Annotated in this window: 51 protein-coding genes and 2 pseudogenes (2 of these 53 only partly in view); 32 read left to right on the forward strand and 21 right to left on the reverse strand. The window is 59.3% G+C overall.

The window, feature by feature from the left end:
• On the forward strand, positions 1–1,159 hold the 3' portion of the coding sequence (locus ACTG2S_RS10880) for an efflux transporter outer membrane subunit (RefSeq protein ID WP_088821979.1). 302 nt of this gene lie to the left of the window's left edge; the window shows 1,159 of its 1,461 coding nt (coding positions 303–1,461); its start codon lies beyond the left edge, outside the window; it ends in the stop codon at positions 1,157–1,159.
• Between the two features lie 180 nt (positions 1,160–1,339).
• Positions 1,340–2,386 (forward strand): AraC family transcriptional regulator ligand-binding domain-containing protein, encoded by a 1,047-nt coding sequence (locus ACTG2S_RS10885; protein ID WP_439982499.1) that lies wholly within the window; start codon positions 1,340–1,342, stop codon positions 2,384–2,386.
• Between the two features lie 274 nt (positions 2,387–2,660).
• Here the strand turns inward: ACTG2S_RS10885 and ACTG2S_RS10890 are convergent, their stop codons facing one another.
• Positions 2,661–3,338: a nitroreductase gene (locus ACTG2S_RS10890; RefSeq protein WP_088822002.1), complete on the reverse strand. Its 678-nt coding sequence runs from the start codon at positions 3,336–3,338 to the stop codon at positions 2,661–2,663.
• Between the two features lie 243 nt (positions 3,339–3,581).
• On the opposite strand from ACTG2S_RS10890, the gene ACTG2S_RS10895 reads away from it, so the two are divergent.
• Entirely contained in the window at positions 3,582–4,463 is an 882-nt protein-coding gene (locus tag ACTG2S_RS10895) for a LysR family transcriptional regulator (protein ID WP_439982500.1), read from the forward strand.
• A 198-nt stretch (positions 4,464–4,661) separates the two neighbouring features.
• On the opposite strand, the gene ACTG2S_RS10900 is transcribed toward ACTG2S_RS10895, so the two are convergent.
• The 4 genes and pseudogenes from ACTG2S_RS10900 to ACTG2S_RS10915 all read right to left on the reverse strand — a co-directional run bounded on the left by ACTG2S_RS10900 (position 4,662) and on the right by ACTG2S_RS10915 (position 8,659).
• Entirely contained in the window at positions 4,662–5,162 is a 501-nt protein-coding gene (locus ACTG2S_RS10900; protein WP_088821982.1) for a DUF1993 domain-containing protein, read from the reverse strand.
• A gap of 484 nt (positions 5,163–5,646) precedes the next feature.
• Positions 5,647–5,760: pseudogene (locus ACTG2S_RS10905) on the reverse strand (IS5/IS1182 family transposase); the annotation flags it as partial.
• Between the two features lie 572 nt (positions 5,761–6,332).
• The gene (locus tag ACTG2S_RS10910; protein ID WP_139731413.1) at positions 6,333–8,159 is read right to left on the reverse strand and encodes an ATP-binding protein; all 1,827 of its coding nucleotides are present in this window, start codon (positions 8,157–8,159) and stop codon (positions 6,333–6,335) included.
• An 8-nt stretch (positions 8,160–8,167) separates the two neighbouring features.
• Positions 8,168–8,659, reverse strand: coding sequence for a molybdopterin-dependent oxidoreductase (locus tag ACTG2S_RS10915; protein WP_005351410.1), 492 nt, complete (start codon positions 8,657–8,659; stop codon positions 8,168–8,170).
• A 338-nt stretch (positions 8,660–8,997) separates the two neighbouring features.
• Here ACTG2S_RS10915 and ACTG2S_RS10920 point away from each other — a divergent pair, with 338 nt between their 5' ends.
• The 7 genes from ACTG2S_RS10920 to ACTG2S_RS10950 all read left to right on the forward strand — a co-directional run bounded on the left by ACTG2S_RS10920 (position 8,998) and on the right by ACTG2S_RS10950 (position 15,150).
• Entirely contained in the window at positions 8,998–9,348 is a 351-nt protein-coding gene (locus tag ACTG2S_RS10920) for an STAS domain-containing protein (protein WP_005333409.1), read from the forward strand.
• The gene (locus ACTG2S_RS10925) at positions 9,345–9,761 is read left to right on the forward strand and encodes a hypothetical protein (protein WP_139407773.1); all 417 of its coding nucleotides are present in this window, start codon (positions 9,345–9,347) and stop codon (positions 9,759–9,761) included. Before ACTG2S_RS10920 ends, ACTG2S_RS10925 begins: the two co-directional genes overlap by 4 nt.
• A gap of 18 nt (positions 9,762–9,779) precedes the next feature.
• Positions 9,780–11,189, forward strand: coding sequence for an SLBB domain-containing protein (locus tag ACTG2S_RS10930; RefSeq protein WP_439982501.1), 1,410 nt, complete (start codon positions 9,780–9,782; stop codon positions 11,187–11,189).
• Positions 11,186–11,884, forward strand: a complete 699-nt coding sequence (locus ACTG2S_RS10935; RefSeq protein WP_368225869.1) for an SLBB domain-containing protein — start codon at positions 11,186–11,188, stop codon at positions 11,882–11,884. Before ACTG2S_RS10930 ends, ACTG2S_RS10935 begins: the two co-directional genes overlap by 4 nt.
• A gap of 1 nt (position 11,885) precedes the next feature.
• Positions 11,886–12,554: a tyrosine-protein kinase family protein gene (locus ACTG2S_RS10940; RefSeq protein ID WP_005360129.1), complete on the forward strand. Its 669-nt coding sequence runs from the start codon at positions 11,886–11,888 to the stop codon at positions 12,552–12,554.
• Positions 12,555–12,577: 23 nt separating this feature from the next.
• Complete coding sequence (locus ACTG2S_RS10945; protein WP_274160970.1) at positions 12,578–14,068, forward strand: SpoIIE family protein phosphatase; 1,491 nt, start codon at positions 12,578–12,580, stop codon at positions 14,066–14,068.
• 80 nt (positions 14,069–14,148) lie between these two features.
• On the forward strand, positions 14,149–15,150 hold the full coding sequence (locus ACTG2S_RS10950; RefSeq protein WP_274160971.1) for a glycosyltransferase family 4 protein: 1,002 nt from the start codon (positions 14,149–14,151) through the stop codon (positions 15,148–15,150).
• 291 nt (positions 15,151–15,441) lie between these two features.
• Here the strand turns inward: ACTG2S_RS10950 and ACTG2S_RS10955 are convergent, their stop codons facing one another.
• Genes ACTG2S_RS10955 through ACTG2S_RS10965 form a run of 3 tightly spaced genes read right to left on the reverse strand, consistent with a single transcriptional unit; the run spans position 15,442 to position 18,363 of the window.
• Positions 15,442–16,077 (reverse strand): sugar transferase, encoded by a 636-nt coding sequence (locus ACTG2S_RS10955; RefSeq protein WP_005333398.1) that lies wholly within the window; start codon positions 16,075–16,077, stop codon positions 15,442–15,444.
• Entirely contained in the window at positions 16,074–17,267 is a 1,194-nt protein-coding gene (locus ACTG2S_RS10960; protein WP_069527365.1) for a glycosyltransferase family 2 protein, read from the reverse strand. The genes ACTG2S_RS10955 and ACTG2S_RS10960 overlap by 4 nt, the downstream gene beginning before the upstream one ends.
• Before the next feature lie 31 nt (positions 17,268–17,298).
• Positions 17,299–18,363 (reverse strand): glycosyltransferase, encoded by a 1,065-nt coding sequence (locus tag ACTG2S_RS10965; protein ID WP_279498180.1) that lies wholly within the window; start codon positions 18,361–18,363, stop codon positions 17,299–17,301.
• 244 nt (positions 18,364–18,607) lie between these two features.
• On the opposite strand from ACTG2S_RS10965, the gene ACTG2S_RS10970 reads away from it, so the two are divergent.
• From ACTG2S_RS10970 to ACTG2S_RS10985, 4 genes are all read left to right on the forward strand, one after another.
• The gene (locus tag ACTG2S_RS10970) at positions 18,608–20,023 is read left to right on the forward strand and encodes a GumC family protein (protein ID WP_439982503.1); all 1,416 of its coding nucleotides are present in this window, start codon (positions 18,608–18,610) and stop codon (positions 20,021–20,023) included.
• Between the two features lie 351 nt (positions 20,024–20,374).
• Complete coding sequence (locus ACTG2S_RS10975) at positions 20,375–20,833, forward strand: hypothetical protein (RefSeq protein ID WP_439982504.1); 459 nt, start codon at positions 20,375–20,377, stop codon at positions 20,831–20,833.
• Positions 20,834–20,923: 90 nt separating this feature from the next.
• Positions 20,924–21,670 (forward strand): hypothetical protein, encoded by a 747-nt coding sequence (locus ACTG2S_RS10980; protein WP_439982505.1) that lies wholly within the window; start codon positions 20,924–20,926, stop codon positions 21,668–21,670.
• A gap of 241 nt (positions 21,671–21,911) precedes the next feature.
• Positions 21,912–22,538 carry a hypothetical protein gene (locus ACTG2S_RS10985; RefSeq protein ID WP_279498183.1) on the forward strand — a complete coding sequence of 209 codons (627 nt, stop codon included), beginning with the start codon at positions 21,912–21,914 and terminating at the stop codon, positions 22,536–22,538.
• Positions 22,539–22,641: 103 nt separating this feature from the next.
• Here ACTG2S_RS10985 and ACTG2S_RS10990 read toward each other — a convergent pair whose 3' ends face one another.
• The gene (locus tag ACTG2S_RS10990; RefSeq protein WP_279498184.1) at positions 22,642–23,487 is read right to left on the reverse strand and encodes a DUF1194 domain-containing protein; all 846 of its coding nucleotides are present in this window, start codon (positions 23,485–23,487) and stop codon (positions 22,642–22,644) included.
• 166 nt (positions 23,488–23,653) lie between these two features.
• On the opposite strand from ACTG2S_RS10990, the gene ACTG2S_RS10995 reads away from it, so the two are divergent.
• Both ACTG2S_RS10995 and ACTG2S_RS11000 read left to right on the forward strand, forming a co-directional pair.
• Positions 23,654–24,421 carry a hypothetical protein gene (locus ACTG2S_RS10995; protein WP_439982506.1) on the forward strand — a complete coding sequence of 256 codons (768 nt, stop codon included), beginning with the start codon at positions 23,654–23,656 and terminating at the stop codon, positions 24,419–24,421.
• A gap of 90 nt (positions 24,422–24,511) precedes the next feature.
• Positions 24,512–24,958, forward strand: a complete 447-nt coding sequence (locus ACTG2S_RS11000; RefSeq protein WP_257699064.1) for a hypothetical protein — start codon at positions 24,512–24,514, stop codon at positions 24,956–24,958.
• On the opposite strand, the gene ACTG2S_RS11005 is transcribed toward ACTG2S_RS11000, so the two are convergent.
• From ACTG2S_RS11005 to ACTG2S_RS11020, 4 genes are read right to left on the reverse strand one after another with little or no spacing between them, the layout of a single operon-like run.
• Complete coding sequence (locus ACTG2S_RS11005) at positions 24,936–25,412, reverse strand: hypothetical protein (RefSeq protein WP_167569845.1); 477 nt, start codon at positions 25,410–25,412, stop codon at positions 24,936–24,938. The genes ACTG2S_RS11000 and ACTG2S_RS11005 overlap by 23 nt on opposite strands.
• Before the next feature lie 11 nt (positions 25,413–25,423).
• Positions 25,424–27,970, reverse strand: a complete 2,547-nt coding sequence (locus ACTG2S_RS11010; RefSeq protein WP_439982509.1) for a hypothetical protein — start codon at positions 27,968–27,970, stop codon at positions 25,424–25,426.
• A complete protein-coding gene (locus tag ACTG2S_RS11015) occupies positions 27,967–29,166 on the reverse strand; it encodes a glycosyltransferase (RefSeq protein ID WP_439982511.1) in 1,200 nt (399 codons plus the stop codon). The genes ACTG2S_RS11010 and ACTG2S_RS11015 overlap by 4 nt, the downstream gene beginning before the upstream one ends.
• On the reverse strand, positions 29,163–29,918 hold the full coding sequence (locus tag ACTG2S_RS11020) for an acyltransferase (protein WP_439982512.1): 756 nt from the start codon (positions 29,916–29,918) through the stop codon (positions 29,163–29,165). The genes ACTG2S_RS11015 and ACTG2S_RS11020 overlap by 4 nt, the downstream gene beginning before the upstream one ends.
• A gap of 299 nt (positions 29,919–30,217) precedes the next feature.
• On the opposite strand from ACTG2S_RS11020, the gene ACTG2S_RS11025 reads away from it, so the two are divergent.
• Genes ACTG2S_RS11025 through ACTG2S_RS11040 form a run of 4 tightly spaced genes read left to right on the forward strand, consistent with a single transcriptional unit; the run spans position 30,218 to position 35,348 of the window.
• Entirely contained in the window at positions 30,218–31,537 is a 1,320-nt protein-coding gene (locus ACTG2S_RS11025) for a lipopolysaccharide biosynthesis protein (protein ID WP_101530760.1), read from the forward strand.
• Positions 31,525–32,931 carry an O-antigen ligase family protein gene (locus tag ACTG2S_RS11030; RefSeq protein WP_421289430.1) on the forward strand — a complete coding sequence of 469 codons (1,407 nt, stop codon included), beginning with the start codon at positions 31,525–31,527 and terminating at the stop codon, positions 32,929–32,931. Before ACTG2S_RS11025 ends, ACTG2S_RS11030 begins: the two co-directional genes overlap by 13 nt.
• Complete coding sequence (locus ACTG2S_RS11035) at positions 32,928–34,199, forward strand: glycosyltransferase family 4 protein (protein ID WP_439982513.1); 1,272 nt, start codon at positions 32,928–32,930, stop codon at positions 34,197–34,199. The genes ACTG2S_RS11030 and ACTG2S_RS11035 overlap by 4 nt, the downstream gene beginning before the upstream one ends.
• 12 nt (positions 34,200–34,211) lie before the next feature.
• On the forward strand, positions 34,212–35,348 hold the full coding sequence (locus ACTG2S_RS11040) for a glycosyltransferase family 4 protein (protein ID WP_279498194.1): 1,137 nt from the start codon (positions 34,212–34,214) through the stop codon (positions 35,346–35,348).
• A gap of 44 nt (positions 35,349–35,392) precedes the next feature.
• Here ACTG2S_RS11040 and ACTG2S_RS11045 read toward each other — a convergent pair whose 3' ends face one another.
• Entirely contained in the window at positions 35,393–36,466 is a 1,074-nt protein-coding gene (locus tag ACTG2S_RS11045) for a GGDEF domain-containing protein (protein ID WP_274161573.1), read from the reverse strand.
• A gap of 1,232 nt (positions 36,467–37,698) precedes the next feature.
• Between ACTG2S_RS11045 and hybO the strand changes: the two genes are divergently transcribed.
• The 11 genes and pseudogenes from hybO (at position 37,699) to ACTG2S_RS11100 (ending at position 48,779) form a co-directional block, all read left to right on the forward strand.
• Positions 37,699–38,832 carry a hydrogenase 2 small subunit gene (gene hybO / locus ACTG2S_RS11050; protein WP_139462738.1) on the forward strand — a complete coding sequence of 378 codons (1,134 nt, stop codon included), beginning with the start codon at positions 37,699–37,701 and terminating at the stop codon, positions 38,830–38,832.
• Between the two features lie 2 nt (positions 38,833–38,834).
• On the forward strand, positions 38,835–39,884 hold the full coding sequence (gene hybA / locus ACTG2S_RS11055; RefSeq protein ID WP_439982515.1) for a hydrogenase 2 operon protein HybA: 1,050 nt from the start codon (positions 38,835–38,837) through the stop codon (positions 39,882–39,884).
• Complete coding sequence (gene hybB / locus ACTG2S_RS11060) at positions 39,877–41,064, forward strand: Ni/Fe-hydrogenase cytochrome b subunit (RefSeq protein WP_042648477.1); 1,188 nt, start codon at positions 39,877–39,879, stop codon at positions 41,062–41,064. The genes hybA and hybB overlap by 8 nt, the downstream gene beginning before the upstream one ends.
• A complete protein-coding gene (gene hybC / locus ACTG2S_RS11065; RefSeq protein ID WP_439982516.1) occupies positions 41,061–42,764 on the forward strand; it encodes a hydrogenase 2 large subunit in 1,704 nt (567 codons plus the stop codon). The genes hybB and hybC overlap by 4 nt, the downstream gene beginning before the upstream one ends.
• Entirely contained in the window at positions 42,764–43,294 is a 531-nt protein-coding gene (locus ACTG2S_RS11070; protein ID WP_274161564.1) for a HyaD/HybD family hydrogenase maturation endopeptidase, read from the forward strand. The genes hybC and ACTG2S_RS11070 overlap by 1 nt, the downstream gene beginning before the upstream one ends.
• Positions 43,276–43,815, forward strand: coding sequence for a hydrogenase-2 assembly chaperone (gene hybE, locus ACTG2S_RS11075; RefSeq protein ID WP_274161563.1), 540 nt, complete (start codon positions 43,276–43,278; stop codon positions 43,813–43,815). Before ACTG2S_RS11070 ends, hybE begins: the two co-directional genes overlap by 19 nt.
• A gap of 131 nt (positions 43,816–43,946) precedes the next feature.
• Positions 43,947–45,557: an ABC transporter substrate-binding protein gene (locus ACTG2S_RS11080; protein ID WP_274161562.1), complete on the forward strand. Its 1,611-nt coding sequence runs from the start codon at positions 43,947–43,949 to the stop codon at positions 45,555–45,557.
• Positions 45,542–46,552, forward strand: coding sequence for an ABC transporter permease (locus tag ACTG2S_RS11085; protein WP_274161561.1), 1,011 nt, complete (start codon positions 45,542–45,544; stop codon positions 46,550–46,552). The genes ACTG2S_RS11080 and ACTG2S_RS11085 overlap by 16 nt, the downstream gene beginning before the upstream one ends.
• Positions 46,542–47,356, forward strand: a pseudogene (locus ACTG2S_RS11090) (ABC transporter permease). Before ACTG2S_RS11085 ends, ACTG2S_RS11090 begins: the two are co-directional and overlap by 11 nt.
• The gene (locus tag ACTG2S_RS11095; RefSeq protein WP_274161559.1) at positions 47,350–48,138 is read left to right on the forward strand and encodes an ATP-binding cassette domain-containing protein; all 789 of its coding nucleotides are present in this window, start codon (positions 47,350–47,352) and stop codon (positions 48,136–48,138) included. Before ACTG2S_RS11090 ends, ACTG2S_RS11095 begins: the two are co-directional and overlap by 7 nt.
• Complete coding sequence (locus ACTG2S_RS11100; protein WP_274161558.1) at positions 48,138–48,779, forward strand: ATP-binding cassette domain-containing protein; 642 nt, start codon at positions 48,138–48,140, stop codon at positions 48,777–48,779. The genes ACTG2S_RS11095 and ACTG2S_RS11100 overlap by 1 nt, the downstream gene beginning before the upstream one ends.
• A 366-nt stretch (positions 48,780–49,145) precedes the next feature.
• Here ACTG2S_RS11100 and hypB read toward each other — a convergent pair whose 3' ends face one another.
• The gene (hypB, locus tag ACTG2S_RS11105) at positions 49,146–49,982 is read right to left on the reverse strand and encodes a hydrogenase nickel incorporation protein HypB (RefSeq protein ID WP_279499168.1); all 837 of its coding nucleotides are present in this window, start codon (positions 49,980–49,982) and stop codon (positions 49,146–49,148) included.
• Here hypB and ACTG2S_RS11110 point away from each other — a divergent pair.
• Positions 49,863–50,225: a hypothetical protein gene (locus tag ACTG2S_RS11110; protein ID WP_274161571.1), complete on the forward strand. Its 363-nt coding sequence runs from the start codon at positions 49,863–49,865 to the stop codon at positions 50,223–50,225. The two genes, hypB and ACTG2S_RS11110, sit on opposite strands and share 120 nt — an antisense overlap.
• Here the strand turns inward: ACTG2S_RS11110 and hypA are convergent.
• The 6 genes from hypA to selB all read right to left on the reverse strand — a co-directional run.
• Positions 50,203–50,544, reverse strand: a complete 342-nt coding sequence (gene hypA / locus ACTG2S_RS11115) for a hydrogenase maturation nickel metallochaperone HypA (protein WP_005301911.1) — start codon at positions 50,542–50,544, stop codon at positions 50,203–50,205. The genes ACTG2S_RS11110 and hypA overlap by 23 nt on opposite strands.
• Before the next feature lie 69 nt (positions 50,545–50,613).
• Complete coding sequence (hypE, locus tag ACTG2S_RS11120) at positions 50,614–51,618, reverse strand: hydrogenase expression/formation protein HypE (RefSeq protein WP_274161557.1); 1,005 nt, start codon at positions 51,616–51,618, stop codon at positions 50,614–50,616.
• Complete coding sequence (gene hypD / locus ACTG2S_RS11125; protein WP_274161556.1) at positions 51,615–52,727, reverse strand: hydrogenase formation protein HypD; 1,113 nt, start codon at positions 52,725–52,727, stop codon at positions 51,615–51,617. Before hypD ends, hypE begins: the two co-directional genes overlap by 4 nt.
• A complete protein-coding gene (locus ACTG2S_RS11130) occupies positions 52,721–52,972 on the reverse strand; it encodes a HypC/HybG/HupF family hydrogenase formation chaperone (RefSeq protein ID WP_040065728.1) in 252 nt (83 codons plus the stop codon). Before ACTG2S_RS11130 ends, hypD begins: the two co-directional genes overlap by 7 nt.
• Before the next feature lie 5 nt (positions 52,973–52,977).
• Positions 52,978–55,404: a carbamoyltransferase HypF gene (gene hypF, locus ACTG2S_RS11135; RefSeq protein WP_274161555.1), complete on the reverse strand. Its 2,427-nt coding sequence runs from the start codon at positions 55,402–55,404 to the stop codon at positions 52,978–52,980.
• Positions 55,401–56,073 carry the final stretch of a selenocysteine-specific translation elongation factor gene (selB, locus tag ACTG2S_RS11140; RefSeq protein ID WP_274161554.1) on the reverse strand. The gene runs 1,211 nt beyond the window's last position, so 673 of the gene's 1,884 nt are visible here — the last part of the coding sequence; its start codon lies off the right edge, out of view — the gene reads right to left on this strand; the stop codon is at positions 55,401–55,403. Before selB ends, hypF begins: the two co-directional genes overlap by 4 nt.

Below are 56,073 nucleotides of genomic sequence, written 5' to 3' on the forward strand. Positions count from 1 at the left end.
AAAGTACGACTTGCTGCCTACGCTCAACGCCAGCTCGCAGGCAAGCAATGAGCGCAGCAGTGCCAGTCAGCAGCCCGGCGTCGCGGCTGCCGATCGCGATTATCACCAATATCAGGGTAGTGTCGGCTTTAGCTGGGAGCTGGATCTGTTTGGCCGCGTGCGGCGTTCCGTGGAAGCGCAGCGCGCCGACACCCGTGCCAGTGCCGATGATATGGCTGCCATGCAGGTGGCGGTGGTGGGGGAACTGGCCCAGACCTACTTCCAGCTGCGCGGCTGGCAGGAGCAGCTGGGCATCGCCCGTGACAACGCCGCCAACCAGGCGCAAACCCTGTCGCTACTGCAACTGCGGCAAGGGGCGGGCATGGCCAGTACGTTTGATGTAGATAGAAGCCGTGCCCAGCTCGAAACGACCCGCGCCAGCATCCCGCCACTGGAGGCGCAAATTGCACTGGCTACCCACCGACTTGGCGTGCTGACCGGTAATGTGCCGGAGTCATTGATTAGCGAGCTGGCGGCGCCGGCAGCGCTGGCGCAGTTGCCTGCCAATGTGCCCATGCAGGCGCCCGGCGAGCTGCTTCGCCGCCGTCCGGATGTGGCTGCTGCCGAGCATCGCCTGGCCGCGTCGACAGCGCGCATCGGTGTGGCCACTGCCGATCTCTTCCCCCGATTTACCCTGGGGGGCTTGATCGGTACTCAGGCATTGGATGCCGGCTCTCTGTTTGCACGGGACAGCGAGACCCGGTCGCTGACACTCGGTGTTGATGGCTCATTCTTGAATGTTGGCCGCGTTCGCGCGCGTATCGCTGCCAGCAATGCGCAGGCAGCCGGTGAGCTGGCCAGCTATCAGAAGGCTGTCCTCACCGCGCTGGAAGAGACCGAGAATGCACTGGTTCAGGTGTCACGCAGTGAGCAGCAGCGCCAGCATCTGGAGCAGGCTGCTGCAGCCAGCATGCGTGCCGCCGAGACGGCCAAGGCGCGCTTCGACCAGGGCGCCATCGATCTGCTGGCGTTGCTGGATGCCGAAAACGTGCGTCTGCAAAGCCAGGATGCGTTGGCACAGAGTCGGGTCGGATATACCCTGGCCGTGGTGTCGCTCTACCGAGCCATGGCCGGCGGTTGGCCGGAATATGTGGCCGATGAGGCATCCAACAAAACCTGAGCAATGGGCCCTTGGGTGAGCCGATGACATGGCACCTTCACATATCAAGAACGTGAATGACAGCATGGTGTGATGTCAGATATTTTTTGCTAAAAAGCGGCATTGGCCCACCAATGCCGCCAAGCGGTATCAGCGACCTGACAAGGTCACGTTATCTACTTTGATTGAGTACACCACACGATGATCGATCGTTTTCGAATTTCCAAACAGTGGATGCTGCGCATTGCAGAGCGGGGTCTCTCGTTAGAGATGTTGCAGCGCAAAGCCGGACTGCCTGAGCTGTTTTTCCAGCAAGAGAAAATCTATGCCTCCACGGCAGAGTTGTTTTCCCTGTGGAGCACGATCTCAGACCATTGTGGCGATGTGGCATTTGGTCTCACGTTGGGTGCAGATATGCGACTCGAGCGCAATCATCCGATGGCGATTGCGGCGGTGTGCAGCAGTTGTTTACGAGATGCACTGCAGCGTCTGGCCCGTTACAAACGGGTCGTCTGCCCGGAAGAGATCCGTGTCGAGGTAAACGGCGATGAGGTGATCATCGACTCCCATTATCTGGCAACCAGTGAGCAACCGCCCCATATCATGACTGATATGGGCTTCTCTTGGATGACGGCCATGGCACGACACAGCTCTGACGGACATATTCGCCCGCGGCGCATCGAATTGACGCGTGGCCCCGAGCATCGCGCATTGCTGGAGGAACACTTTGGTTGCCCGATCACCTTCAATGCGTCGCGTAATGCACTGGTGTTTCGCTCCAGCGATCTGGATTTTCCCTTTTATACCCACAACGAAGAGCTGCTCGCCGTGATTGCCCCGCAGCTCGATGCCGAGTTGCAGGAGCATGACCAAAACACCAGAATCACCTACGCGGTGAAACAGGTGCTGAAACGCACTCTCGCGGGTCGACGTCCGACGCTGCAATCGCTGGCCAAAGAGCTGGCGATGAGTACGCGAACTCTGCAACGGCGGTTGACCGATGAGGGCATCACTTTTCAGCAACTGGTGGAGGAGACCCGCCGCGAACTGGCGCGATCCTATTTGCAGACTGGCGCGATAAAGCCCAACGAGACGGCGTACCTGCTCGGCTACGAAGATTCCAACTCGTTTTATCGAGCATTCAACGGCTGGGAGGGGGTATCTCCCGGTGAGTGGCTCGAGTCGCAGCGCAAAGTCGCCAGAGGTGCGGTAGTGTATGGTTCTGGAAGAGGGGCGTTTGAGGCTTAAAACGAACCGGCGTTTTTAGTCCAGGCAATGGTGAGACACTCGTATCGCGGCTTAGTGACCGAATAAGTCGCTTTGGCCGCGCAGCTATTCAGAAATTTATAACAAGATCATCCTGGCCTTCTCGGTTTTTTGAAACGCACCTCCCTCCTTAATGACTGACAATATTCTCAACGGCCATTGGCTTCTACGTCTCTGACGAGCTTTCTCTATATTGAAAAATTCAGCCCACGATTCCTGACGGAAAAGTGGGCTGAGCAATATAAAAACACTTAAATTACTGATGAAAAATGACACTCTCACTAAGGGGGGCTTTATTAATCCTGTATTGATTTGCGGGGTGAGTCATGTCGGGGTAACCCAGAGAGATGCCAAATAGCAATTTCGATGACGTTTCAATACCGAGTTCTTTGCGAATGGTTTCGCCGTAAAAACCCAGCATTGTCTGAGGAACACCGCCTAAGCCGTGAGCAGTCAGAGATAGCAGAAGCGTCTGAGCGTACATACCTATGTCTCCCGCTACACGAACGTTATCGCCCACTTCTGGCATAAAAAGCAGCGCAACATGTGGCGCACCAAAGAATTCCAGGTTACGACGTGAGGCATGGCGACGCTGATCATAAGCATCGCGTTTAATGCCGATAGCCTGATAATAAGCCGCGCCTTGCTCTTTGTAACGTTCACGATAGACGCCAGGGAAATCATTGATGCCAAAACTGAAATCCGGCGTCAACTGTCCTGCGTCATCTGCCGCTAACATGGCCTTGCTCAGTGCATCTTTTTTTGAACCTGAGACAATATGCGTTTGCCATGGCTGAGTATTACAGTTTGAAGGTGAGAGCTGTGCATCCTCCAATACCGAACGGAGAATGCCTTCCGGTACAGGTTGAGGAAGAAAATGACGCACTGAGTGACGTTTACGCACGACATCCCGAAAAAGCATTGATTCAGACATAATGTACCTCTTATAAAAGTCAGGCATAAAAAATTTTTCTGTCTGACTAATGAATTTGACAACGAAAAATCCCGTGCCGGTGGACACCATATTCTCGACATGATTGCCGGGCCTCACAGTCTGCTACTGCGGATGGATGCCATTAATCACTTTAAAGTGTTCTGTTCGTCTAGCGTATGTCCGAGATTTTACCCTTTGCAAAATGGAATGGAATGGCTAAAAATAAGAACTTAATGACCAAGTATGGAAAGAACAATGGATTTCAACGCAACCAAATTGTTCATCGCGGTAGTGAATGCAGGTAGTTTTTCCGCCGCAAGTGAAAGAACATCAGTTCCGATAGCAACTTTAAGTCGTAAAATTAATGAGTTAGAACAGGAGTTGAACGTCCAACTCCTGGAGCGCTCGCGGCAAGGCGTTAAACCCACCTACAAAGGGCACCAATTCTTTGAGCAGGCCCGTCTGGGTGTGGAGTTACTGGAGGATGCACATAAGTCCGTCACTGCTGCCCACTCACTGCAGGGGAAATTGCGCCTGTCTATCCCACCAAATTTTTCATTGTGGTGGGATTTATTGATTGAATTTCAGCAACGTTACCCTGATATCACCGTATTCTGTCATTCCAGCGAAAGGGTCGTTGATTTGTTCGGAGACAGTATTGATGTTGCGCTCAGGCTTGGCGACCTGAATAGCGATGATGTCATAGCCAAATTACTTATGAATCTGGAAACGGTGTTTGTAGCAAGTCCTAAATTATTAGCTGAACGCGGTACTCCTGAGACTCTCACAGAAATGGCCCAGCTTCCAGTTGCTGCCTGGGAGAGTCTGAATTATGGTTTTTTTGAATGGTCTTCTGGAGCCGAGAAAGTTAAATACGCCCCCTTCTTTTCCACTAATCATTTGCAGGCCATAATTCATTATGCTCTGAACGGTAAGGCGGTTGCTCAGTTACTGGATTTTTCAGCCAGGCCCTGGTTAGAAAGCGGTGAACTGATACAACTTTTGCCAAGCATAGCTACTCAAAAAATTCCGCTACACCTTGTATACTCTCGTCAAAAACATCCTTCAGTACTGGTGCGAGCATATATTGATTTTTGTACGGAATGGATTGGTAAGCTGGCCTGAAGTTATTGCTAACCCTGATTAACTATCAGAGCAACCCGTCATAATTACTTGTAAGTAGGTTTGGCGTAGAATGTTTGCTATCTTATAAAAGACCTCGAAAATACCTGAACGCAGAACATAGGTAGAATGTCATGATAAAGCTCCGGAGCATAGCTTTTCCGGAGCTGGGTTAATAATGAAACAGCGAGTGTTATTCCATTATCTTAGAAAAGGCAGCTTTCCGATATAATCCATCTTCCCGATCTTGACACCTTTATGTCGAAGGATCGCATATGCTGTCACCATGTGAAAGTAAAAGTTGGGAACTGCGTGTTGGTAGAAATAATCTATACCAAGGAAAGCTCCGGCCCATCCCGGAGGGGCAACTATTCTTTCTTCCCAGCCTGAGAAGTCGCTTTCTTTCATCGATGTGACATATTCGATGGTCTTTTCAATGCTAGCTTTGAGATCCTGGATCGTTTCGTCAGCGTCTTCAAAAACCGGAGCCTGTTTACCGGTTAAGACTGAGGTGGCTAGTCTCGCAGTATCACACGCCATGTGTACCTGACTCGTGAAGGGTAACATATCTGGTGAAAGACGGGCGTTCAAAAGAACGTCTGGTTCAAATTTATTTTCCTCAGCATGCTTTTGTGCCTTATTGATAAGAAGTGATAGATTGCGGAGCGTTTTTGTGAACTGCGTTATTTGTGCATACATCATGAATGTCCTTTTGTATGTAGTGATGTGATGGCGCCCCAGCTTTTCGTAGATAGTTTGGAGCCCGATGGAATTAGTAGGTATGGGATCTAACCTTATATATCCACTCTCGGTTTTTTACCAAGGAATGTTGAAGCTTATCGCTGGTAGCGCATAGCTAGATATATAGTGTTGCATCAACGAGGTTCATTTTTAAATTCTGCTCCAATTCGAATGGATAAATTTAACCACTCTAAAAATTGAATGGAACCACTAAAAATAAAAACCTAATTCTCAATAATGGAAATTAGAGTGGGTTTTACTGCAACATAATTGCTCATCATGGCAGTGAATGTCGGAGGGCTGTTGATCAAATTCTTCGTGGGGTATCTGCTCCCCAAGCCTTCGCGAACACTTGTTCCAATAACTGGTGGGCAGGTAGACCAAGCCCTTTCATCTCGTTCATTTTCTCACACCTGTTAGGTGTCTCGCTCACCTGAGTATTGTTGTCGACGGTCTTGGCGCGCGTGCTGATACAGCTATAGTCCAGCGATTGCAAAGGCCCCGCCATCAATCGGAACAACGTGTTGATGAAGTCTTCCATGGTTCGCAGCGACAACTTGAGCTGACTGCAATATGAAGATGCGATAACCATGTGTGAGCAATGGTAGGAGCGATTCAGTACGGTTGATGCAGTTAAGTGCCTGCTGTGTATCTCGAACAGATTGCTGAAGTGGTAAAATAACAACACCGCAGGGGCAGGGCGTAGGGGTTGATGTCACTCTATGTCAGCTTATGGGTAATTTTTATGTCAACTTATGGGTTATAAAACACTCGTAAGTCACTGATTTATGGTTGTGCGTTATGTCAACTTATGGTTTAGACGACAATTCAATAAGTTAGCTTCCTAACGCCCTTGGTCATCCACTTTGTGTGGACAACGAGGAGCTCATCGATGAATCTCTGGCTCACTCCCCACGGCATCTGGTATTACCGGAAAGTCACCATGCTCCCCTGTGGTCGCCGCAAATAGATCCAAAAATCCCTGCATACCCGAGACAAACTTTGTGCACGCAAAAAGGTGGCCAAGCTGTTTGCTTGCCTGTATGCGTTTCAGACCCAAGCCCATGCAGTTGCCTGCAGACGACAATACGGCCCCAGATGAGCAATCAGTAGCCCGGAATCAGGGGGGGGTTATTGCTTGGTGACACGCAGGGTGGCGTTGTATTTGAGCCGACCATGGGAAATATGTCTGTTTATCTCGCTTAGCAGCGTCTCTTTATTGATGGGCTTGGTGATATACCCGTTCATGCCATGGGAAAGATAGTATTGCTTGGATTCCGGCATCGCATCCGCCGTCAGGGCGATGATGGGGATATCTGCCCAAGGCATCTGTGAGGTGCGGATCCGGGTGGTGGCCACTAGGCCATCCATCACTGGCATCTGGACATCCATCAACACCAGATCAAATTCGGTGTGACCCAGTTTCTCCAGCGCCTCTTCTCCCTGAACGGCCAGTGTGACCTGATGGCCCACGGAGTCGAGCATGGCGCCGATCACCTTGCGGTTGGTGGCATTGTCATCAACCAGCAAGATGCGATAGCTCTCCTGATCCAGCGGCTTGGACGGCAGGCAAACAATCGAGGGGGTCGTGGCTCTGGCGGGCCAGATGTAGGTAAAAGTACTGCCATGTCCCTCGCTGCTCTCTACCGAGATATCGCCGCCCATCAGGCGTGCGAGGTTACGGGATATTTCAAGTCCCAGGCCCGATCCGCCATATTGGCGGGTGATCGAGACATCCGCCTGGGCGAAACGTTGAAACAGGTTCTTTAGCTGACTTTTGCTCATGCCGATCCCTGTGTCCTGGATCGAGATGCGTATCGAGTGGCGATCCTGCTCCAACAGGGTGCTATCGACATGGATCTTTACTTCCCCCTGATGGGTGAACTTGATGGCATTGCTCACCAGGTTGAAGAGGATCTGGCGGACCCTCAGCGGGTCGATCATCAACCACTCCGGCGTATCGGGGGCAACAGTCAGGGTCAGCTTGATCCCTTTTGCATCGCAGTTGCTCTGCATCAGGGCCCGGATATCCTCCAGCAGCTGGGGCAAGTGATGGGGGGCCAGTTGCAGCTCGATCTTGCCCTCTTCCAGCTTGGATACATCCAGAATGTCGTTAAGCAGACCGAGCAGATGGTTTGCCGATTCGCGCGCCGTCTCCAGATAGTCTCGCTCCCTCGGATCCATATCCCGATCGGCCAGCAGTGAGAGCATGCCGAGAATGCCATTCATGGGGGTGCGAATTTCATGGCTCATGTTGGCCAAAAAGCTGCTTTTGGCTCTTGTGCCTGCCTCTGCCGCCTGATTTGCCCGCAGCAGTTTGTCATTGAGCTGCTGCATCAGTTTGTGCTGCAGAAACGAGATATTCATTTGCCGCCAGATCAGCAGGGCGAGCACAAAGAGCAGCGCAAATTGCAGGGTCGCGATGAGTGTCGTCGTGATGATCTGCTCCCTCACGCTGTCGCGACGCGCCACATCAAACAGGGTCGCCTGCTGGTTCACCTCCAGAGTCAGCTGATGGAGCAGGGGGAGCAGGGAGGCAAGCTGTTGGCGCAGCTCCTGATGGGCAAGATTGTCGAGCGGCTTGGTGGCTTCCGGGCCGAGCCAGATATCCGCCAGAGAGATGTAGGATCGAATGGCTTTGCTTGCCTGCTGGTAGATCTCTGTTTGCTGAAGCAGGCTGCGATCCTTGCTCTCCAGCACCAGATCCATGCGGCTGACCAGAATATCGTATCTGAGCTGGAAGGTCGGTTGCGACTCATGGAGCAGCGAGCTTTGAAAACGCAGCGCTTCGTTATAGAGCTGGAAATAGTTCCACATCACGTTGTCTTCGCCCTGGCTGGTACTGCGCTGCAGATCCTGAAATTGCCGGTACTGGATGGTACCAATACCGGCAAAGGCAAGGAGCAGCACACAAAGCACCACAAACAAGAAACGTTGACTGGCCGCCATGGAACGCATGATGGGATCTACTCCACTTTTATCGCACTGATCTGCCAGATAGCCCGACCGTAATAGAGCTTGTTTTGCAGTTCGGGATATTGATCAAACGGATAGACAAGGAACAGCGGCCCTTTGTCGCGCACCGACAGTGGCTTGCCATTGATCGTGCGGGCGAGGATGACCCGATACTGCTCGGCATCGCTTGTTGGCACCTGTACCGAGTAGTCATTGAGCGCGGTAATGGTGAGCTGTTTGCCGGTTGCCCCGACCTTGGCCAATACATCTTGCAGCAGCGGGCCGCGAAAGGTCTTGGCTTCGTCATACCAGGGGGTATGGGTTTTGATTTCGTGTACCGGCAGTTGATCCAGCATGGCGCTGTCCCACAGGGCCAGAGCCTGATGAGTGGGGCTGCTGATGGCGCCTTCAACCTTCAACACGGCGCTGTCAGGGGAGGGGGCTGCGTATGCGGTGCCGCAAAGGGCTGCCAACAGTGGTGCGATATAAAGGCCTGCTTTCATGATCTCTCCTTCCTGGAAAATGGCGGCATGGGGGCCGAGCCAACGGTGGCTTGTGAAGTGTGTCCAAAGGCAAGCAATAATCGGGCCCGGTCTAATGGGTTTGAATTATCAGTCATTTAGCCTGTTATCGGGCGATCTCGGCCCAGGTGAATTGCAGTTTGCAACGTTCGGGGGAGGTTAATTGCAATTTGGCAATCAAAACGAGGAGTGGGTGTCGGTGAATAAGGCGCAAAGAGTATCATTTGGAGAACAAGTGCCGTGGCACTGCCCGGCATAACATTTGCAGCGTGCTGAATGCCGTGACAGCAAATAGTCTGAGAATCGACAAGGAGCTAGCGATGGAAAGCATGACTTACACCCTTAATGATATCCAGGTAGTGGTACTGGAAAACGAGTTTGACGCGATGGCCGTCAGTGAGCTCCGCCCGTTGTTTGAAACCCTCTCGACCCACCCGGGAGATATCCTGGCCGATATCAGCGATGTTCATTTTATCGACTCGTCGGGGATCGGAGCCTTGGTATTTCTCTATAAAAGATTGATTATGAACGGGCATCAGATGGCCCTTGTCTGTGGACCCGGTCAACCTCATGACCTGCTGGAGATGTTGCATATCGACCGGGTGATCCCCTGCCATGAGAGCATCAAGGCCTATATGCGTTCCCGTGGCATGATGGCCGCTGCATCATGAAATGCTTTGGTATCCTGCTCTCGTCCATTCTGCTGTCGGGTTGTGCGCAGTGGCCGCCACAGGGGTATGGCGGCATGGCCGAGGCAAGACCCACCCGTATTCCGGTCAATGAGGATGAACGGCGGGTCTGGTCTCGTTATGATGAGCGTCAGAAGGAACTCGACTTGCAGCTGACGGAATTAAAGCAAGCGAGTCTGCAGGGGTGTATGCCTGCCGAGTTGAAACGACTACAATCTCAACGTATTGATATCGAACGGGATATGCACGGACGGCTCTGGTCGGATGTAGCCTGGCGTCAGACCGTGTTGGCACAATCACTACAACAAGTACGTTTGCGGCTGCAACAGACAACAGCGGATGGCTGTCGTGCTGATTGGTCAGGGCTCCCCTTACGCCAATGGGGGCAGACGTAACAGACGAAAAGGATGTCTATGAAACGGGGCGCTTTCGAAGGATTGATCTGTGTTCTCTTGCTGTTGTTCACCTGCCCGTTACTGGCCTCCACCTTGTTGGCTCCCGGTGATCGGTTGGCCATAGTGCAACCCGGTGAGCCTGCTTTTGATCAGCCTTTCCAGATCAACAAGCAGGGGGAGATTGCACTGCCTGAAGTCGGCAACCTAGTGGTGGGGGGGAAGACCCTGCAACAGGCGGATGAACTGATCCGCACCGCCCTCAAACCTGTTTACAACAACCTCTCTCAATTGACCGTCACCTTGCTGGAGAAGCGGCTGCTGATCAGCGTGATGGGCTATGTCAAAAAACCCGGCAGTTATGATCTGGCGCCCGATGGCAACGTGCAGATGGCCCTCGATGCCGCTGGCGGTCTGGTGCCCGGTGCCCAGCTCAACAATATGCAGGTGCGGCGTGGCAGCACGGTCTTTAGCTTCGACTACAAGCGTTATCTCGATACCGGCGATGCCAGCGTGTTGCCGCCATTGCAATCCCTTGATGTGGTGTTCGTGCCAGCATCCCCTTTGATCGGCAACGTGCAGATTGATTTTGATGCGGCAACCCTGGCGGCAGGCGGGGATGGCGATACCGGCAAGGCGATCAAGGTGTTTGGCGAGGTCAACAGCCCCGGCGCCTTCAGTTTCAAGAGTGGCAACTCCATCGTGGATCTGCTGATGCGAGCCGGTGGAGTGACCCGTTTTGCCGGGGTGGAGCGGATCCGGGTGATCAATGGTGATGCCCCTGAACTGTTCGATCTCAAAGCCTATCTCGACTCCGGCAACAACAAGCTGCTGCCCAATCTGGCGCCGGGCGCCACCATCTTCGTGCCCAAGGATGAAGAGCAGATAAAACGGGGAGCACGCACCATCTACATCATGGGTGAGGTGTTCAAACCCGGTGCCTATGAGGGGCGGGAAGGGGATTCCTTCCTCGATATTCTGGCCAATGCCGGCGGCCCGACCCGCTATGCCGAGAGTCGCCAGATCCGTTTGCTGCGCACCGATGGCACGATCGAACCCATCGACTTGCAGGCCTATACCGAAGGGATGCAAAAGGCGCTGCCGCAAGTCAAACCCGGTGATGCCATCTTTGTGCCGGAAAAGACCGATATCAACGAGAAGTCCTGGTTGAAAGTGGCCCCCGGGCGGGCGGTGATGGTGATGGGGGCGGTGCGGATCCCGGGCCGCTATGAATGGTCTGATGAGATGTCGCTGCTGGATCTGATCGCCCACGCCGGTGGCCCCAACGAGCGGGCCGATATCGCCAAGGTGCAGATCCTGACCGCCGAAGGGGGGCAGGCCACGCCGACCCTGTTTGATCTCGACAAGTTCCTCCATCAGGGGGGGCGCTCGCCAGCCTGCCGAAGATCCGGGCTGGGTTCACCATCATGATCCCCGAGCTGCCCACCGATCCCAGTGACAACAAATCCCAGTGGGTGCGTCAGTCACCGGACAGTTCCATCTATATCTTCGGTCAGGTCGGGGCCCCCGGTCGCTATGCCTTCAATGAGCAGATGGGGTTTATCGACATCCTGTCTGCCGCCGATGGTCCGACTGCGGCGGCGGATCTGCGCAATGTGCGCATCGCCCATCGCAGTGGCAGCACGGCGCGGGTCAGCAAGCTCGACCTTGCCCTCTACTTTGAAACCGGCGATGAAACCTTGCTGCCCAAGGTGCTGCCCGGCGACTCCATCTACCTGCCGGAGAAGAATCGCCCCTGGCTCGACGAGCCCAAGGAGAACACCATTCGGGTGTTGGGGGCGATTGCCCGTCCCGGTCGCTACCGCTTTGACTCCTCCATGACCCTGCTGGATCTGCTGGCAGAGGCAGGGGGCCCGACCAGCAGCGCCTATATCAAGAAGATTGTGGTGATCAACATGGCTACCAGTGGTCAGGGGGATCAGGCCCGCAGCTTCGATCTCGACGGCTTTGCCAAAGAGCCCGACTTTAGCCAGTTGCCGGTGCTGCGTGCAGGGGACACCGTCTTTATCCCTGACAGCAAAAGCAGCAACTGGGCCATTTTCATGGATGGCATGCGCGACATTCTGACCACGATCTCGGTGGTGGCCCTGGTCGGGACGCTTTGATATGAGCATCCCCATTCAATATCTGGAGCTCGAATCCCTCTACGCGGCGACGGTCGCTCGGGGGATCCGCTCGCTGGCGGTCACCTCGTCGGAAGGGGGAGAGGGGGTGAGCTCCATCTGCGATGCGCTGGCAAGGCGCTCGGAGGCGGATGGGCTACGTACCCTGCTGGTGGATCTCAACCTCTATCATCCCGGCCGCGCCACGGCGGTTGCCTGGGGGCCCAATGATGTGCCCGAGCCTGTGGCCACTGGCCGCTCCTTGTCCTTGCTCCCGGCGCCGGGCAAGGATCTGATGGCTTTTCGCAACAAGGATACCTTGCGTCAGTTGCTGGTTCGCTGGCTGGAGCATTACGATGTGGTGATCTTCGATACCTCGCCGCTCACCGCTCTCAATCGGGGCAATATTCCGGCCGATCAGGTGTGTGGGGCCTGTGAAGGGGCGCTGCTGGTGGTACTGGCGGGGGTGACCCCGACGACCGTGGTACAAAGTGCGGTGGATAAACTGACTCGTGCCGAGGCCAATCTGATTGGCGCAGTCTATAACGACAAACTCAACCCGGGGCTGGCCAGCGAGATCCTGCGCGAGCTCAACCGGCTGCCCAGCAACCGGGTGACCGAATGGCTCAAGCGCTGGTGTCGGCGCAGCGCCTTGCTCAATTTCCGGATCTGATCGCCCGCTGATGGAGGCCCGATATGGATGACTGGTTGCGATCTGCTCCGGCAACCCTGCAGTCGGTGCGCGAACTGCGCAACCGGCTGGCGCAGGGACTCTCCCTGTTTCAGGTCTCCCTAAAGGATCAAGCCAACTGGCTGCTCTGTTTCAGTGAGCTGGCTATCAATATCGTCAAGCACGCAACCCCTTCTGCTACCCGGCTCTGGCTCACGCTGAAAGAGGATGAAACGGGCTTGAGTCTGATACTGGAAGATGATGGCGGCCCGCAACCCGGTCTTGCCAGTGCGCCGTTACCCGATGAACTGCAGGAGGGGGGATACGGGCTGGCGCTGGTGCACCAGCTGTTTGCCGAGGTGCACTTCTCTCGCGACGGTGAGCGCAATCGCGTGACTCTTCGCCAGCAGGGCCCGGTCAACCAACTGCCGGTGCTTGCGGTGATCGACGATGACAAGGTGATGCGTGCCCTGCTCACCGCCTATCTCCATGAGCACTACTGGGTTGAAAGTTATGCCGACTCCCATGCCGCCCTGCTGGCGCTCAGAAAGCAGCCCCCCGCGCTGGTGCTCTCCGATATCGAGATGGAGGGGATCGATGGCTTTGGGCTGCGCCAGCAGTTGATGAAGGATCCCAAGATGAAGGGGGTGCCCTTTATCTTCCTGACCGGTCATCAGGATCAGTGGACCCAGAGTCGGGCAGGGGCGCTGGGGATCGATGACTTTCTGGTCAAACCCATCACCAAGCAGGACCTGTTGCTGGCGGTTTCGCGGGTGCTGCAACGCTCGGAGCAACTCAAGTCGCAATGGGGCGAGCAGCTGGATCAGCGTATGACCTCGGCGCTGCGCCCGTTATTGCCCGCCACCTCGATAGGGGGATACCAGCTGGCGTTGCAAACCCGCGCGGCTACTGTGGGGGGCGGGGACTTTCTGCTGGTCAAGGATCGGGTGTTGTGGCTCGGGGATGTGATGGGCCACGATGCGGAAGCCAAGTTTTTTGCCCATGCCTATGCCGGTTATCTGCGCGGCTTGCTGACGGCGCACGATCTGGAGCGCGCCCCCGCCCGTTTGCTGACCATCTTGTCCAATGCGGTTCACAGTGATCCGCTCCTCGGGGCTACCCTGCTCACCACCCTCTGCATTGAACTCGGCAACGAGGGGCGGGTGCAGTGGGCCAGCGCGGGCCACCCGGCGCCCTGGCTGGTCGGGCCCGGCACCATCCGTCAGGTCGGCGTGACCGGCCCCTTGCCCGGTTTGCGCCCGGATCCCCACTTCGTGACCAATGAGCGTCAGCTCAAGCCCGGCGAGCTCCTGCTGTTCTGGACCGATGGCCTGCTCGATAGCCGTGATGCAGCAGAGCGCCAGCGCTGGGAGTCGCAGCTAAAAGAGATTTGCCTGACTTCGGGGCCCTGTCTTGAGCAACTGGCTCATCGCATTGCCCGCTGGTTTGATGAGCGCATCAATGATGCCGCCCTCGATGACATGACCCTCTTGCTGGTCGCCTGTCCCGGCGCCTGATCCTGCCCCTCTTTGCCTGACTGGCCCGCTCTATGCAGAACCTCATTTCAGGTGGCATGGAGCCACGGGAGGAGGGCCTTATGTTACCCATGCAGCAGATCTGGCTGGCCATCGATGCGCGTCAGGTCGGTGGAATAGAAGTTCACATTATCCACTTGGCCAACGATCTGCTGGCCAGAGGATTTCGCCCCACCATAGTGCTGGTGAGCAACCACGGCATGACCCCCTTTACGACCCTGCTCAAACAACAGGGCTTGCCCTACGAGGTGTGCCACAACAGCCGCGACTTTATGCGCCGTCTGGCCCGCCAGCCGGCTTCTGTGCTGATCCACACCCACGGCTACAAGGCCGGGGTGCTGGGGCGGCTGACAGCCTGGTTTACCGGTAAATCGGTGGTCTCGACCTTTCACAGCGGGGATGACGGGGAGGGATTGCTGAAGTTTTACAGCTGGCTGGATCGCACTACAGCGCGTTTTGCGAAGTGTATTGCAGTAAGCGAGCCCATCGCTCGCAAATTGCCTGTGCCAAGCACGGTGATCAGCAACTTTGTCCCCATGCCTGCGACGCCGGCATCGGTAACTGGCAACCGGATCGCCTTTGTCGGCCGCCTCTCGCCGGAAAAGGGGCCGGAGGCATTCTGCCAGCTGGCCGCCTTCTGCCCGGACGGAGCGCTTCATCTCTACGGGGATGGCCCCATGAAAAGCGCCTTGTTGCAGCAGTATGGTGATCGCGTCCAGCTTCATGGTTTCAAGAACATGGCCAATGAGTGGCACAACATCGACCTGCTCTGCATCACCTCCCGCTTTGAAGGGTTGCCGCTGGTGGCCCTGGAGGCGATGGCTCACGGCATACCTGTCTGTACCTTTGCGGTGGGGGGCCTGGTCAATCTGATCGACCATAAATCCAATGGCTGGTTGGTGGAGCCCGGCCATGTGCGGGATATGGCGGAGCTGGTCAACTACTGGCTGCGCAGCGATGGGGGGGTGCGCAGCAAAATGAGTCAGGCGGCGCGCAACACCATAGCCCGCGGGTACAGCGTCAACAACAGGGTGACCGATATTCTGGCCGTCTACGGCGCCTGAATCACGGAGAAACCTGTCAAAACGAGTGGCCGCTGGCTACTCGTTTTTTTATGTGCCGGTGTTAGAGGTAGCAGGAGGCGGATTGCTTCGGTGATCACGCAACGCTCGGGTTTCTGCAGTGGGTCACGCGGATATCAGGCCTGTGGATGGATAGGGCCAGATGATGGCGACCAGGCCGCTGGCTTCTCAGTGATCACCGCGGACGTGCCACAACGATGCGCCATAAAAAAGGCCATTGCAGTGGCAATGGCCTGAGGGTCTCGAGGTGTGGTTGAGGTTGGTGCGGCGGGATTAGCGCCCCTTTTTGCCAACCATGATGGCGATCGTCTTGCCAATGATATGTACATCCTGCACTAGCCAGCGCCAGGGGTGGAGCAGGGCGACCGAGTAGGCCAGATCGAACGCCAGCTTGCTGCGCACATCATCCAGCGACTCGTCGTAACCCTGATTGACCTGTGCCAGACCGGTAATGCCGGGGGCCACTTCATAGGTGCGTTCGATAAAGTACGGCACCGCATCTTCCAGCCGGTTGGCGATCCCGGGTCGCTCCGGACGGGGGCCGATCAGCGACATCTCCCCCTTGAGCACATTGATAAACTGCGGCAGCTCATCGAGCCGGGTTTTGCGCAGAAAGTCGCCGCTGCGGGTGATCCGGCTGTCCCCCTTGCCACACCAGACCGGCCCGGTGGCCGCCTCGGCGTCGGCGCGCATGGTGCGAAACTTGATCATGAAAAAGAGCTCGGTATGGGTGGCGTGGCTGCGCCCGATCCGCAGCTGACGAAAGAACACAGGCCCCGGGCTATCGAGCCGGATGGCCAGCATGATCAGCGGCCACAGTGGCAGCGTCAGCAGCAGGCCAAGAGTGGCACCGAGCAGATCCATGCTGCGTTTGACCACCAGGGTCAATCTTGGAATGGGGTGTGTCATACGGCTTTCTCCTGTGACATGAAACGTATGGGGGCGCGCAGGCAGTAGCGCAGGGTGCCCATGCCGTTGTACCAGTGTCCGAGTACCAGATAGTGGATCTTGCGAAACAGATTGGGCCAGGGGTGCACAGGGGTCAGCTGGATCAGGATGACCAGCAGATACCCCAGCAGTTGCAGCCCCAGCAACAGCTGAAACAGCAGGGATTGGGTGGCCAGCGGGATGGCGCAGAGCCACAGCAGGGTCAGGCAGAGCGGCATCAACACCCGCAGCCCCTTGCCACTGGCAAAGTTGAAGGCAACCCAGCCGAACTTGGGGTGTAACAGGGGCAGCAACCGCAGCAGCTGCTGGGTGTTGCCGGCCCCGATCCGCTTGCGCCGTGTCGCCTCCAGCGCGGCATTGGAAACTTCCAGCTCCAGTGCGGCGCAGCGATTGTCATAGACAGCGCGATACCCCTTGGCGATGGCCTGCATCGGCAGGATGAAATCGTCGTTGATGGTATCGGCAGCCAGCGGGGTGAGGCACTCCCGGCGCATCATGTAAAAGGCCCCGTGAGCCCCCAGCATGCCGCCAAGGGCCGACTCGCAGAGTTTGATCTGGCTTTGATAGTGCCAGTAACTCTCCTCGCCCTGGGAGCCCGGTTGCCAGAAGCGGTACGCTTCCCCGACCACCCCTACCTTGGGATCGGCAAAATGGGCGACCGCCAGCAGCAGGCTGTCGATGGGCAGCAGGGCCGAGACATCGGTGAGGGCCACCAGATCGCTGTGTACCCGGGTCATGGCCTCGTTGAGCACGGCGACCTTGCCGCGATTGCGGGGGTGATCAAACAGCCTGATCTGCAACTGCTGCAGGGCGGGATCACCGAGCTGGCTTAGCGCAATGGGGTAGCTGTTGTCGCTGCAACCATCGAAATGCACATGCACCCACAGCTTGTCGGCGGGGTAATCGAGGCTGGCGAGGTTTTGCAGCTTGGCCGCGATGGTCGCCGCCTCGTTGTAGACCGGCATCAACAGGGTGATGGTCGGCAGCGCCTCATCGGTGGCGTCTGTTTTGAACCCTCGATCCAGAGGGCGCGGTGGATTGGCAACCTTGCGCGCCTGCCGACCACCAAATTTGAGCAGCAGGGGATAGCCGACATGGTGGTAGACCACCAGTACAGCGCACAGCCAGAACACGATCATGATCCATTCCATGGGATGCTCCTCTGGTCATCGGGTCGCTTGATCAGCGGCTGTAAAGCTGCTGATAGGCCTGAGCCATCCGGCTCAAGCTGCTTTGCTGGCACACAAACTCACGGGTGACGGCACGCAGGCTATGGCACTGCAGCAACCCTTGTGCCAGAAGCTGGGCAAGGCGGCCGGGATCCCTCTCCGACAGGATATGACCGCTGGCCTGGCAGACGATCTCTCTGGCCGCCCCCACATCGCTCATCACCACCGGCACCCCGCACGCCTGTGCTTCCAGCACGCAGAGCGGCATCCCCTCCGCCAGTGAGGGGAGACAGAAGAGATCCAGCCCCTGATAGAAGCGCGGCATGTTTTCGACCAGCCCGAGAAAATGGACCCGATGGGCGATCCCCAGTTGCTGACACTGTTGTTGCAACGCATTTTGCAAACTGCCGACCCCTGCCAACGCAAGATGCACCTCCTCCGGCAGGGTGCGGATCGCCTCCAGCAGCAAGGTGTGACCCTTGACCGACTCAAGGCGGGCGGCGCAGCCAATCAACTTGACCCCCAGCGGCAGCCCCATCTCCTGACGTGCGAGGGCGGAGGCGCCCGGGGCAAAGCGCCGCTCATCGATGCCGTTGGGGATCACGGTTGGCGACAACTGGCCCAGCTTGGCCAGCAGCTGGTTGGCCACCGGCGTGGCATCGGCCACCAGAATGGGTTTGAAGGCGCGCAGCCCCCACAGGGCCAGCATGCGCTGATGGGGATCATCGAGATACCAAGCATCGTGCTCTGTGTGTACCAGGGTGGGCACCCGGGCCAGCCGACTGGCCAGACCGCCATAGAGCATGGGCCCCAGATGGTGGGTATGTACCGCGACGGGCTTGAGTTGGCGCAGCAGCCGGGTGAGCCGCCAGAGGGTCGCCAGCGACCAGCCCGCGGGCTTTTCCAGACAGTGAATGTGGCCCGCGAAGGGATACAGGGCGGGCCACGCCCTTAGCACATCCCCTTTGCGCCCTTCGAGGGAGATGATATGCACCGGTTGCTCGGCAGGGCTTGCCTGCGTGAGGTTGAGCACCATGGTCTCTAGCCCGCCGGGCTGCAGGTGCTGCACTATTTGCACGACAGGTTGCACGACAGACTGAACGACGGGCTGGGCGCTGGCGCTCCCGCGGGGATGGGGTCTGTGCGACGGGGTTGGTGACAACATGGTTCGCGCTCCGGCAAGGGAAGGGGTAACACCCCGGATAGCGGGAGAATGCGAATCTTGTACCACTCTTGCGATCTGCCCACAGAGGCGATCAGCTCCTCTGGTGGCATTGCCTTTGCATCGTGCGGGGGGAGGGCTTTTCTCAGGGAGTGATGCCATGCCTGTCCAGTTCTATTACAACCTCTACATCATTCTCTTTGCCGCCTGGCGCCGTCGTTATCTGCTGGTGATCCCGGTACTGGTGATGCCGCTGGTGGGCGTGACGGTCGGCCTGCTCACCCCCAAGGAGTATGAGAGCCGCACCACCTTTATGGTGCCGCAAGATGCCAACCAGACCCCGACCCTCAAGGATCTGATCACTCAGGAGAGTCTCAAGGATCGCTTTGCGGTGCTCGAAGCCCTGTTGCGCAGTCGTTATGTGCTCGATGGCGTGGCGCGGGATCGCGGTCTGGTCAATGACGAGACCCCGCTAGCTCAGCGCGATGCCATCATGGACTGGCTCTCGAGTGCCGTCTCGCTGCGGCTGATCGGCGATGAGGTGATCGAGATAAAGGTAAAAGCGGATTCGGCGGCCAACAGCGCCGGTTTGCTCGAAGCCATTTCGCGGCGCTTTTTCTTCAACCTGCTTAGCAAGGGGCGCCAGTCGGCGGAATCGTCCGAACGTTTCCTGCAAAGCCAGCTCGACAGCCGGCGCAGCGAATTGCAAGCGGCTGAGCAGCTGCTCGCCGACTTCAAACGGGAGCATGCCAGCGCCTTGCCCCAGCAGCAGAGTACCAACGTCGCCCGTCTCTATGGCTTGCAGGAGCGTTATGCCGAGAGCCTGATCACCCTGCAGCAGGCCAAGGCCAGGGTCGATCAGCTATCGCTGGGGCAGGAGAGCCAGCTGGCCCGCCAACTGGATGAGAAGCTGCAGCTGATGCGCACCGAGCTGGTGTTGCTGCGGGCCCGCTACAGCGACGAGCACAGCAAGGTGCAGAGTCTGCGCTATCAGATTGATCAGTTGCAGCAGGAGTTCGAGCAGCTCAAATCCCAGCCGGATATGGCCCGCGGGCCCGAGTGGCAGCTGGCCCAGACACAGTTGACGGAGGCGGAGCAAAACGCCGCCGGCCTGAAGAGCCAGCTGGATGGGCTGGACAAGGTGGTCGACTCCCAGGGGGATACCGAGCGCCAACTCGCCGAGCTGGAGCGGGATTTGGCGGTCAAGCGCACCCTCTATCAGGATTTGCTGCTGCGCTATGAGAAGGCCAAGGTGACCGGCGATCTGGGCAACTTCGAGCAGGGGGAGCGGATCAAGGTGATCGACAAACCCTTTGCCCCCAGCAAGCCGAGCAACTACCCGCTCTGGCTGTTTTTGCTGGCGGGCATTGTTGGCGGGTTGGGGTTGGGCTGTGGTCTGGCGCTGGTGGCCGAACTGGCGGATGCCAGCCTGCGCCGCTCCGATCAGCTGGCCGCCCTGGTCAAGGCGCCGGTGCTAAGCCGCATTCCCTACTGCGAGCCGGTGCCGGACTATCCATCCCACAGTGATCAGGCGCTGGATGGGCAGGTGCTGCCCATGTCACCGGAACCGGGTTGATTGCCGTAAAAACGGGCTGCCAGCCTGAATCTGGATATTTCTGAAAAGGCCTTGTGATAAGGCCTTTTTTATATTGTACGGATGGTGGAGTAAACATCGCGGCAAGCCAATAAAAGCGGATATAGGCTTCATTTTCTGCTTACGTTTCTTGACGGTAGTTTTACCCAGTGGTACAAGTGGAGCCGGCGCAAGACGTTGATAATACACTTATAAATCAGAAACCGGTCGGTAATCTGTGATTTTAAAATGAGTTAGGGGTTGTGATGACGAGTGGTAGTGCGGAGTTAGATGGAAGGCGCTACTAACACATTAATAGTGCTTTCTATCTAATTACTGTTAGGCTAATAAATTATGGCATGCATCTTTGAGATTAAATTGGGCGCACCAGAAGTTATCGCAATTCTGGCTCTGCTCGTAGCTGGGCTATCTGCACTGTATGCTCGCTGGTCATGGCGCGAGGCTAGAAGGGCTAATCAAATAAGTTTACTTGGTCATAAAAAAGAAATTTACGATGCTTTTTTCGAACTAAAAATGCACATGACACAAAAAGCGGAGTATGCCGAACTGAGCGAAGTATCTAAGTTTTACTATCATTCGAAGAATTCCAAATTTTATCTCCCAAATGATTTAGCCAAAAGCAATGAAAAGTACTTCGATGCATGCCTTCGGATCTCAGATATTCATCGAAAATATGGCGGCATATCAAAAGATAATATCGGTGAGTTCAAGCAACACATAGATGCAGAGAAAGAGCTCGCACCAAGGATCGAAAAAGAGATAATTACCCTACTTCAAGAGGCAAAGCTTTAATGCTCACCTCGTTAGTTGGACACGTAAAAGATCAGATTTTTCGTACAGGTTAGCTCAGCGTTATTAATTTCTTTGCCATAGGAGTAATTCATGAATAATTTTTTACAAAAACTAAGTGCTTATTCTCGTGGATTGAATGAAGTAATGAACGACCCTAAGTTCATAGATGGTATTAAGCAGCTTCATAATGAAATGAGCTATCTCGTTAATGATCTTCCCGATGATATAGCTGAAGTTACCGTCGAATTGATGGAACGAGGATGGTTCATTTACTTTCTTGACGATGACACTGATCATTTCCAAGAGAAGCGATCTGCTCTAATTAATCAATCTGAAGAAAGTCAAGAAAATTACCTTACATCATACATTAGAAATTATGGTGGTCAGATCAGGCAGTTTTTAATTGAAGAGTTTCCCAATAGAGCAGCACAAATAGATGATGCTTTTAAGGCTCATGACGCTGGCTTGTATTATTGCTCAATACCAACATTGTTAGCTTTGTCTGAAGGTATAGGAAGAGATCTTTATGGGGTAGGTTTATATGCAAAGGTTAAGATGCAGCCTGTCTTTAATAAAGTTATAGAACAAATGGAGGGTTTGGAGGTTTTCCATGAAATGGTGTTAAAGCCGCTTACTGTAAAGAGTAAAGTAACCGAAAAAATTAATGAGCCAACAGATGAAGATAAACGTTTTTTGAACCGGCATTTGATTATTCATGGTAGCTCAGAAAAATATGGTAGTGAATTGAATAGCCTCAAGTCTATTAGCCTTGTTTATTACGTTGCATGTTCCTTGCTCCATTTGCGAGAACAAAATACAGCTCGTAGGTTCGATTAGCCGGTAGGCGTAATCGGACGCTCGCGGTAAAATTCCATGTCAATACGCAATAACGTCACGACCGGTGCAAGTTCGAGAGTAAGTTTTTTGGGGTGGGGCGAAGTGGCAATCTGGGAGGGGGTTGGTGAGTTAAGTAAAAAGACCGCGAACGTCCGATTACGCTGCGCTAATCGAACCTACAGCCCTTGCTTCCGGAAAATATCGAATGCTGCAAGGCAGCTTATTTCAAACGTGAGGATTGATGAATCAACCCATGGCGCTCACTGATGACTACACGTTTTGCGTCGCAGGCACCGGTACGGAATACCGCTTGTGCGCTCCCTATCTGCTCCCCGAAGCGGTAGACCCAATAGCCATGCAGGCTGCTGCCAATCAGTCCCTCGACCTAAATCCCTGTGCTGCATTGTCACGAGCTGCTTCAAGAGCTCGGAGCGCTGCCGCCTTTATGTTGCTATGTGTGGGACGAGCCGCGCAGGCAGAAGCCATTCTCCAAGAGGTGATCTCCGCGCAGATGGTTTCAGAGGACGATGTTGCTCGCGTTAGCTCAGAACTACGCCTGGTGCAGGTTTTGCAGCGGCTCGATCGTGCAGATGAAGCTGTCAGCTTGGCCACCCAAGTAGTTTGTCGGTTGCAACCAAAATCACTTATGCGGCATTTCGCACTGCATCATCTTGGCAAGGCTCTCGTACAGACTGGTGCCTATGATAATGCTCGCGCCGTGCTGTCAGAGGCGCTCTCTCTACGCCAGGCGCTGGGCAAGAGTGAACTTATCGCATCCACTCTGGAGGCGTTATCGTTGTTGCCCTCAGAAGAACAAGCGGTGCAGCATCCATATGGTCAGACCTGGCATATTGGTCAATCGGGCTAATGTCGTCAGGGCGACTAGCTTTTGCGCTCTGCATTCAGATCATCACTGCCACAAAAAAATCAGGGAGCCATAGCTCCCTAATCGCAACACACGGGGTGATTAACTAGCCGATGGCGGATGCCAGTTGCCCGTTGGCGGGCTGCAGGCGTCCTTGGTTACGGCGTTGATAGCGCCAGGCCAGCAGTAGCGGCATACCGAGCAGCAGCTGGGCGGCCAGCGGGATCTCCTCGATGGGGGCGGCCAGTGCCCCTTCCGGAATAATGCCCCCCTCAATTTCGGCCGCCAGTTTGAGCTCCAGCGCATTGCCAAAGTCGGCGAAGGTGGTGGCATTGATCACAAACGCATCCTGACCGCCCGCCACGTTCTCCACATACCACTCTTGCAGTACCCCATCGGCATAGTCCTGACCTATGGTGATGCCGTTGATGGTATCGATGCCGGAGGCGAGCAGTTGATCCCGCACGGTGGCGGTATCCAGCCCTGCGTTCTGGATCCCGTCACCCGACACATCCATCACCTGGCGGGCGGCGGTGAAGTCGTTGGTATCAAATTGCAAGCCACCAAAGGCCATGGCCGAACCGGGGGCCGTCATCCCCGCATAGGGGCGTACCAGGGCATCCAGGGTGGCGGCGAAGTTGTTGATGGAGGTCATGTCGTAGAGGTGGAACCAGTCGGTCATCACGCTCTGCTGGGTCGAGCCGCTCCACATGATCATCTGCACGGCGATGGAGCCCAGCTTACCGCCGCTGGTGTCGAGGATGGCGCTCTGTACCTCCTGACTGTAAAAGGCGTCCACATAGCCCTGTAACTGCAAATTGAATTCCGATGAACTGACGCTGCCCGACACATCCATCAGCAGTTGCAGTTCGGTATCGACTTCGGTCAAGGCGTATGCGGGGGAGGTTACCAACAACATCCCCAGCAGCCCTGCCAACGGTTTGAGTTTCATTGCTCACTCCTTCTCCCTGGCGCTAGTGCCAGAAGGGGGAATGAATAAAGCGTGCCAGCTTGGCTAATCCTCTGACTTGGCTTGATCCGGGTGAGGCCGGGCAGGCATGGAACTTGCGAGAACTTGCGACAGAGGTCAAAAGCGCTGATAACCGGCAGGAGTTACGATGGAGATCCGTCCCTGGCAGTGGGCACCCAACTGGCTGCTACTTGGTTTGGCCAATCAGTGGGGCATGGTGTGGCTCAATATGGGTCACTTCAACCTGCTGGTGGTGTTGCTGATTGCTATCTGGTGGCAAATTGCATCGCGGGTTGCACCGAGCTGGCGCCCGCATCCACTGGCGCTCGCCCTCTTTATCCTGCTGATCCTGATCCCCAGCGCCAGTTGCAAGGCGCTGGCCTGTCTGCTGTTGGTGGCCTCGCTATGGCGCCGTCATCAGAGTGGCGATGAGCGGGCGGTGTTGCAGATTGTGCTCGCCTTTACCGTGGCGGTGTTGTGGGGGCAGCAGGTGTTTGCCCTGCTCTCCGGCCCTGTGCTGGCGCTCGATGCCTGGGGAGTGGGCCAGTGGTTGCAGCTGCTGGGCTGGGAGACTCGCCTTGATGGCAACCGCATCGAGCGGTCGGGGGGCCATGCCCTGATTGTGCTCAAGGGGTGCTCCTCGTTTTCTCAACTCTATCTGGTGGTGCTCTCCTGGCTGGTCTCCTGCTGCTGGCTGGTGCCGGAGCGCCCTCTCTACCGGCAGTGGCCCATGTTGCTGCTGGTCTGCCTGCTCTATATCGGGGCCAATCAGCTGCGGTTGGTGCTGATGAGCCTGGATCTGCGCTGGTATGGCTGGCTGCATACCGGCTCGCTGGCCCAGCTCTACCAGTGGGCAATCATGTTGCTGGTGATGACCATTCTCTTTATCCGGGGGCGCCGTGATGCGTCTGTCTAAGGGATATCTGCGGTTGGTGGCGTTATCAGAGCCGGGTGGTCAATATGATGCTGCTGGTGATGACCATCCTGTATCTAAGGGGGCGCCATGATGCGTCTATCTAGGGGATATCTGCTGCTGTTGCTGGTGGCGCTGCTCAGTGCTGCCGCCATGGGCTGGCGTTATCAGAACCGGGCAGTTAACGAGGGGGCCAAGCCCATGCTGCTGGAGCTGGTCCAGCTGGGATGGCGCTTGCGGGTGGCCACGCCGGTATTGGGCGGCACCTATGTCAGCTATCAGCTGGCCCATCCCCGCTGTGACGGCCTGCTGCAGGCCATGCTGGTGGCGCCTGATCGGGAGGCGATGTCAGTGACGCTGGCGGGTGAAGGGATGAGTCAGGGGGTGATGTTTTTAGGCGAGTTGCACCAGAGTCCGCCGCTGCTCTCGTACCGTCTGACCCAGGGTTGGCGCAAATTGTGGGGGCTGACCCCTTATCCCCTCTATCGGGTGGCCTTGCCGACCACCTGCCTCGGCCTTATTGCGCCGCCGCTGGGGTGACCGCCCCCGATTCGCCGTTTGGCAGAATGCGGATCAGCAAGGTATTGGGGGCCAGCATGGGGTCATAGCGGGGCTCCAGCTCAATGGCGCGAGAGCCCAGCAAACGGGTGAGGGCGGTCAGTCGCACGCTCGCCATCCGCGCACTCTCCAGCATGTCGGTTTGCAGCCCGGGGCCGCTTACCAGCGCAATTCGGGCCGGATCCTTGCGTCCCAAAAACTGATGCAGCAGTTGCTCCTGATCCGCCGCAAGTTGCGTCTCCGCGTTCTGGTACTGCAGTTGCAGCTGGGGCTGTTCGGCCATTTGCTGTTCCCGCAACTGGTTGAGGATTGGCAGGGTCTCATTGACCGGCTCCTGACGGGCGCAACCGGTGAGGATCAGCAGCGGCAACATCAGGGGCAACAGGCGGCGCAGGGCGCTGTCTTTGGCTGTGGAGCGGGGAATCTGGTTGGCCATACGCAGTCACTTCAGGAGGATGAGTTGGCACCAGTTTGCAATGTTTTCAATCCCTTGGCCAGTCGTTCAATCTCGCGGCGCCACTGGATCCAGGCGGCAGAGGGCAGTTGCTCTGCCACCTGCCAGCGGGTCGGCAGCTGATCCCGCAGGCGCTCCAGCAGCAGGGCGGCCTCTACTTGATAGCGGGCCTCCTGCTCCAGCCAGGCGAGCCAGCGCAGATCTTCGATGGCTTGCTGCAACAGCAGCAGATCGTGGGAGAGGCGGTGCGCCTCGCAGGCTTGCGGGCCGAGCAGCATAAAGTCGCTCTCCCGCCCGTCGGTGGGGTCGTAGGGCAGGGCGGTGGGCATGCGGCCATGCCACTGCAAATAGCCCTCGGCGCCGCTTTGCCATAGATAGAACCCGGCGGCTCTCGGGGTGCCCAGATTGTAAAACCAGGGGGTGACCTTGTGCTGGCGTACCCGCGCCACGTCGGCCTTGTCGGCGCCAAAACCTGCGTTGATCAGGGCAATCTCCACCTCTGCCAGCAGACCAACCTGACCCGGATGATTGAAGTGGCCTGCGCGGATCACCGCCGGATCCCGCCGTTTCATCTCCCGTGCCAGGGTGGTGATGGCGGGCAGGGTTGCAAGATCCGGCTCATCAAACAGGCTCCATGCCAGCGGGGGCAAGCCGCTGGCGGTCAGCGCCTGTTGCCGCGCCTGCCACTGATCAAGCTGGCTGGCAGGGTCGCCCCCCCAGCGTTTGAGCGGGGTATAGGCCAGCAGGGGCGGCACAAAGCCGAGCCCGGCCGCTTCTCCCATGATCTCCCGCATTCCCGCTTCATCCTGTGGCAGGGCGGGCGAGAGGCCGCTGATCCCGAGTTTGGCTAGCCGCTGCAGGTCGCAGCGACTGGCCTCGGCGATCTGCTCTTTTAACGCTTCGGGATTGGGGCTCAGCCAATTCAGATAGGGGGGCGCTTCGACATAGATGCCGACCGGCTTGCTGGCCGCGGGCAGGGCCAGCGGCAGCACCTCGATAGTCAGCGGTAACTGCACCAGTTGCTGTTGGCTGAGCAGCTGAATATTGCCCAGATAGTGACCGGAAGGCGCATCGCGTGGGACTGTTATCTGCAGCACCAGACGCCGAGGTACGCCTGCCAGCAGGGTGAGTCCGGCGATCCCCTCGACCAGCTCCTGATCCGAGGGGGCCAGCAGGGTGCCGCTCGCCTGCGGGCGAACCAGATGCCACTTGCCATAATAGGGGGTCAGCGCCAGCGGCGATCCTGCTTGCTCAGGGGGCTGGATCACCAGCAAGGGGGCCGGATCGTCGGTGGCGGCGTGGATGGCAAACTCCAGCAACAGCTGGCTGCCACGGGCGGCCAGCACGGGTTGTGAAGCCTGCTGCAACGCATCGGTCGCAGATAGCGGGGCGATCTGCAGGGTTGGGGCGGCATCCGTAATCGGCGTGAGGCTCAGTTGCTGCGCAGCTGGGGCTGGGGCTGGGGTTGGGGAATAGGGGGCCAAGGTCCATTTTTCCAAAAACAGCTGGCGCTGCTTGGTCAGCACGCTTGCGGTAGCGTCAGCCAATACGGCGAGATCTTTTCCACTATTCGGTAGAGCCTCTTTGCTGGTGGGGGCCGGATAGGGGGCAAGCAGCAGCCCCGCCAGGTATTTGGCATCCGGTGAGTGGCCCACCAATGTGATAGTGATCGGGCCGCCGGGGTGGTTCAGGGTGACATGGACCGGACCGCCCTGTCGTGCCCCGAATAGCTGCCAGGGATCCGGGTTTGGCAGTGCCTCGCGGGATTGCCCCGCCAGATAGCGCTGCGTTAGCCACTCCTGCGGTTGCCACTGCTCGGCCCAGATGGGCTCGCCATTGACCAGTACGCTGCGCTCGAAGGGGTGGGGCAGGTACTCCCACTCGCCGGGATCATCCAGCCAGAGGGTGAGCTGGTAGCGCCCCTTTGCGACCTCCAGCCGTACGCCATCCAGATTGCGCAGCCCATCGCGCACAAGGGCATCGCCGGAGGGGCGCAAGATGGGGGTGGGATGGCCAATCAGCCGGGGATCCCCCGGGCTCAGGGCTTCAAAGCCGGTAAAGCGGGGCGCAGCCGCCGCCCCCAGATCCAGCGCAATGGTGCCCTCAGGCAGAGTCAAACCGGGCTCCCAGTACCAGCGGTGAATGGTCAGCGAGGGGGCGTTATCGGCCATAAAGAGATAGAGCTTGGTGAGCTTGTCCAGCGCCAGCGCTCTGGGTTGGCTGGTGCGCCACTCGCTCAAGGCAAAGCGCTGGGTGAAGGGGCCGGGTGCGACAATCCGCTCCAGATTGACCCGGCTGCGGTAGTTGACCGAGGCCTCGTCGTCGATACGCAGGATCAGGGTTTGCGGGCGGGCGCTGGGGTTATGGCCCTCGATCACCAGTTCATCATCGCTGCCTATTGGCCAGTTGTGGGTGCTCAGATCGAGCCGCTGGGGTGTCTGGTTGCCTGTCAGGGGCAGCGGGGTCTGCCTCTCCAGCCGGGTGGCGGCCATTGCTGCATGGCAGCAGAGCAGGATAACCAGCCAAAGCCCTCTGCTCATCCGGCCAGCCCCTTCAACCAGTTGTTCAGCTCGGCAGCCTTGTGATCCCAGCTTTGCAGGGCCACCTGCTGCTGGCGAGTGTGGCGCCCTTCGCTGCGGGTGAGCCCCTCCCAGCCACTCTCCTGAAACCAGCCCGGATTGGATTGATCAAAGGCTGCCCGATTGATGGCCTGGGCCAGGCTCTCCCCATCGTGGGGGAGCTGGATCTGATCCCGATAACCATCGAGAGCCGGAAAATCGGTGCTGACGATGGGGCGCCCTGCGGCCAGATACTCGCGCAATTTCAATGGATTGCAGGCACGGATCTGGGCGTTGTCGACAAAGGGCAGCAGACTCACCTGCCAGTGCTGGGCATAGGCTGCCAGCGTGTGATGGGGACGGGGCCCCAGCAGATGGATATTGGGGAGCCCCTTGAGGGGGGAGATATCGGTCTGGACCGGGCCAATCAGCACCAGATCCCAGTGGGGCAGGGCGGCCGCCGTCTCTGCCAGCAGGGGGATATCAATCCAGTCGCTCAGGCTGCCGTAAAATCCGGCAATGGGACGGCCGGAAGGGAGATCCGCCGGGCGTTCTCTGGGGGGCATAAACAGCTCGAGATCCACCCCGTGGCTGAGGAGCCGGGTTTTATGGGGGGGAAAGCGGCTGGCCAGCGCGGGGCTGGCGGCCAGAATGAGATCCGCTTTTTCCACTAGTCGGGCTTCGCAGTGGGCAATGGCCTGATGATCCACCCCTGCCAGCGCCGAGAAGTCATCGCCGCAGTAGTAGATCACCGCCCGCTCTTCGAGCTTGCCAATCAGATCGACGGCACTGGGCAGGGAGATCCAGAGCAGGGGGCGATCCAGCTCGGGCAGCTGACGCCGGATCTGCGCCGCCAGCCAGTGGCCATTGATCTTGCCCGCCAGACGACTGCCCGGCAGCGGCAAGGCGAGCGGCGGCAGTACCTGGGGGCTGCTGACCTCTGATGGCGCAACCGACTGGCCGCCAGCATGGCGCGCGCCGCGCAGCACGGCCCCCAGTTTGCGGACGATGCGGGTGAGATCATGAAGGGTAAAGCGGGGGCAACGCATGCCGATGGAGTTGACCCAGAGCACTTGATAATCGGGCAACAGACGCTTGATCAGGTGTTGTGTGCTGGAGGGGTGCTGGCCCCAATCCTCGCCCAGCACCACCAGTTGCGGCAGTGAGTGTGGTTTCATGCAAAGGTCTCCGAAGCGTGTGCGGGGTCGCTGTGATCCTGTGGTTGCAAGGTGCGCAGGACTGTGGCCGGTACACCCGCTGCCAGCACACCTGCGGGCAGATCCCGAGTGACGACGCTGCCTGCGGCGACAATGGTGCCGGCGCCTATGGTGACACCGGCCATCACCATCACCCCGGTGCCAAGCCAGACATCCTGCTCCAGCACAATGGCCCCCACCTGTTCATCGCGATCCGGTTTGCCAAGGGCGCGATCGCGGGCGTTGATCGGATGCCCCGGGTAGCCCGCCAGAAAGGCACGGCCAGCAATTCTGACGTTATCCCCCAGCACTATCTTGCTGCCCACCGCCAGGGTGGTCTGCCAGCCAATGCCGACATTGCGGCCGATCACCAGCCTTGGTGTCTGGCTCGATGCCCGGCCGCTGATGGTCATGGCGGCGCTGAGGCGGCAGTCGGCACCGATCTCGATGGTGACCGGACCGCTGATATAGGGGATGCCACCATAGAGATAGAGGCGCGGGGCCGGGGCCGTCAGGCGAGATTGAAACAAGGGGGTCCACCAAAGGGTGCGGGTCAGGGTCGCCAGTCCGTTGCTGCCCAGCAGATAGAGCCGATAAAGCAGCCGATGCAGGGGTGGGATCACGGGGAGTGACCAGTGGCGGGCACTTTTGGCCAGTCGCCATACCCGGCGAGCCAGTGGCGTTTCCCCCTGTTTGGCCCAGCTTTTCATCCGGTGCAGGTTGATGGTGTGCATGGCGACCTCTCCCTCTGGTGCAGTCCGTTGCTCGCTAAGCAGAAAGCAGGGATCGGGCCAACAGGACGGCCCCAGCTAGATCGGGCCAAATGGGGCTAAGAGGTGGGGCAGATTGCGCCGGTCGGTGCAATTTGCAGCCAGCGTTGTGCAAAACGCAAATGCCAGTCTCATTCTGGGCTTGTTCAGGCCGGTTAAGCCGCACAGAGGGGCTATCGCTTCAGGGCGGGAGTGAGTGGCGTGGGCTTTGCATTAGCGGTAGCTGACCCGGAGCAGGATGCTTCGGGTGGCTGGGAGGCCCTATGAAACTTGGTGTGAACCAGATTGCCATGCTCTATTACGCCGGCGGCTTGCTCCTGATGAAGGGGATCTCCCTGCTGATGCTGCCGGTGTTGACCCATCAGCTGCTGCCTCGTGAATACGGCCAGCTGGAGGTGCTGCTGACCCTCATCAATCTGGGCTCCCTGATCCTTGGTTTCGGGCTGGTGGATGCCCTCTACCGTTTTGCCGGATTGGCGAAAGATGAGCAGGAACGCCAGCAGGTGGTGGCCCGCATGTTTGGTCTGGTCTGGCTGATCGCCCTGGCCAGTCTGGTGCTGCTCTGGCTGCTGGCGCCTGTGGTGCAAGCCTGGCTGCCGGTGGAAACCCGCCTTGCGGATGTGCGCTGGGTGCTTTGCGCCCTGCCGTTTGAAGGGGTGATCGGCGTGCCGCTGGCATGGCTGCGCATGCGCAATCAGGCCCGGCTCTTTTTCGTGGCGACCGCAGGCAAGGCGGTGATCCAGTCCCTGCTGACTGGCTGGTGGCTCTGGCTCGGCTGGGGCGTGAGCGGGGTGCTGGCCTCCGGCACCCTGACCTGCGTTGCACTGGCGTTGCTGCTGAGCCTCTGGCAGTGGCGAGATAGCGGGATCCGCTTTGACTGGCAGCACTATCGGCCGCTGCTGCGCTATGGATTGCCCCTGGTGGTGAGCGGGCTGGCAGGCTTTGCCCTGAGCGGACTGGATCGCTGGCTGCTGGCCGATGTGGTGGGTGAGGCGCTGCTTGCCTACTACGCCGTTGCGGGCAAGCTGGCGCTGGCGGTGGGGTTGTTGCTGCAACCCTTTGCCCTCTGGTGGTATCCCCGCCGTTTCATGCTGCTGCGCGAGCCGGATGGACTGCGGCTCAATGCCCACTACAGCGTGATGGGGTCGGTACTGGGGTTTGTCACCGCGGGGATTGTCGGGCTCACCGCTCCCTTGCTTATTCGCTGGCTGACCCCGGAGAGCTATCACGGGGCGATCGCCTACATTCCGCTGCTGGTGCTGGGCATGGCGGTGCGCAATGTTTCGGACTTGCTCAATGTCGGCTGCTTTAGCGGCGAGAAGAGCAATGCCCAGATGGTGATCAATCTGGGCTGCAGCGCCCTTGGGGTGGCAGGCTTTCTGCTCTCCATCCCCCCCTTCGGGGTCGCCGGGGTGATCTGGACCCTGCTGCTGGTCTATTTGGTACGGGCGCTCGCCTTTTATCTGGTGAGCCAGCGGTTGCTGCCGCTGCCGTATCGCCTCTCGACCCTCTGGGCCAGTTCCCTCGGGGCGCTGGCCATGGTCTGGCTCGGCCAATGGTGGGCAGGATCATGGCTCGTCTAACGCCAGCCATCTGGGCAAGCACCATCTGTCTGGTGCTGGCTCTGCTCTGGTGGCGGCTGCCCCATCCCTTGCTGCTGCCGGTGCTCGGCCTTGCCATTCCCGCCATCTGGTTTGCCCTGCGCTGGCCATTCTTGATGGTGCTGGGGTTTGTCACCTTCTCCTTCTTTCGGCTGCATGAGGTGTTCCCCCAGCTCTATCCCCTCAAGATCCCGCTGCTCTTCTCGCTGGCTGCCATCGGCGCGCTGGTCTGGCACATTTTGCTGACCGGCCGGATCAAGCCCTACTGGAGTCCAGCCCTGAGCTGGCTGACGGCCTTCTTTGTGATGGTCTCCATCGGTGTGCTGTTTGCCAGCAACCGGGGCGAGGCGATCGCCACCTGGACCGGCAGCTACAGCAAGATCTATCTGATGACCCTGGCCACCGCCTGGCTGGTGCGCACTCCGGGGGATTTTGCGTTGGCGGTGCGCACCTTCGTGGTAGCGGGCTGTCTGGTGGCGCTGGTGGCCCTCTACAACAAGGCGAGCGGGATCGGGCTGGTGGAGGGGACCCGGGTGACCATAGGGCGCGAGCTGGGCTCTGTGCTGGGTGATCCCAACGATCTGGCGCTGGTGCTGCTCTTTCCTGCCGGTTTTTCGCTGAGCTTGCTGCTCAATCAGGGTAATGGGGTGGGGGGGCGTTTACTGGGTGGGCTCGGCTTTGCGCTGACTGCGGCTGCCATTATCGCCACCCAGAGCCGGGGTGGTTTGCTGGGTATCTGCGCCGTTGGTGGCCTGTTTGCCTGGCAGCGGGTGAAGTCGAAAACCCTGTTGATCTCGCTGGGGATGGTCGCGCTGGTGGTGCTGTTTGCCGCCGCCGGGATCAGCGACCGGGCATCTGGCGGTGCTGCCGAGAGTGGGGTCGATGCCTCGGCCATGGGGCGGATCTACGCCTGGCAAGCGGCCTGGGGCATGGCGCTGGGCCATCCGCTGGTGGGGGTGGGCTTGTCCAATTTCTATTACAACTACTTCTTCTACAGCCCCCATTGGGATGGACTCAATCATGCGGTGCACTCCACCTGGTTCGGGGTGCTGGCTGAAACCGGCTTTGTCGGGCTGGCGCTGTTTATCGGCATGGTGGCGGTGACCCTGCGCAGTTGCTGGCGTTGCCAGCTTGCTGGCATGCCTCCTGCAGTGATCACGGCGATGCAGGGGGTGATGGCCAGCATGGTGGGGTTTGTGATTTCGGGATCCTTCCTGACCCAGGGGTTTACCTGGCCCATCTATCTGGAATTGGCGCTGGCCGTCGCCGCCATCAAGTACGTGCAGCAGGCGGCCACAGAGGTGAAGGCCACCGCTGAGGATCATCAGGAGGCAACCCGGTTGCCGGCAGTGCCACCCAAGGGAGCAAGAGGATGAACGCAACCCCTGTTTTGCTGGTTCACTACGGAGAGGACTGGATCCGCGGCAGCGAACGCTGCCTGCTGGATCTGCTGGCCCACCTCGATCGCAGCCGGTTTACGCCGTTGCTCTGGTGCAATAGCCCGACGCTGGCGGCAGAGGCGGCCACCCTCGGGATAGAAGCCATGGTCGAGCCGTTCAGCCTGCTGCTGGGATGGCAGGTGCCCCGCTTTGATCTTGCGGCCCATCGGCGCCTCTCCCGGCGAGCCAGAGAGCTCATCACCGAACGGCAGATTGGGCTGGTGCATGCAAACAGCGCGGCCCCTTGTCAGTGGCTGGTGGGTGTCTGTCGAGTGTTGCAGGTACCGCTGGTGTGCCACCTCCATGCCCGTTACCAGCCAAGAGACAGATTCAGCCTGCGGGTTCATCAGGCAAGCGTGCTGATCGGGGTGAGCGAGCCGGTGTTGACTGGTTGGCGCCAGGATGGCTGCGCGGCCGAGCGGTTGATCCGGGTTCCCAACGGGGTGGATGCCGCTCGCCTGAATGGCGGTGCTCACTGGCCGGTCGTCGGCATGCTGGGCTTGCCCCCGGGGGATATGATCATCGCAACCGTCGGCTCATTGATCAAACGCAAGGGGATTGATCTGCTGATCCGCTCGCTGGCTGCCCTGATGGCATCGGGGGAGGAGGCTCAGTTGCTGATTATTGGCAGCGGTCCGGAGCGGGAAGCATTGGTGGCGTTGGCTGTCGAGCTCGGGGTGGCCGAGCGGGTCCACTTTCTCGGCGAGCGACCAGACAGTGCCGCTATCTTGCGAGGCGGGGTGGATCTGCTGGTCTCCGGAGCCCGTGAGGAGGTGTTTGGTCTGACGTTGGCGGAGGCGGGCATGTTGGGGCTCCCGGTCAGTGCTTACCGAGTGGGCGGCATCCCCGAAGTGGTGGAAGAGGGGGTGACCGGCTTGCTGGCAACCCCGGGGGATTGGGCTGAGATGGCTGATCACTGGCGGCAATTGAGTAATCCTCAACGCCGATGTGAAATGGGGCGGGCCGCTCAACTGCGTGCCGCACAGTTGTTCACGGTGGCGCGCTACGTTGACGGGGTCACGGCGGTGTGGGACGCCGCGCTGGCTGGTCGTTGGCACGCCACGGCCCCCACACCCTTCCGACCACTCATGCATTGGGCGGGGCAACGCCTCCTTGCCAGAGGTCGCAATATGCTGGCGAGTGGGATGGCAAGAGTGGCGCAAAAAGTGCAACTGGGGTTTGGCCGCCGCAAGGTGCCAGAGTAAGGGAGCAGCAAGATGAGCATGCAAACTGAGCCGGTGTTCGGAAAGATCATCGTTGTGGATCCCATCCCGTTTCGCGGGGGCTCCAAGGTTGCGACCGAGGTGCTGCTCGATGAGTTGGCCAAACGGATGCCCGGGCTCACATGCCATGTGTTGACCCAGGATCCCGACTCCTGGCCCCGTTGTCAGCATCATCCTCTTTGGCTGCCCCACATATTGAAGGGGCGGGAGTCCGGCATCGGCTATCTGCTCAAACAGGGGTGGCAGACCCTGCTGATCCTCTGGCTTGTGCTGCGCTTGGGGCAGGTGAAGTGCCTGGTAGCGGCGTCCGGGCCGGGGGTGGATCTCTGCTGTTACTGGGCGGCCCGCTGGTTGCGGTGCCGGGTGGTTCAGCTGATCCATGGCCCTGTGGGGTGTTCGGGGCTCTCTGCCAGAGCCCTGCAGCGGGCGAGTTTTGTATTTTATCTCGAATCGACGCGCAGCTCCCTGGCGGCATTGCTGGCCCGGCTTGGCGAGACCGAGCTCCCGTCACACTGGCAGCCATTTACCAATGGCTTGAGCGAGATTGATTGGCCCAAAGCGACCCTGGGGGGGCCTCGTATTTTGTGGGCGGCCTCGTTGCTGCGCTGGAAGGGGCTAGAGACCATGCTGGCCGCCCATCAACTGCTCCCTGACGCTCGCCCCGAGCTGATGGTGTGCTATCTGCAACCCAAGGGCACGCTGCAACCCTGTAGCCAGCCCCAGCCACAACTGCCAGACACGCACTGGTATGCCAACCCCGCCAATCTTGACGAGATCCGATCTCAATGCGGCATTTTTGTCTCCACCAGTCATCAGGAACCCTTTGGCCTCTCCATTCTGGAGGCCATGGCGGCAGGATTATGCGTAGTGATCCCGGCCGATGGCGCCTGGTGGGATCGACACCTCACCGATGACGTGAATTGCCGCAAATATCAGCCAAACGATCCCGGCGATCTGGCGCGGGTGCTGGCCAGCCTCAATGCCATGCCCGACGTGGTCAAGCGACTTGGCCATCATGCCCGCCTGCATGCCATGGTCCATTACAACGCGGCAGATACCTATCAAAGCACACTGGATCAGTGGGAAGGTATGTTGCGATGGGATGCGTTGAGCCTTGCCGTGCATGGTTAGCGCGCAGTGGTTCCCCACGGGGAGGATGGTCACGCATGAGGGACTTATGGGCAAACTGGTTGCGGGAGGCTGGGTGACTCCGCCACTCTGATGCAGTTACGGCCGGATGATTTGGCGGTGTAGAGCGCAGCATCAGCCAGTTTGACCAGTTCAGACGGCTGCCAGTGACTCGATGGTCTGAGGCAGGCGACACCCATGCTAACGGTCACCAGACCGGTGGTATTTTGTGCGTGTGGCTGCGCGAGTGCAAAAATCAGTCGCTGGATATGTTGGGCAATTTCATAGGCGGATTGACGCTCGACATGTGGCAACAGGATGACAAATTCCTCTCCGCCGTAGCGGGCCACCAACTCCCCCGAGCGGCGCCCGGATAGCGCCAGGGTATGGGCCAGCAATCGAAGGCACTCGTCACCGGCAACGTGGCCATAGAGGTCGTTGAACTGCTTGAAATGATCGATGTCGAGCATGATGAGCGCAATCGGCATCTCTGTCTGAATACAGTGCTCCCAGGCCTGGTTCAATGAGTTGTCGAACAGACGACGGTTACCGATATTGGTGAGCCCGTCGGTATTGCTGAGCGCTTCCAGTTTTCGGTTCGCTTCCGCCAGCTCCTTGGTTCTGAGCTCGATAATGAGCTCCAGCTCATGTTGGCGCTCCTCCAGACTGGTCATCGGATAGATTTCGTTCTCGCGAGCCAGACCGTAAGGGATGGAGATGCTGCTGTGAGCAATTTTCCACGCCATGGCTTCATGCCGAAACATCAGCACCAGCCTGGCGGTTCTGCGGGAAAGGATAGGTTCTGATTTCGGTAGATGGATATGGAAGAAGGCGGTGACAGCCACCACGTCAGCGGCCAGATCTTGCAGGCTCACATCGAGTATTTCCAGGTGGATTCTGCCCGGGATCTGGGCAAAATCGCGGCGGGTTATCCGGATCCACTCATCTTTATCGGTAACCAGAACATCACTGCTGCCGGCAAAACCGCTAAAATTGTCGCTAAACCGCGTGGTGAGCCGATCATCCCGTGATGAATACAGCTCGATGTACTCATCAAACAGTGAGCGGATCAACAGTTCCCGTTCAGTGGTCATTGCGCTGGGCCCATGTGAAGTGGTCACGTTTTTCAAACGTTCGATTTAACTATAGTCAATTATGTCATTTTAATTGACTATCTATCTTGATTTTTCTCGTTTTTTTGTTCAATTCCCGCACTTGGCAAGTGTCCGTAGGGCCCGCCAGAAACAAGGTTCCATGGCGTGGTTATCGGGTAGGCATCTCTCTGCAACTGCGGCCGCTGCGGGCTGCATTTCACGAGGTGAGCAGGGCTGTCAACGAGTTCGAGTTTGATAAGGCAAGGTAGTTGCTGGAGCCACTGCTCGGCTGATGATTAACACGCTTATCGTTTGTCATGTTCATCGTCATCCAAACTCATTTTTTGGGGTTGCCATTGAACAAGAATAATTATCATCTATATCGATGGAGATGGATATTTACGCTCTGGTTAATTACGCAGGGTGACGTGAAGGTAAATAGTGTGAAGGTGGGCAGTAACATCTGTAACCGGATGAGCGAATGTATCGCGAGTTAAATATGATCACTATGTTGCAGGCAGCCTTCCACCTTGCATTTTCTCTTACCATTAATTTGAATGCAGATTCACGATGATGCGTAAACATATCCGTGAGTGCGATATTTTACTCACCAGCATCCAAGACAATAAAGAGTGGGGGGAGCGTATTGATATGCATACCTCGGCGGCATCTTTTCATTAACCTGTGTTAAACGGCAGGGAGGCTAAGCGGGGTTGTGTTGTGTGCGCTAGCAGTAGAACGTGTCGCACTGAAGCGCAGGTAAAATGCAAACTGAAACCAAGCGACATGCAGGTAAATCGTGCCGTGCCGTGCCGTGCCGTGCCGTGCTTGCTACCGGTGGCAGCTGGCCGTGAGACCGTTCTGGTGTGGGGAGGCAAGTCAGGAGGTTGTTCCGTGGATGACTGTATGGAATATGCAATGAGATGAGTAAAGATATATTCAATGGATCATTTATTGGTGGGCATCAGTATTGTGAAATGAGCGGTATAGCCAAGATTTCAATCATGTTAATTTGGCTCACAGTGAAAGAGAGGATATGCAGTGATTAATTATTTAATATCCAATTAAGTTCATAAAATTTATGGGGATGCTAAATATCTCTTTGGGGGTAATTAATTTCATTTGTGATGTGGCTCGCTATGAAAATAGGGGTAAGCCGGTCGAAATTGATAGAGATCAATACTGCAGGGTGGGTGAGTCCTTAGCATTTCCGCTATTAAGCATTTATCAAACAAGTGCTCACTACGGGAATAAGAAGAATGGTCGAGGATAATTTTTTATCGGCTCATGGGATTAATCGCCGTGATTTTATGAAATTGTGTGCCGGGATGGCCGCAACCCTGGGATTAAGTCAGCATGCCGTCGCCAAGATGGCCACTGCGCTCACCAGCCCCGAACGGCCGCCGGTGATCTGGATTGGGGCGCAGGAGTGCACCGGTTGTACCGAATCGCTGCTGCGGGCCACCCACCCCACCATCGAGAACCTGATCCTCAACACCATTTCGCTGGAGTACCACGAGGTGCTCTCGGCGGCCTTTGGTCATCAGGCGGAAGAGAACAAGCACAACGCCATCAAGCGCTATAAAGGCAAGTATGTGCTGGTGGTGGATGGCTCCATTCCGCTCAAAGATGGTGGCGTCTACTGCATGGTGGCCGGTGAGCCTATCGTCGACCATATTCGCCGTGCTGCCGCCGACGCGGCTGCGGTGATCGCCATCGGCTCCTGCTCCGCTTGGGGCGGTGTGCCCGCCAGCGGCGGCAACCCGACCGGCGCCGTTAGTCTCGAAGAAGCCCTCGGCAATATCGGCACCCCGATCATCAATATCCCGGGTTGCCCGCCCAATCCTCACAACTTCCTCACCACGGTTGCCTACTACATCACCTACGGCAAGCTGCCGGCGCTGGATAGCAAAAAGCGTCCGCTGTTTGCCTACGAGCGACTGATCCACGAGAACTGCGAGCGTCGTCCGCATTTCGATGCTGGCCGTTTTGCCAAGGAGTTTGGCGACGAGGGGCACCGTCAGGGCTGGTGCCTCTACCATCTGGGCTGCAAGGGGCCGGAAACCTATGGCAACTGCTCGACCCTGGAGTTCTGCGATGTGGGCGGCGGCATCTGGCCGGTCGGCATCGGCCATCCCTGCTATGGCTGTAACGAGCAGGGTGTTGGCTTCAGCAAGGGGATCTTCCAGCTCGCCAAGGTAGAGAACCCGACTCCGCGGGTGGATAAACCCGACGTGAAGATCCAGGAAGGGGGCTATACCTCGCCCACTGCGACCGGCCTTATCGGTGGCGCCCTCGGGGTGCTGGTGGGGGTGAGTCTGATGACGGTGCGTGAACTCGGTCGCCAGCAGAAGCGCCACGAAGCCGGGCAGCACCCATCACGGGAGGAGTAACCGTGAACAGACGCAATTTCCTCAAATTCGCCTCTGCCAGTGCACTGGCGGCAGGGGCTGCCGTGCCCGGCACCGCCATGGCGGCGGCCAAGAACAAGCCGCCCATTCCCGGGGCGCTCGGCATGTTGTATGACTCCACCCTCTGCGTCGGCTGTCAGGCCTGTGTGGCGGAGTGTCAGCGTTTGAATGGCAACCCGTCCAATCCGGAGGGAGCACAGACCTGGTCCACCAACGACAAGCTGACGCCCTACACCAACAACATCATTCAGGTGTGGAAGAGCGGCACTGGCGAGCACAAGGATCAGCTGGTGGATGGCTACGCCTACATCAAGAAGCAGTGCATGCACTGCGTCGATCCCAACTGCGTCTCGGTCTGTCCGGTGCAGGCGCTGACCAAAGATCCCAAGACCGGCATCGTTCACTACGATCCGGACGTCTGTACCGGCTGCCGTTACTGCATGGTGGGCTGCCCGTTCGATGTGCCCAAATATGACTACGACAACCCCTTGGGGGCGATCCACAAGTGCGAGCTCTGCAACCAGAAGGGGCTTGAACGGATCGATCAGGGCAAATTGCCCGGCTGTGTCGAGGTGTGCCCCACCGGCGCCGTGATTTTTGGCACCCGCGAGGAGCTGATGGCCGAGGCCAAGCGTCGCCTGCTGGCGACCCCGGGCAGTGAATATGCCTATCCGCGCCAGACCTTCAGCGCCAACGATCCTTATCTGCACGAGGTGCCCAACTACCAGCCTTACGTCTATGGCGAGAAGGAGGGGGGCGGCACCCAGGTGCTGGTGCTGGCCGGGGTGCCTTATACCAAGCTCGACATGCCCGACTTGCCGGAGCTCTCCTCCGGTGCTCGCTCCGAGCATATCCAGCACACCCTCTACAAGGGGATGGTACTGCCCATGGTGGTGCTGACCGGACTCTCGGTGCTCATTCGTCGCAATAGCAAGAAGAACGGTCACGATCACCATCATGATGATGGTCATGATCAGAGCAGCGCTCAGATTAAAGATCAGAGTTCAGCAAAGGGGGGCAAGGATCATGAGTAATCACAAGGCGCATCCGCTCGGCGGCAAGCTGGTCAGCTGGCCGGTACTGGTGCTGGCCCCCTTTGCCGTGCTGTGCGGCATGTTGATCTTGAAACGCCTCTTCTTCGGGCTGGGTTCGGTCACTGACCTGAACGGGGGTTACCCCTGGGGGTTGTGGATCTCATTCGATCTCTTGATCGGCACCGGTTTCGCCTGTGGCGGCTGGGCGCTGGCCTGGGCGGTCTATGTGTTCAACCGGGGCGAGTATCACCCACTGGTGCGACCGGCCCTGTTGGCGAGCCTGTTCGGCTACTCGCTCGGTGGTCTCTCCATCACCATCGACGTGGGGCGTTACTGGAACCTGCCGTACTTCTATCTGCCCGGTCACTTCAACACCTCCTCGGTGCTGTTCGAGACGGCGGTCTGCATGACCATCTATATCGGGGTGATGGCGCTGGAGTTTGCGCCCGTGCTGCTGGAGAAGTTCGGCTGGAAGGCGTCACTCATTCGCCTCAACAAGATCATGTTCTTCGTGCTGGCGCTGGGGGCGCTGCTGCCCACCATGCACCAATCCTCGATGGGCTCGTTGATGATAGTGGCGGGGGAGAAGATCCATCCGCTCTGGCAAAGCTACGAGCTGCTGCCGGTCTTCTCGCTTCTGACCGCCTTTATCATGGGCTTTTCCATCGTGGTGTTTGAGGGCTCTCTGGTGCAGGCGGGACTGGCGGGGCGGGGCCCCAACGAGAAGTCGCTGTTCTACAAGCTGACCCAGGTGATCGACATCTTCCTGATCCTGTTTGTGGCGCTGCGCTTTGCCGAGATCGTCATCAATGACAAGTCGGAGTACCTCTCCGATCTCAATCGCTTCTCCATCATGTTCTGGAGCGAGATTGCGCTGATGATCTTCCCGCTGCTGGTGTTCCACTGGGACAAGAGCCGCCGCGATTCACGCATGTTGTTCCTGGGGGCCCTCAGCATGCTGCTGGGCGCAGCCCTCTGGCGACTGGATTACTCCCTGCTCGCCTTCAACCCCGGCAATGGCTACCACTACTTCCCCTCCGCGGAGGAGGTACTGATCTCCCTGGGCTTCGTCGCCATCGAGGTGTGTGCCTATTTGCTGTTGATCCGGCTCTTGCCGGTACTGCCATCACTTGAACGTGTTCACCAAGATTATCAGGCCCGAGGGAAAGCCAACGTATGAGCCAACGTATCACCATAGACCCCATCACCCGCATTGAGGGGCACCTGCGTATCGACTGCGAAATCGAAGGCGGAAAAGTGACCAAAGCCTGGTCGTCCGGCACCATGTGGCGCGGGATGGAGGAGATCGTCAAGGGCAACGACCCGCGCGATGCCTGGATGATTGTGCAGCGCATCTGCGGGGTATGTACCTCCATTCACGCCATCGCTTCGGTGCGGGCGGTGGAGAACGCCATCGGCGCCAAGGTGCCGGTCAATGCCCAGTTCATCCGCAACCTCATTATCGCGGCCCACAACATTCACGATCACATCGTTCACTTCTACCAGCTCTCCGCGCTGGACTGGGTGGACATCACGGCGGCGCTGCAGGCCAATCCGCAAAAAGCGGCGGATATCCTCAAAGGGGTGTCCACCTGGTCCCTCAACAGTGCCGACGAGCTGACCAAGGTGCAGGATAAAATCCGTGCGTTGGTCGCCAGCGGCCAGCTCGGCATCTTTGCCAACGGCTACTGGGGTCACAAGGAGATGAAGCTGAGCCCGGAGGTGAACCTCATCGCCGTGGCCCACTACCTGCAGGCGCTGGAGTGCCAGCGCGATGCCAACCGCATCGTCGCCATCCTCGGCGGCAAGACCCCCCACATCCAGAATCTGGCGGTGGGTGGCGTGGCCAACCCCATCAATCTGGATGCGCCGAGCGTGCTCAACCTTGAGCGACTGCTCTATGTGAAGAGCTTTATCGATCGGCTCGGCGAGTTTATCGAGCAGGTCTACAAGGTGGATGCCGCCATCATCGCCGCGCACTACCCCGAGTGGCTGACACTGGGGCAGGGGGCCAAGCACTACCTGAGCGTGCCGGAGCTGCCCACCGACGCCAACGGCGGCAGCTTCCTGATGCCGGGCGGCTACATCGAGAATGGCAATCTGGCGGGGTATCGCCCCATCGAGAGCCATCAGGATGCCTGGCTGATGGATGGCATCGCCGAGAGCAACAAGCACGCCTGGTACAAGGATGACGAACCCCTCAAGCCTTGGGAGGGCAAGACCGAGCCCGACTACACCGGCTGGCAGGATGACGGCAAATACTCCTGGGTCAAATCCCCCACCTTCTACGGCAAGGTGGTGGAGGTGGGGCCGCTCGCAGATCTGTTGGTGAAGCTCGCCGCCAAACACCCGGAGACGGTGGCGCATTTCGATCAGCTGAACGGCATCTACAAGGCGCTGACCGGTTCGGCCATCAAGACCGAACAGCTGCACTCCACCATGGGCCGCATCATCGGCCGGGCGGTGCGTTGCTGCGTGCTGAAAGACACCCTGGCGCACCAGTGGAAGGCGCTGGTGGACAACATTGGCAAGGGGGACACCACCGCCTATATCAAGGCCGAGATCCCGGCGGACAAGGAGTTTCGCGGGGTGGGCTTTGAAGAGGCGCCGCGCGGCATGCTTTCCCACTGGATCGTCATCAAGGGTGGCAAGATCGAGAACTATCAGGCGGTGGTGCCGTCGACTTGGAACTCGGGCCCGCGCAACTTCAATGATGAGCCCGGCCCCTACGAGCAATCTCTGGTGGGCACCCCGGTGGCGGATCCCGCCAAACCGCTGGAAGTGGTGCGCACCATCCACTCGTTCGATCCCTGCATGTCCTGCGCGGTTCACGTGGTGGATACCCAGAATGGCGAAACGACCCAGGTGAAGGTGTTGTGATGAACATCCTGATCCTGGGCGTCGGCAACCTGCTGTTGAGCGATGAGGCGGTGGGGGTTCGCATCGTCGAGGGGCTGGGGCGCAACTACCGTTTCGCCCCCGGCATCGAGCTGCTTGATGGCGGTACCGCCGGCATGGAGCTGCTCGAAGCGATGGCCAGTCGCGATCACATCATTCTGGCGGATGCGGTGCGCAGCGGTAATCCGCCGGGCACCGTAGTGACCCTGAAAGATGAGGAGATCCCGACCCTGTTTGGCCGCAAGATCTCCCCCCATCAGCTGGGGCTGGCGGATGTGCTCTCGGCGCTGCACATGACGGGGGAGTCGCCAAAGCGGCTCACCCTGATCGGGGTCGAGCCCGAATCTCTCGAACCCCGCATCGGCCTCACCCCGGTGGTGGCGGCTGCCATGGGGGAGGCGACGGATCGGATCTTGACCCTGCTGGCCAGTGTCGGTGCCCCCGCCATCCCGCTCTCTGAGCAGGAGAAAGCTAAACAAGCGCGGGAGGGCCTATGGTGCAGTCCCATTTAAGCGAGGCTGAGAGAGTGCTGGAGAGAGTACCGGAGATGGCGCAGGAGTTTGCCGGTTTTGCCACCAATCCAGCACACTTGCTGGTAGCCCAGTACGAACGGATCGCTCGCGAAGAGATGCAGACGTTGCCCTTCTATCACGCCACCATGCCAATCGTTGCGGAGTGCACGTTGTTTGAAGGGCAGTGGCTTGGCTGCGTGCTCACCCCCTGGATGCTGAGCGTGGTGGTGCTGCCGGGGCCGGATCAGCTTTGGCCGGTGCGCAGCAGTAGCGAACGCCTCGCCCTGCAGCTCCCCTGCGGCAACATGACCTTTATGGTGGGTGATCTGCCCGAAAGTGGTCAGCTGCTGGCCTGCTCCCTGATGTCGCCGCTCGATCCCCATCTCGGGGCCGGGGAGGGGCGAGCACTGGTGAGCAGCACCCTCAAGATGCTGCTCTCCTTGCCGGTGCAGCAAGGGGCTGGCGGCGTGGATCTGGGTCGCAGACGGCTATTCGGTGCCCGGCGCGGTCAACCGGCATAGTCGCTAGGTTTCACGCGAAATCAAGTTTAGAATAGGGGGCCATTTTGGCCCCTCACTCCCATGTTCAGACACGCATTGCGCCTCGTTTTTGAGTGATGATCCGTGAGTGGTACAAAACAAGAAGGATCCCCATGACTGTTTCTCGCAATTCCCTTCGCCATTACGCCAGATCCAGCGCTACTGCCCTGTTGACCCTGCTGCTGGGCACCTCTTCTCACGCGGCGCTGGCTGCTGCCCAACCTGTGCCTGCCGAGCTCAAGCTCGCCATCGGAGCCGAACCCACCGAAGGGTTTGACCCTCTGCTCGGCTGGAGCCACGGCAGCTACCTGCTGCTGCACAGCCCGCTGCTCAAGCAGAACGCCGATCTCAGCTGGCAAAACGTGCTCACCCAAGCGGTGACCCCGAACAAGGATGGCAAGGGGTGGCTCATTACCCTCAAGCCTGACCTGAAATTCTCCAACGGCGCGCCGCTCACCGCCGAAGATGTGGCCTTTACCTACAACAGCGCAGCCCAGGGCGGCGGCAAGATCGACATGGGCAACTTTGTCTCGGCCAAGGTACTCTCACCCACCGAAGTTTCCATCACCCTGAGTGCTCCCCAGAGCACCTTCGTCAACGTGCTGGGATCCTTGGGGATAGTGTCGAAGCAGGATTACGACGCAAAAGCATATGCCCAAAAACCGGTCGGCGCCGGCCCCTACCGGCTGGTGAGCTTCCTGCCCGGTCAGCAGCTGGTAGTGGAGGCGAACCCCTTTTACGCCGGCGGCAGCAATGACTTCAAACGGCTGGTCTTTGTCTTTATCGATGAAGAGAGCGCCTATGCCGCCGCCCAGAGTAACCAACTCGATGTGGTGCGTATCGCACCGTCACTGGCGCCCACCGTGCCTGCTTCCCTCAAGCTCTGGGTGCGGCCGAGTGTAGAGAACCGCGGCATCGTCTTCCCCATTCCTCCTGCGGGTAAAAAAGATGCCAAGGGTTATCCCATCGGCAACGACGTGACCTCGGACGTGGCGGTGCGCCGCGCCATCAACTACGTCATCGACCGCAAGCTGCTGGCCGACCAGCTGCTGGAAGGACATGCCATCCCCGCCTACAGCGCGGTAGAAGGCCTGCCCTGGCTGAACAAGGCCACCGCCTTCAAGGATGGGGATGCGGTTCACGCCAACGCCCTGCTTGACGAGGCGGGTTGGAAGATGGGCAGTGACGGCATTCGCCACAAGGGCTCCCTGAGAGCCGCCTTTACCCTCTGGTACACCAGTGGCGACAGCACCCGCCGTGATCTGGCGGAAGCGGTGCGGGCCATGCTTAAGCCAATTGGCCTCGAGGTGAGCCTCAAGTCCGGCAGTTGGGAGCAGGTGGAGCGGCAGATGCACGCCAATCCGGTGCTGATGGGGTGGGGGAGTCTGGATCCCATGGAGCTCTATCACCACTATCAGAGCGGCTCCGGTGGCGTGGAGTTCTACAACCCGGGCTACTACAGCAACCCTGTGGTGGATAGCCACCTCAAGCAGGCGCTGGATGCCCCGAACTGGCAGGCGGCCGTGCCGGTCTGGCAGCAGGTGGAGTGGGATGGCAAAACGGGCGCCGGAGTGCAGGGGGATGCCGCCTGGGCCTGGCTGCTCAATATGCAGCACACCTATCTCGCCAACCGTTGCATCGATCTTGGCAAGGGGGCGCCGGAAATCCACGGTAGCTGGTCACTCCTCAACAACCTGCAGGATTGGCGGTGGACGTGCCGTTAAGTTCGCCCTTGAGTCATTCAGGTTATCTGTTGCTAAAAGCCCTGCTGCGTCTGGCAGGGCTGTTATGTCTGGTCTCGGTCGCCACCTTTGTGCTGCTGAGTTACTCCCCCATCGACCCCATCAAGGCCTATATCGGCAACGATCTGCTCCATGTGCCGCCGGAGCAGTACGCCCGCATTGCCGCCCGCTGGGGGCTGGATCAGCCGCTCTGGCTGCGCTACTGGCACTGGTTTAGCCTGGTGCTGCAGGGGGATCTCGGTTACTCCATGCTCTACAACGCGCCTGTGGGTGAAGTCATAGGCCAGCGCTTTGCCGCCTCCTTCCTGCTGCTGGCGGGCGCCTGGCTGCTCTCCGGCTTTTTCGGGATTTTGCTGGGCCTCTGCGCCGGTCGCTATCTCAATCGCTGGCCCGATCGCCTGATTTGCCGGTTTGCCTATCTGCTCGCTTCCCTGCCCACCTTCTGGGTCGGCCTGTTGCTGCTCGCCCTGTTTGCGGTGCACTGGCCGCTACTGCCGGTCTGCTGCGCCTGGACGCCGGGTCTTTCTGCCGATGAGGTGGACTGGGCCATGCGGCTGCGTCATCTGTTGCTGCCGGTGACCGCGCTCGCCCTGCTCGGGGTGGGCAATATTGCCCTGCATACCCGGGGGCGGGTGGCCGAGGTGCTGGAGAGCGACTTTATCCGCTACGCCCGCGCTCAGGGGGATGGCGGCTGGCCCATGCTGCGTTTTCATGTGCTGCGCCACGCCCTGACCCCGGCGCTCTGCCTGCAGTTTGCCTCGCTCGGTGAACTGATTGGCGGATCGCTCTTGGCCGAGAAGGTCTTCTCCTACCCGGGGCTCGGCCAGGCCACCGTGGATGCGGGGCTGCGGGGGGATATCCCCTTGCTGATGGGCATAGTGCTCTTTTGCACCCTGCTGGTCTTTATTGGCAACACGTTGGCCAGTTTGCTGCTGGCCCGTATCAATCGGGGTTGGGAGGGCGAGCATGCTGTTTAACCCGCTTCCCTCTATGGTGCGCTTGGCCGTGGCAATGATCGGGCTGGCGCTGCTGGCCACTTACGGCTGGAGCCTCTCTCATCAGGATGTGCCGATGGATCTGCTGGCGCGCCAGCAGCCTCCCTCGCTGACCCACTGGTTCGGCACCGATCAGATGGGACGGGATCTCTGGTTGCGGGCCTTTCAGGGCACCCTCACCAGTCTGGAGCTTGGCATCAGCACGGCGCTCTGCAGTGGTCTGCTGGCCATGGTGGCGGCAAGCGTGTCGCTCATTCACCCCAGATGTGATGCGGCGGTGCGAATGGTGATCGACGCCATGCTGGCGCTGCCCCATATGCTGCTGTTGATCCTGATCTGCTTTACCGTGGGGGGCGGTATGCGCGGGGTGATCCTGGCGGTGGCGCTCACCCACTGGCCCAAGTTGGCGCTGATCCTTTGCGCAGAAGCGCGGCGGATCGCCTGCAGCGACTATGTGGTGCTGGCCCGCTGTCAGGGGATGGGGGCGCTACGTCGCTGGCGCATCCCCTGCTGCCGGGGCTGTTGCCCCAGTGGTTTATCGGCACCTTGCTGATGTTTCCCCATGCGGTGCTGCACAGCGCGGCCTTGAGCTTTCTCGGTTTTGGGCTGGCGGCCCACGAGGCTTCGCTGGGCCTGCTGCTGGCCGATGCCCTGCGTTATCTGGCCGGTGGCGGCTGGTGGCTGGCCCTCTTCCCGGGGTTGATGTTGCTGCTGCTGGTGCTGCTCTTTGATCAGGCTACCCGCGCTCTGCAACAGCTGCTGTGGCACAGGAGTGAACCATGCTGAGTTTTGATCAGGTGACCATAGAGGCTGCCCACTACTCCTGGCTAGGGCGACGCAGCTGGCAGCCTTTGCTGATCGATATCAGCCTGCAACTGGCGCCGGGGGAAATCGTGGCGCTGGTGGGAGGGAGCGGCGAGGGCAAGAGCCTGTTGCTGCAAAGCGCCCTGACCCTGCTACCGGACAACCTGCGGATGCATGGCACCATCTCCCTCGATGGCACGCCTCTGTGCGATGCCAGCCGCGCCCGTCTGCGTGGCCACACCCTCTGCTATGTGCCGCAGGGGGTGAGCGCCCTCAATCCGCTGCTGACGGTGGAGCGTCAGCTGGAGCGTGCGGCACGTCTCTGCGGCCAGAATTGTTCTCGCGAGCGGCTCGGCGAGCAGCTGCTGCGCTACCAGCTGCCCGCGACCACCCTGGACAGGTACCCGCGCCAGCTCTCCGGCGGCATGGCCAAGCGCATTCTGGCCTGCACCGCGGCACTTGGCGGCGCCCGCTACATTCTGGCGGACGAGATCACCGCCTGGCTCGACGAAGGGCTGGCCTGTCTGTTGCTCGGTCAGTTGCGTGAATTGGCCAATCAGGGCAGCGGCATCCTCTGGGTGACCCACGATTTGGCGCTGGCGGCCCGCTTTGCCGATCGCATCGTGGCCCTGCATCAGGGGCAGGTGAGCGATACCCTGAGCAGCCACCATCTTCGTCAGGGGCTGGGGAGCGAGATGCTCCGCGCCCACTGGCAGGCGCTGCCGGAGTTCAATGCTCTCTTCTCTGTGCCGGAGGTTTCCTGATGTTTGAAGTTCGAAATCTCACCATCGCCCAGGGGGAACGCCCCCTCTGGCAGGGGTTATCGCTGACGGTGAAAGCGGGGGAGCGGCTCGGCATCTCCGCCCCCAGCGGTTATGGCAAGACTACCCTGGGGCGGGTATTGGCGGGTTGGCAACCGGTTGGGGCCGGCGGGCAGATCCTGCTGGATGGACTGCCGGTGCCTGAACAGGTAAAAGGCTATAACCCCATCCAGCTGGTGCCCCAGCACCCTGAACTCACCTTCAATCCCTATCGCACTACCGGGCAGGCGCTCTGGGATGTGTGGCGCCCCGATGAGGCCATGCTGGCCCGCTTTATGGTCAAGCCTGAATGGCTCGGTCGTAAACCCGGTCAACTCTCCGGTGGCGAGCTGGCCCGCATCGCGCTGCTGCGCGCCCTCGATCCCCGCACCCGACTGCTGATTGCCGACGAGGTGACTGCCCAGCTGGATCCGCAAATTCAGCGCCAGCTCTGGCGGGAGTTGATGATTGAGTGCGAACCGCGCGGGCTTGGTATGGTGATCTTCAGTCACCAGCAGGCGCTGTTGCGCCAGATCTGCCATCGGGTGCTGCGCTTTGGTGAGGCGCCTCTTGCGACGGGTGTATTGGCCGAAAGTGCGGCCTGATCGTTAGTTCCCCCTCATCCCCAGCCCTTCTCCCGCAAGGGGAGAAGGGAGCAGAAGGTGCCATTTCGCCAGGCTCGGGGTTTAGGGTTTGGAAAATCTCGGGGTTTAAGAATATGGCTGGTTGTTATGCTCGAAGCGCCCCCCTGAGGCGTTTGAGGGAGTCGTATAGTTGCAGCATGCTGTCGGCATCCACAAACCGGTTCCCTCTCCCTGGGGAGAGGACCAGGGTGAGGGGACGCGGGTATGAGTCGCTGGCCATTCTGTACAGAGAGAACCGTTGGCAAAGCGCGCAGATAAAAGAGAGGGAGGCATCAGCCTCCCTCTTTTGTTTTCTACCGTTATCAGCGGCATTTAACCGGTTCTGGTTCAGGCCGTGGCCAGCCAGTTAAGCCAGGCATCCATCCCTTCGCCTGTGGTGGCGCTGACCTGGATCACCTGAATATAGGGGTTGACCCGTTTGGCGTTCTCGATGCAGCGGGCCACGTCAAAGCTGACGTAGGGCAGCAGGTCGATCTTGTTGATTACCATTAGCTGGGCGGCGGCGAACATATCCGGATATTTCAGCGGCTTCTCTTCCCCCTCGGTGACGGAGAGGATCGCTACCTTGTACTTCTCGCCGAGATCGAAGCTGGCGGGGCAGACCAGATTGCCGACGTTCTCGATAAAGAGGATGCCCCCTTCATTGGCGGGCAGTTGGTGGCAGGCATCGTGAACCATTTTAGCGTCCAGATGGCAGCCCTTGCCGGTGTTGATCTGCACGGCAGGGACGCCAGTAGCACGAATGCGATCCGCATCGGCGCTGGTCTGCTGATCCCCTTCGATCACGGCGCAGGGGCGCTTGTTGGCCAGCTGGCGCAGGGTTTCGCACAGCAAAGTGGTTTTGCCTGAACCCGGGCTAGAGACCAGATTGAGCACCAGCTGGTCGGCAGCTGTGAAGTGCTCGCGGTTGTGGGCGGCCAGCGCATTGTTCTTGGCCAGCACATCCATCTCGATGGCGATCAGCTGACGCTGCCCCATGCCCGGAACCGACAATCCCGCTTCCCCTTTGCCATAGTGCAGATCACCCTGCTGGTGGTCATGGTCATGGTCATGGTCATGGTCATGGTTGTGATCATGGGAATGCGCGTGGGAATGGCCGTGGTCATGAGAGTGGGCATGATCATGATGATGGTCGTGGGGGTGATCATGCCCCTCATGGCTTATGGGAGCCCGCCCCCCGTGGTAGTGGTGATGGACATCTCCCTGATGGTGATAGTGGTGGTGGATGATCAGGGTGCGTGGCGCACTCTGCTCGTGATCATGATGGTGATGGGTGTCATGAGCATGATGATGGTCGTGCTTATGATCATGTTCGTGATGATGCTCATGATCGTGCTCATGGCCGGCAATCCGCGCCTGGCCGCATCCGCATACGCTACACATATCAACTTACCTCGATGTCGGTGATGCGCAGGCTATCACCCTGCGCGACTCGTAATTTGTATCCGCCACATTCGGGACAGGCTTGCCCGCGCTCGGTGAGGGTGACCGTCTGGTTGCAGTCGTAACACCAGGCCTCTGCCGCCTGATGCTGAAAGTGCAGCTGGGCGCCCTCGACGGCGGTGCCCTTGGCGGCCGCCTCAAAACAGAAGGCAATGGTGTCCGGGTCGACGCAGGAGAAGCTGCCGACCTCGAGCCAGAGGGCGGTCACCTTGTTAAAGCCCCGCTGGGTGGCCTGTTCGGCCGCCAGATCGATGGCGGCCATGGCCAGAGACATTTCGTGCATGGTGGCTCCTTAACCGATATGGGGAGGAGCAGTGACTCCTCCCTGTAATTGACGGAACGGCATGGCCGATCAACAGATCCGCGGAAGCAGCTCCCCTTGCGGCAGCTCCAGATAACGGCGACTGCCCCAGGGGTTATTGAGGATCACCTTGTGGCGATCGCTTGCCTGCACCACGCCGATCTGACTGGCTGCGGGGTTGAATTGCCGCAAGATGCCCAGCGCGTCCTGCGCCTGTTCGGCTGGCAGGGCCAGCACCATGGTCCCCTCGTTGGCGAGATCATGGGGCTCGAAGCCGTAGAGCTCGCACAGGCCACGCACCGGATCGCAGACCGGAATGGCGGACTCTTCCAGCTCGATGGCCACCTGGGAGGCGGGGCTCCACTCGTTGAGCACGGCGGCGAGGCCACCACGGGTGGCATCGCGCAGGGCGTGAGGGGTAATGCCGGCCTGCAGCAGCGCTTCTACCTGCGGCCAGAGGGTGGTGCAGTCGCTCTTGAGATCCGACCCCAGTTGCAGGGCGTCGCGGGCCATCAGGATGCAGGCGCCATGGCTGCCGATATCCCGCGACACCAGAATGGCATCACCGGCCTTGAGGTTGCGTACCGAGATGCCCCGGCTCTGTTTGGGCAGCGGGAAGGTGCCGACCCCGCTGGTGTTGATAAAGATCTTGTCGGCCGCCCCCTTGGGCACCACCTTGGTGTCGCCGCAGACAATGCGGGCACCGCTGTTGGCAAGCTCTGCTGCCATCGACTCGACGATGCGGGCCAGATCGGCGTAGGGGAAGCCCTCCTCGATGATAAAGCTGCAGCTCAGATACTCTGGTTTGGCCCCCATCATGGCGAGATCGTTGACCGTGCCGGCGATAGCCAGCTTGCCGATATCGCCCCCCTCGAAGAAGAGCGGCGAGACGGTAAAGCTGTCGGTGGTGAAGGCGACGGGGCCGTTTACCGGCAGCAGGGCGGCATCTTCACCGCGCAGCAGGATCTCGTTGCCAAAGTGGCGAAAGAAGAGCTGATTGATCAGCTGATTCATCTCGACGCCACCGCCGCCGTGGCTTAACTGAATTTCTCTCATTGGATCCCCATATATCGGTAGTAGGCATTGCAGGCCCCTTCGGAGCTGACCATGCAGCTGCCCATGGGCTGGGTCGGGGTGCAGCCCCGGCCAAAGACGTTGCACTGGTTCGGTTTGGCCAGGCCGCGCAGGATATCGGCGCACTGGCACGCCTTGTGGTCATCGATGGGAGTCTGATTGAGCGCGAAGTGGCGCTCCGCGTCGCGCTTGGAAAAGGCATCGCGCAGGCGCAGGGCGGAGGCGTTGATATCGCCGAGGCCTCGCCAGCGAAAGTGCTCGCGGGTCTCGAAAAAGCGCTCGACCAGCCGCTGGGCGGCTTTATTGCCGCTGGCGGTGACGGCGCGGCTGTACTGCACCTCCAGCGCGTAGCGACCCTCCACCTTCTGGCGCACCATCATCAAGAGCGCCTCCATCACATCCACCGGTTCGAAGCCGCTCACCACCACAGGCACCTGATAGCGATCGACGATGGGCAGGTAGATATCAGCACCGGTGATGACGCTGACGTGGGAGGGGCCGATAAAGGCGTTCACCTTGGCCACCCCATCGGCCATCACCGCATGAATGGCGGGGGGCACCAGCACATGGTTGATATGAAACAGTAGATTCTCGACCCCTTGCTCTTCAGCCGCAGCCAGCAAGGCGGCGGTCATCGGGGTGGAGGTCTCGAAACCGATGGCGAAGAAGACCACGGTTTTGTCCGGGTTCTCATGGGCGATACGCAGGGCGTCGAGGGGGTCGTAGACCGGGCGGATATCGCTCCCCTTGGCGCGCTGCTGGGCCAACGTGCCTTTGGAGCCCGGCACCCGGATCATGTCACCCAGAGTGACCAGAATGACGTTGGGTTGGCGGGCCAGCTCGATGGCCTGATCGATGCGCTCCTTCGGCATGATGCAGACCGGGCAGCCGGGGCCGTGGACGAACTCGATACTGGCCGGCAGCAACTGGTGCAGGCCGTACTTCATGATGGTGTGGGTATGGCCGCCGCACACCTCCATCACCCGCAGCGGTTCGGGGAGTAATTTGGCTAGTTCGGTGATCTGGGTTGCGAGGGCACGGATCACCTCGGGCTGGCGAAAGCCCTGAAACAGGTCATTCAAGGTCAGCATGGCAAGATATCCTGCTTGGGCATCAGGGCCACCATCTGGCGGAAGCTCTCGAGGCTGGCCTGCGCCTCCTCTTCGTCAATCTTGCTCATCACAAAGCCGATATGGAGCAGCACATAGTCGCCCACCTGGAGGGGCTCCTCGAGCAGCATGCAGCTGACGCGCCGCTGCACCCCCAGGGTGTCGACGGTGACGCAGTTATCTTCAGGGTGCAGCTGCACCACCTGAGAGGGGATGGATAGACACATGGATTTCAGGACTCCGACAAGGTGGCACAACCGGTTGTGACAGGCTGGTGCGTGGCAAGATGGTGGATGGCAAACCAGAGCTGACCGGCGGCGATGCCACCGTCATTGAGCGGCAGGGTTTCGCTGGTCAATACCTGCCGGCCGGCCGCTTCGAGAGCGGGCACCAGCTGGTCCATCAGCACCCGGTTTTGAAAAACGCCGCCTCCAAGCGCCACCGGATAGCCGGGGAAGCGCTCGGCAAGGGCGATAACCAGATTGCTGATGGCGCGGATAAAACCGGCGGCCAGGCTGGCGGTTGAGGTGCCTTTGCGCCGCTCGCTGACAAGTGTATTGATGAGCTCGGCCCACTCGATCTGCAGTGGCCCCTCTGCTGATTGGCTGAGATCAAAGGCGAGGGGGAAGGGCTGTTCATCGGGAGCCAGCTGCAAGGCTGCCGCCTCCAGCAATAGCCCCGCTTCGCCCTCGTAATCCGGGGTATCGATCACCCCCAAGAGCGCCGCCACCGCATCGAACAGCCGACCGATGGAGCTGGTGTAAGGGGCGTTGCGACCAAGGTTCCAGAGCTGGTGCAGGTTGCTGATCCGCTCTATAGGCAGTTTGTTGATCAACGGAATATCGAGGGTACTGATCTGCTCCACGTCATATGACTCAAACAGCAGCCCCAGCAGTTGGCGCACCGGCTCGCGAATGGCCGCCTCGCCGCCGATCAGCTTGAAGGGGGCAAGGTGGGCAACCCGCTCAAATCCCTGAACGTCTGCGATCAGCAGCTCGCAGCCCCAGAGGGTGCCGTCATCGCCAAGGCCGGTGCCATCGAAGGCAACCCCCAGCACCGGGCCCGTGATGTCGTGCTCGGCCATCACCCCCAGCAGGTGGGCGTGATGGTGTTGCACCTCGAGGTGGGTGGCACCCTGATCCTGGCAATAGCCCTTGGCCCACTGATGGCTGAGGTAGCCCGGGTGGCGATCCGAGACCAGCAGTTCTGGCTTGAGATCGTAGAGTTCGCGAAAGGTGGTCAGGGTCTGCTCGAAGTGCTCCTGCATCGGCAGGCTGTGCAGATCGCCGATATAGGGGCTGTAGATGCGCTGGCGACCGAAGGCGAGCGCCAGCTGGTTCTTCTGCTGCGCCCCGACCGCCAAGAGCGGCACCTTGACCGCCTCTTGCAAGCTGGGAGTGCAGGGGGCATAGCCCCGGGCCAGCCGCAACGTCTGGCGCCGCCCGCCTGCCCACTGCACCAGACTGTCGTCGCACGGGTGCAGGATGGGGCGGTTGTGATCCAGGATGCCATCAATCTCGCGGCCGAGTTCCCTTACCACCGCCTCACACTCGATAAGGATCGGGCTGCCGCGACCATTGGCGCTGGTGGCCACCAGCGGCATGGCGCAGGCATCCAGCAGCAACTGGTGCAGCGGGGTATAGGGGAGCATGATGCCAAGGTAGGGGATGCCGGGGGCGATCCCCTCGGCCAGCGGCGCAGTTGTCAGTCGGGATTCTGAGAGCCGATCATCGTTAATGCGCTTGCGCAGCAAGGTGATGGGTCTGGCCTGAGAGGTGAGCAGCTTCCACTCTGCCTCGCTGCCGGTGACATGCAATTTGGCCTCGGCAAGGGAGCCCATCATCACCGCCAGCGGCTTGCGTGCGCGCCGCTTGAGCGTTCGCAATCTGGCCACACTCTGTTCATTGCGGGCATCACACATCAGGTGATAACCCCCCATCCCCTTGACCGCAATCAGCGCCCCCGCTTGCAGGACGCGGGCCGCCGCTTGCAGCGCATCCTCGCGCTCGGCCAGCGCATCGCCGCTGCCATTTCGCCAGCTGAGATGGGGCCCGCACTCGGGGCAGCTCACCGGCTGGGCGTGGTAACGTCTGTCCAGCGGGTTTTCATAGGCCGCCGCGCAGCGCGGGCACATGGCAAAGCCTGCCATGGCGGTATGGGATCTGTCGTAGGGGAGGCTGCGGATGATGGTGTAGCGCGGGCCGCAGTGGGTGCAGTTGGTAAAGGGGTAGCGATGGTGGCGATCTGCGGGGTTGGCCACATCGTTGGCGCACGCCTCGCACATCCCCTGATCTGGCGAGATGGCGACCGTGGCTGCGCTCTGCTGCTGGCTGGCCTTGATATGAAAGGTGCCGTTGTAGTCGGGATCCGGATCTTGGGGCAATACCCGCTCGCTGAAGTGATCGATGCGGCTCAGCGGCGGTGCCAATTCCCGCAGTTCGCGGGCAAAGCTGGCCAGTTGCTCGGGCGAGCCTTCAGCGCCGATAGTGACGCCGTTGGCATCGTTCAACACATAACCGGCAAGACTGTGGCGCAGGGCCAGCCCATAGACGAAGGGGCGAAAGCCGACCCCCTGTACGATGCCGTCGATATGAAATTCGCGGCGCAGCCGGTTAGCCACAGGATTGGCAGAGCCAGAGGGGGCGATGGTGGCGCTCATGCCGGCTCCATCTCATCTTGAGTCTGCGGCAGACGCAGCACCCGGCGCTCGTTCTCCTCGCGCCGCACCCAGCCATCCATCTCCATGCGCAGGCAGAACGGAATGGCGTATTTGCGCGACAAGCCGGTGATCTCCTTGAGGGATGCCATGTCGATCAGATCTCCCACCTGCTGGCCCGCCAGCACGGCGGCGACCATCTGGTTGTAAAGCTCGGCGTCGTAGTAGATGGGGCCATCGAGCTGCACCAGATACTTGAGTCGTGCCAGATTGCGCAGCTGCTTTTGCAACGCGCCTTTTTGTTGCAAGCCCTGCTGCAGGGCCGCGGGCAGTTTGCGGGTGATAAAGGGATCCAGCTCCACGCCGCCGGGGCCCAGTTTACCGGGCTCGTAACCCTCCTTGCCTTGATCTCGCACCACCTTGAGCACCAGCTGTGCCTCTTCCCCCAGATCATCTTCCGACTCGCCACTGCCCGGTTGCCACTTGTCATGGTGCAGACGAATGAGCTGCTCGCTTTTGAGCTGCTGGAGCAGGGCCTGAGTGACCGGCAGGGCGATGCCAAAGCGGGTTGCCAGCTCGGAGGCGCTGAGCGGTTCGCTGGCCAATGTAGCGAGCAGCTGACCGCGGCTCTGAGCCAGCCAGTAGTTATCCAGCAGCCACTCACCGAGGGGG

Origin of the sequence: Aeromonas sp. 82P, from assembly GCF_051919365.1 — a bacterium.
Lineage (GTDB): Bacteria > Pseudomonadota > Gammaproteobacteria > Enterobacterales > Aeromonadaceae > Aeromonas > Aeromonas veronii.

What these genes read in the sequence shown, in the direction of transcription:
- ACTG2S_RS10885 (WP_439982499.1), top strand. Translation starts at nt 1,340, where the DNA reads ATGATCGATCGTTTTCGAATTTCCAAACAGTGGATGCTGCGCATTGCA.
- ACTG2S_RS10890 (WP_088822002.1), bottom strand. Translation starts at nt 3,338, where the DNA reads ATGTCTGAATCAATGCTTTTTCGGGATGTCGTGCGTAAACGTCACTCA.
- ACTG2S_RS10895 (WP_439982500.1), top strand. Translation starts at nt 3,582, where the DNA reads ATGGAAAGAACAATGGATTTCAACGCAACCAAATTGTTCATCGCGGTA.
- ACTG2S_RS10900 (WP_088821982.1), bottom strand. Translation starts at nt 5,162, where the DNA reads ATGATGTATGCACAAATAACGCAGTTCACAAAAACGCTCCGCAATCTA.
- ACTG2S_RS10910 (WP_139731413.1), bottom strand. Translation starts at nt 8,159, where the DNA reads ATGCGTTCCATGGCGGCCAGTCAACGTTTCTTGTTTGTGGTGCTTTGT.
- ACTG2S_RS10915 (WP_005351410.1), bottom strand. Translation starts at nt 8,659, where the DNA reads ATGAAAGCAGGCCTTTATATCGCACCACTGTTGGCAGCCCTTTGCGGC.
- ACTG2S_RS10920 (WP_005333409.1), top strand. Translation starts at nt 8,998, where the DNA reads ATGGAAAGCATGACTTACACCCTTAATGATATCCAGGTAGTGGTACTG.
- ACTG2S_RS10925 (WP_139407773.1), top strand. Translation starts at nt 9,345, where the DNA reads ATGAAATGCTTTGGTATCCTGCTCTCGTCCATTCTGCTGTCGGGTTGT.
- ACTG2S_RS10930 (WP_439982501.1), top strand. Translation starts at nt 9,780, where the DNA reads ATGAAACGGGGCGCTTTCGAAGGATTGATCTGTGTTCTCTTGCTGTTG.
- ACTG2S_RS10935 (WP_368225869.1), top strand. Translation starts at nt 11,186, where the DNA reads ATGATCCCCGAGCTGCCCACCGATCCCAGTGACAACAAATCCCAGTGG.
- ACTG2S_RS10940 (WP_005360129.1), top strand. Translation starts at nt 11,886, where the DNA reads ATGAGCATCCCCATTCAATATCTGGAGCTCGAATCCCTCTACGCGGCG.
- ACTG2S_RS10945 (WP_274160970.1), top strand. Translation starts at nt 12,578, where the DNA reads ATGGATGACTGGTTGCGATCTGCTCCGGCAACCCTGCAGTCGGTGCGC.
- ACTG2S_RS10950 (WP_274160971.1), top strand. Translation starts at nt 14,149, where the DNA reads ATGTTACCCATGCAGCAGATCTGGCTGGCCATCGATGCGCGTCAGGTC.
- ACTG2S_RS10955 (WP_005333398.1), bottom strand. Translation starts at nt 16,077, where the DNA reads ATGACACACCCCATTCCAAGATTGACCCTGGTGGTCAAACGCAGCATG.
- ACTG2S_RS10960 (WP_069527365.1), bottom strand. Translation starts at nt 17,267, where the DNA reads ATGGAATGGATCATGATCGTGTTCTGGCTGTGCGCTGTACTGGTGGTC.
- ACTG2S_RS10970 (WP_439982503.1), top strand. Translation starts at nt 18,608, where the DNA reads ATGCCTGTCCAGTTCTATTACAACCTCTACATCATTCTCTTTGCCGCC.
- ACTG2S_RS10975 (WP_439982504.1), top strand. Translation starts at nt 20,375, where the DNA reads ATGGCATGCATCTTTGAGATTAAATTGGGCGCACCAGAAGTTATCGCA.
- ACTG2S_RS10980 (WP_439982505.1), top strand. Translation starts at nt 20,924, where the DNA reads ATGAATAATTTTTTACAAAAACTAAGTGCTTATTCTCGTGGATTGAAT.
- ACTG2S_RS10985 (WP_279498183.1), top strand. Translation starts at nt 21,912, where the DNA reads ATGAATCAACCCATGGCGCTCACTGATGACTACACGTTTTGCGTCGCA.
- ACTG2S_RS10990 (WP_279498184.1), bottom strand. Translation starts at nt 23,487, where the DNA reads ATGAAACTCAAACCGTTGGCAGGGCTGCTGGGGATGTTGTTGGTAACC.
- ACTG2S_RS10995 (WP_439982506.1), top strand. Translation starts at nt 23,654, where the DNA reads ATGGAGATCCGTCCCTGGCAGTGGGCACCCAACTGGCTGCTACTTGGT.
- ACTG2S_RS11000 (WP_257699064.1), top strand. Translation starts at nt 24,512, where the DNA reads ATGCGTCTATCTAGGGGATATCTGCTGCTGTTGCTGGTGGCGCTGCTC.
- ACTG2S_RS11005 (WP_167569845.1), bottom strand. Translation starts at nt 25,412, where the DNA reads ATGGCCAACCAGATTCCCCGCTCCACAGCCAAAGACAGCGCCCTGCGC.
- ACTG2S_RS11010 (WP_439982509.1), bottom strand. Translation starts at nt 27,970, where the DNA reads ATGAGCAGAGGGCTTTGGCTGGTTATCCTGCTCTGCTGCCATGCAGCA.
- ACTG2S_RS11015 (WP_439982511.1), bottom strand. Translation starts at nt 29,166, where the DNA reads ATGAAACCACACTCACTGCCGCAACTGGTGGTGCTGGGCGAGGATTGG.
- ACTG2S_RS11020 (WP_439982512.1), bottom strand. Translation starts at nt 29,918, where the DNA reads ATGCACACCATCAACCTGCACCGGATGAAAAGCTGGGCCAAACAGGGG.
- ACTG2S_RS11025 (WP_101530760.1), top strand. Translation starts at nt 30,218, where the DNA reads ATGAAACTTGGTGTGAACCAGATTGCCATGCTCTATTACGCCGGCGGC.
- ACTG2S_RS11030 (WP_421289430.1), top strand. Translation starts at nt 31,525, where the DNA reads ATGGCTCGTCTAACGCCAGCCATCTGGGCAAGCACCATCTGTCTGGTG.
- ACTG2S_RS11035 (WP_439982513.1), top strand. Translation starts at nt 32,928, where the DNA reads ATGAACGCAACCCCTGTTTTGCTGGTTCACTACGGAGAGGACTGGATC.
- ACTG2S_RS11040 (WP_279498194.1), top strand. Translation starts at nt 34,212, where the DNA reads ATGAGCATGCAAACTGAGCCGGTGTTCGGAAAGATCATCGTTGTGGAT.
- hybO (WP_139462738.1), top strand. Translation starts at nt 37,699, where the DNA reads ATGGTCGAGGATAATTTTTTATCGGCTCATGGGATTAATCGCCGTGAT.
- hybB (WP_042648477.1), top strand. Translation starts at nt 39,877, where the DNA reads ATGAGTAATCACAAGGCGCATCCGCTCGGCGGCAAGCTGGTCAGCTGG.
- hybC (WP_439982516.1), top strand. Translation starts at nt 41,061, where the DNA reads ATGAGCCAACGTATCACCATAGACCCCATCACCCGCATTGAGGGGCAC.
- ACTG2S_RS11070 (WP_274161564.1), top strand. Translation starts at nt 42,764, where the DNA reads ATGAACATCCTGATCCTGGGCGTCGGCAACCTGCTGTTGAGCGATGAG.
- hybE (WP_274161563.1), top strand. Translation starts at nt 43,276, where the DNA reads ATGGTGCAGTCCCATTTAAGCGAGGCTGAGAGAGTGCTGGAGAGAGTA.
- ACTG2S_RS11080 (WP_274161562.1), top strand. Translation starts at nt 43,947, where the DNA reads ATGACTGTTTCTCGCAATTCCCTTCGCCATTACGCCAGATCCAGCGCT.
- ACTG2S_RS11095 (WP_274161559.1), top strand. Translation starts at nt 47,350, where the DNA reads ATGCTGAGTTTTGATCAGGTGACCATAGAGGCTGCCCACTACTCCTGG.
- ACTG2S_RS11100 (WP_274161558.1), top strand. Translation starts at nt 48,138, where the DNA reads ATGTTTGAAGTTCGAAATCTCACCATCGCCCAGGGGGAACGCCCCCTC.
- ACTG2S_RS11110 (WP_274161571.1), top strand. Translation starts at nt 49,863, where the DNA reads ATGGTCATGGTCATGGTCATGGTTGTGATCATGGGAATGCGCGTGGGA.
- hypA (WP_005301911.1), bottom strand. Translation starts at nt 50,544, where the DNA reads ATGCACGAAATGTCTCTGGCCATGGCCGCCATCGATCTGGCGGCCGAA.
- hypE (WP_274161557.1), bottom strand. Translation starts at nt 51,618, where the DNA reads ATGAGAGAAATTCAGTTAAGCCACGGCGGCGGTGGCGTCGAGATGAAT.
- hypD (WP_274161556.1), bottom strand. Translation starts at nt 52,727, where the DNA reads ATGCTGACCTTGAATGACCTGTTTCAGGGCTTTCGCCAGCCCGAGGTG.
- ACTG2S_RS11130 (WP_040065728.1), bottom strand. Translation starts at nt 52,972, where the DNA reads ATGTGTCTATCCATCCCCTCTCAGGTGGTGCAGCTGCACCCTGAAGAT.
- hypF (WP_274161555.1), bottom strand. Translation starts at nt 55,404, where the DNA reads ATGAGCGCCACCATCGCCCCCTCTGGCTCTGCCAATCCTGTGGCTAAC.